Consider the following 55,060-nt stretch of genomic DNA (forward strand, 5'->3'; position numbering starts at 1 on the left):
ACCACGAGGCGCCCCCACACCGTGATTGCCCCTGCTCGACTCGCGATGTCTCAAGCTTTCCGCATCGCTGGGACGGCTGTCTTGCTTAGGCTTCGTGGGGACGGGCTTTGGCAAGGAAGAATATCTTGCAGGGTTGTTATTTTTGGCCGCCTACGGGCGCGGCCAAAAATAACGTTTGGGCGTGGTATGCCGGAGGCTTGGGGTTGGCAGCCTTGGCATGCGCCGTTGCGATAGGGCCGGCATAGCCATTGGGCACCCGGCAGGAACGTCTTTCCAGAGACACCCAAGACCAGCAAGCAACGCAACGCAAAACCAGTCAATAGCACGACAAAACCACAACCCCAAAAACCTACGCCGTCAATGGCAAACTGATTCGCACCAACAGCCCCCCGCTCTGGGCTTGCAGCAGAGCCAGTGTCCCACCATGCGCCCGGGCAATAGCATCGGCCAGCGCCAAGCCCAGGCCGACGTTGCCCGTGCGGGTACGGGCATCGTCTAGGCGGGCGAAGGGGCGTAAGGCCTCTGTACGGCGCTCTGGGGCGATGCCAGCGCCGTGATCCGCGACGTCGAGGATGGCGAATTGGCCATCCCGTCGCAGGGTGATGTCGATGGGCGGTTCACCGTGGTGCAGCGCATTGCCGATGAGGTTGTCCAGCAGGCGGCCCAGCGCGACGGCGTCGCCTTGGACGGTCATGGCGTCTTCCGTGGTGTCCAGCGTGATGGCGGTGCCGGTGCTGGTCCAGCCGCCTACGCGATCGGCCAGCCATTCGGGCAAGGATAGCGGGGCGTAGCGGTAGGCGGCAGGGTCTGTGCCGCGGACAAAGCCGATAAATTGGTCCACCATGTGCTGCATGTCTTGCAGATCTTTACGCAGGCCTTCTTTCAGGGCGGGATCATCGGCCATTTCGATGCGCAGCCACATGCGCGACAAGGGACCTTTCAAGTCGTGCGGCAGGCCGGAGAGCAGGGTGCGCCTCACCGAATCGGACTCGGCCAAGGCGTCCAGCATGGCGTTGAAACGTTCGCCGAGGGCGCGGGTTTCCCGTGGGCCCGAGGGCTCGACGCGCTGGGGTTGCCCGGCCGCCAGATGGTCGGCGGCCTCGGCCAGGCGGGTCAGCGGGCGGGTGATGTGCCACGAAAAGCCTGCTGCCAGCAACAGGACCAGACCCAATCCGCCTAACCATACGGCAACCATCGGGGTCGAGACGGAGGGATCCAGGCGCTCGAGCGGGATGACCAGCCATTCGCGCAGGCGGGGCGCGTCTTCGGTGTCCGCATTGCGAGCCAGGGATATGTAAATTTCGGGTTCCGGGCCGTGTGACAGCGCGACGCGGGTGCCATCGTTGAGCCGGTCATTGAGCTCGCGGATGGGGCCACGCAGGTCGCGCCTCAGGTCGTCCTGCGGGGGAGGAGGGCGCGGACGCGCTGTGTCACGGCTTTGGGCGCCGCCGTCGCCCTCCATGGCGGGGCGGCCAGGATTCGCAGGGTTGCCTGGTGTACGAAGATCGTTATCGCCGTTGTTGGCCCGCGGCGGCGGTGGCGGCGGGTAACGGCGGTGAGGGCGCTGCAATTGGGCCTCGGCGGGCAGTGTGCGCGACCAGAGCCGCCACTGGTTCTGCGAGGCATTGCGTACGAATTCGGCACGGTCCTCGGCCGGGATTTGAGACAGAGACGCGCGTAGCGTGCGAATGGTCGTGGCGATGTAGCCGATGGCGACGTCTTCGAGAAATTTCTGGCGATAGTAGGAGACCGTGGTCAGGGTGGCCGCCTGGGCCAGCAGTACTGCGCCGAGCACGAGCAGAATCAGGCGCGTGCGCAGCGAGCGCGGTAATAAGAATCGAGTCAGACGACGCATGCGTAGGCGAGCCGTCTAAGGCGAAAACCGATAGCCGATGCCCCAGACGGTCTGGATCCAGCGAGGTTGTTTGGGGTCGTCCTCGATGGCGCGCCGCAGCCGCAGGATGGCAATGTCGATGGCGCGGTCGTTGCGTTCGCCGCCGTCGTCGTCACGTGCCAGTGCCAACAGACGCTCGCGTGACAGTGGTTTGCCTGCATTGCGCACGAGGGCTTCCAGCAGGTTGATTTCTCCGCCAGTCAGTTTCACGGCCTCACCGTCGCGCAACAACTGGCGCATGGTGGGATCGAACGTAAAAGGACCAAACGTAACCGCCGCGTCTTTGGTCAACGCCGAGGGGCCGCGTTTGCGTCGTAACACGGCTTCGATGCGAGCCAGTAGTTCCCGGGGGTCAAAGGGCTTGCCTAAATAATCGTCGGCACCGGCCTCCAGGCCGATGATGCGATCCACGGCTTCGTCGCGAGCGGTCAGCAAGATGACTGGAATGTCTTCGCCTTGCTCTCTCAGGCGGCGGCAGGCATCCGCGCCGTCGCCGCCTGGCAGCATGCGGTCCAGCACCAGGAGGTCGGGCGCGTAGCGCGCAATGCGCGCGGTCAGGTCGCTGGCGTCAGGCGCCAGCAGGGTGTCGTACCCGTGGCGATTCAGGTAATCAGCGAGCAATTGCCGCAAGGCGGGGTCGTCATCGACAACCAGCAGCTTGGTATGTGGTGTATCCATGTCGCCATAGTGGCCGCGGAACGGGCCGGGAGCAAGAGGGAGGAAACGGATTGAAATATACCGTGACTGCGCGCTGGGTCACGAAGACGGCATGGTATTTCACTAAAATGTAGATTGATCTTTGTATCTCTTGATGGGATCTGAGCAGCGCGGTGGACAGCAAGCCGTAGGCGCAGCGTGGGGTTATTGTTGTGATGTTTCGTTTGCAGGTGTTGGCGTGGTCTCGTGTTTTGGCCTCGCATGTGCGAATGCACAGGCGGGCGGCAGAGGTGTTGCTGGCAGCAAAGAGCGTGGAGCAACCGGGCTGGGGTAGCCGTATTGCCATGGCGGCAGCGCTTGCGATGGCAGGCGCGCCGGTCATCGCGGGGACTTTGGATATATCGGGGGCCACATTGGCCGGGCACGCACCGGCGGTCGCGACAACATCGCCAGCGAACCAGGCTGCCACGGCGCGGTTCGTCGCGCAGTTTGATGCCTCGTCGCCGGACAATTATGACGCGATCCAGCGAGCGGCGCGCGAGGGGATCCGGGTCTTGTCGCCTACTCAGTCCTTGCCTGTCACGCCGGTCGCGAACGTGCCGTTTCAGGAGTTGCCGCTCGATCCCTCGCCGTGCCAGATGCAGCCGGTAGAGGGGTTGAAAGATGCATCGTTGCACGAGAATCCACCCGCAGCGGCGTCACAAACCACCCCCGACGCTTCGTCCTCTGATCCTGCGCCCGGCAATTCCGGCGATGCATCGGCCGCGACCGCAGCACCCGCGGATCAACCCGCTGCCTTGCCCGTCGAGTGCGCCAATCTGTTTCCTGACATTGCCCCCACGCCTCAACAGGAGTACTCCTTCGGCCTGGAAACCGTAGATCCCTCGCTACAGGATCCTGTGGTGGTCGTGACGACCGGTCATCCCTCCACGCGCCCCTGGTTTTCGGCTGTGGGGTCGCAGCAGGGGTTTTCTTATGGCGGCGGAAATTGGACCTATCGCGATACCGTCGGACCGACCGTTTCGATGGGCAACTTGACGGCAAATGCCCCCATTTGGGGCAGTGCGGTCCCCATCGGCGGTTTGCAGGTGTCCTCTAGTTGGACTGGCGGGGCGACCCTATCGGAGGGGGCCTTCGCCTACTCCTCTGCAGTGGGCCGATTGAACTACACGGATACGACGGTTTCGGCCGGCGCCATTGATTATGGCGTGACCGCGGGTAGCGGTTCATTGCGGTACGGACTGACGCCCAGGCTGACGCTGGAAAGCCAGATGCAGAGCGCTCCCGACATGTCGACCCATGGACTGGGGACGACTTATGCCGCTGGCGATCTCGGTACGTTTCAAATGGGGGCCACACAAAGCAGTTTCGATCACGTCAATGCGTGGCGATATCGCTTTGGCTACAACGTGAATCTGGCCGAGTCGGTCAGCCTGGCCGTGACGAATGAACAGATTGGTGCCGGGTTCGGCGATTTGTCGGATTACCGCAGCGGTGCGGTGGGGGCGCCCACCATGCGCAATACCTTGGCGGCGGGTGTGCCTTTGCGAGGGTGGGGGACCTTGACGGGCAGTTACACCGGCACGCGCGAAAGCGGCGTGGCAGTCGAGCAGCGCTTTGGGTTGGAGCACAGCATGTTGGTCGCTCCCAGCGTCCGGCTGGCGGTCGGGGCCGATCGCGACGTGGTGACTGGCGATTACGAGATGCGCGCCGGCATCACCATGCCGGTCGATGCCTTCATGCGAGGCCGGTGGGTCCCCTGGTAGTGATCAATTTGTGCGCCTGGCCCCCCAGCCGAGGCAATGAGGCTTAAAATCGCCGCCATGACGTTTTCCGCTACTCCCCATGTCTGACCCCCGCGCCCAGGACGTCCTGCAGCGCGTTTTCGGTTACGAATCCTTCCGCGGCGACCAGCAGGCCATTGTCGATCACGTGATCGCAGGGGGCGATGCCCTCGTATTGATGCCTACTGGCGGTGGCAAGTCGCTGTGCTATCAGGTCCCGGCGCTGGTGCGCCAGGGGACCGGCGTCGTGGTGTCTCCCCTGATTGCGTTGATGCAGGATCAGGTCGACGCCCTGACCGAGCTGGGGGTACGGGCCGCATTTCTGAATTCCACGCAGGACTGGCGGGTGGCACGCGAGGTCGAGCAGGCCTTTATCAATGGCGAGCTTGATCTGTTGTACGTCGCGCCCGAGCGATTGCTGACGGACCGTTGTCTGCAACTGCTCGAACGCGGCCATATTGCGCTATTCGCCATCGACGAGGCCCACTGCGTATCGCAATGGGGGCACGATTTCCGGCCGGAATATCTCGGCTTGTCGATGCTGCATGAGCGCTGGCCCGAGGTGCCGCGCATCGCCTTGACCGCGACCGCGACTGCCGCCACGCGCGTCGAGATTGCGCAGCGCCTGGCACTGGACGAGGCCGAGCATTTTGTCGCAAGTTTTGATCGTCCCAATATCCGCTATCGCATCGTCGAAAAAAACGAGGTGCGCCGCCAATTGCTGGATCTGATCCGCTCCGAACACGAGGGTGATTCCGGCGTGGTGTATTGCCTGTCGCGCGCACGCGTCGAAGAAACGGCTGATTTTCTCTGTCAGAACGGCATCAGTGCATTGCCCTATCACGCGGGGTTGAACACAGCCGTGCGGGCTGCAAACCAGTCACGTTTTCTGCGTGAAGACGGTATCGTGATGGTCGCGACTATCGCCTTTGGCATGGGGATCGACAAGCCCGACGTCCGCTTCGTTGCCCATATTGACCTGCCGAAATCCGTCGAGGGCTATTACCAGGAAACCGGCCGTGCGGGCCGCGATGGCCTGCCCGCCAGTGCGTGGTTGGCCTACGGCTTGCAGGACGTGGTGCAACAACGCCGGATGATCGACGAGTCGCAGGGCGACGAAGCCTATCGCCGCCGTCTCGGACAGCAGCTCGACGCCATGTTGGGTCTGTGCGAGACAGTGGAATGTCGCCGCGTGCGGCTGCTGGCTTATTTCGGACAGACGATTACAGCTTGCGGCAATTGCGATGTCTGTCTAGAGCCGCCTCAGGCCTGGGACGGCACCGTGGCAGCACAAAAGGTCTTGTCTGCCGTCTATCGACTCTGGAAAGAGCGCGGGCAGCGATATGGGGCCGGGCATATCATTGACATACTGCGTGGCAAGAGCACCGACCGGACTCGGCAGCATGGCCACGAGAGCCTGAGCGTATTTGGCGTGGGGGCTGATCTGTCGGATAACGCGTGGCGTGGCGTTTTGCGGCAATTACTGGCGCAGGGGCTCTTGACCGTCGATAACGAGGGATTTGGCACCTTGGCCCTGACCGAAGACAGCCGCGCCGTTCTCAAGGGCGAGCGCCAGCTGATGCTGCGGCGCGAGTCCGAAAAGAAACCTCGCGGCTCGAAATCGAGCACACGCACGCGTGCGCCGGCGATTGATCTGCCGCCGGACGCCATGCCGTTGTTCAATGCGTTGCGCAACTGGCGCGGCGAGGTTGCGAAAAATCACGGCGTGCCTGCTTACGTGATTTTTCATGACGCGACATTACGCGAAATTGCCCTGGCCAAACCTGCGTCCATGGAGGACTTGGGGCATATCAGTGGCGTCGGGGCGCGCAAGCTCGAAGCCTATGGCGACGATATTCTGCGACTGGTGGAGTAGGGCCGCAGGGACGGATTTCCCGCGTTATTTGCTGAACAGGTCGGCATTGTCCGAGGGCGGCGTCAATCCCAGATGCCGCCACGTTGTCAGTGTGGCGGTGCGGCCGCGCGGCGTGCGTTGCAGATAGCCGTGTTGAATCAAATAAGGCTCGATGACGTCTTCGATGGTGTCGCGTTCTTCGCCTATGGCTGCTGCCAGGCTGTCCACGCCCACCGGGCCGCCGTCGAATTTGTGGATGATGGCCTCCAGCAGCTTGCGGTCCATCAGGTCCAGGCCCTGCGGATCCACTTCGAGCATGGCCAGTGCACGGCCAGCTGAATCGGTATCAATCACGCCGTGGGCTTTGACCTCGGCATAGTCGCGCACGCGCCGCAGCAGGCGGTTGGCGATACGAGGCGTGCCGCGAGCGCGGCGCGCGACTTCAGCCGCGCCATCGGGTGTGATTTCAGCGTTGAGCAGGCCTGCGCTGCGCGTCACAATGCGCGCGAGATCATCAGCGTTATAGAACTCCAGACGCGAGACAATGCCAAAGCGATCGCGCAGCGGGTTGGTCAACATGCCTGCACGTGTGGTGGCGCCTACCAGCGTAAACGGTTGCAGATCCAGCTTGACGCTGCGGGCAGCGGGGCCTTCGCCGATCAGAATGTCGATCTGAAAGTCTTCCAGCGCCGGATACAGAATTTCTTCGACTACGGGTGACAGCCGATGGATCTCGTCGATGAACAGAACGTCGTTCTTTTCCAGGTTCGTCAGCAGCGCGGCCAGATCGCCAGGGCGCTCAAGCACCGGCCCGGAGGTCTGACGCAATTGCACACCCATTTCGTGGGCAATGATATGAGCCAACGTCGTCTTGCCCAACCCCGGCGGTCCGAACAGCAGGACGTGATCGAGCGCCTCGCCCCGCTTTCGGGCGGCAGCGATGAAGATCTCGAGCTGCTCTCGCGCCCGGTGCTGCCCCACGTACTCTTGCAACGCCTTGGGCCGCAAGGCGCGTTCAATGGATTCCTCGTTGGGCGACACCGGTTGCGGTGCGACCAATCGAGGCGAGTCGGGCAAAGAAGAAAGCGAGTCAGACTGGATGGCCATAGTTCAGAGTAGGGCTGGCGGTCATGCAAAAGGCAGGGCAAAAATAAAAGGCGCCGGCACGTGAGCATCGTACACCACGTGGGCGGCGGCGGTGGGCGATGCAGCCGCTCGAGGACAGCAATAATGAGACCCGCGGCGGGGCGCTACGACCGAACTCGATAGCAGGGCGGACGGTGATCGGCGGCGGTATCGGCGACTGCCGGACATAACGGCGCTGACGATGCGGCAAACAAAAGATATCATTTCCACATTCCCTCACCTTGCTTTTCCAGGAATCCCATGTCCGCTGCATTACCTACTTACGAAGACGTTGTCCGCGCCAGCGAAATCCTGGCTGGTGCAGCACATCGCACGCCTGTGCTGGTTTCATCCACAGCCAATGCGCGGACGGGTGCCCAGGTGTTTTTCAAGTGCGAAAATTTTCAGCGCATGGGGGCGTTCAAGTTCCGCGGCGGTTACAACGCAATTGCACAGCTGACGCCCGAGCAACGCGCTGCCGGGGTGGTGACATTTTCGTCAGGCAATCACGCGCAAGCCATCGCTCTGGCGTCGCGAGAACTTGGCGTGCGCGCCACCATCATCATGCCTCACGATGCCCCGGCGGCCAAGCGTGCCGCCACCGAGGGCTATGGCGGGCAGGTGGTGACGTATGACCGCTACCAGGATGACCGCGAGGCCGTCGCGCGCCGCATTCAACAGGAAACCGGTGCAACGCTGATTCCTCCGTACGACCATCGTGACGTGATTGCCGGCCAGGGCACGGCCGCCAAAGAATTATTCGACGATGTCGGCCCGCTGGACGTGTTGTTCGTTTGCCTGGGTGGCGGCGGCTTGCTGGCGGGCTCGATCCTGTCGGCCAATGCCCTTAGTCCCGATTGCGAGGTCTATGGCGTCGAGCCGGAGGCGGGCAACGACGGGCAGCAGTCGCTGCGCAAAGGTGAAATCGTGCGTATTCCTGCGCCGAAGTCCTTGGCTGACGGCGCCGTGACCACGCATCTGGGGCAACTGACCTTTCCTATCATCCAGCAGGGCGTCAAAGACATCGTCACCGTTACCGATGATCAATTGGTCGACACGATGAAATTCTTTGCCGAGCGCATGAAAATGGTGGTCGAACCCACAGGGTGTCTGTCGACCGCCGCGGTGTTGCAACAGGTCGTGCCCGTTCCCGGCAAGCGGGTCGGTGTCATCATCAGTGGCGGCAACGTCGATCTGGCCCAGTATGGCCGTTTGCTGGCGGGGTGATGGCGGCCGTCAGTTCAGCGCACCAATGCCTTCAGGGCCAGGCGTATACCATCCGACACGCTTGTGCCCTCCGGCAACGTTTTGAGCGCAGTTTGAGACTCTTTATCCGAGTATCCCAGCGCCAACAACGCGTTCAAAATATCCGTTTGCGTATCAGGCAAGGCGTGTGCCGTCGCGCCGATGTCCGCGCCCAGCTTGCCGCGCATTTCCAATAGCAGGCGTTCTGCGGTTTTCTTGCCGATGCCCGGGACGCGCGTCAGCCTACCCGGTTCCTGCAATGTGATGGCTTGGGCCAGATCACTCACTGACAACCCTGACAACACGGCCAAGGCAGTGCGAGCGCCGATGCCGCTGACCTTGATCAACTCGCGAAAGGCGCTGCGTTCATTGGCCGAAGCAAAGCCATACAAGATATGCGCATCCTCGCGTACCGTCAGGTGCGTATAGAGGGTGACTCGGGCGCCGAGCTCAGGCAGCCCATAAAGCGTGCTCATCGGGACTTCGATGTCATAGCCTACGCCATTGACGTCCACGCACAGCGTGGGCGGAAGTTTTTCGATCAGGGTTCCGGTGATGCGTCCGATCATGGTGACAATGCCAGCAAACAGGTGAGAAAGGGCGTGAGTGATACGCCGCGTATTGTCGGCATTCTACGCGGGATGGCATGGCAAGCGGCCATCGTGCATGCGAACTGAATCGTTGCCGCAGCCTTGCATGTCAGATCCGGTAAATGGTCTGGCCGCGATCGGCGGTTAGCGTACCAACCGGCCGCCGCGCACCCGAGCCCGGCCGCTGCTGCGGCCCAGCGTCTCGGCATTCGCCAAATTGCCCAGCCGCGCCTGCAGCGGGCCAACGTGAGCGTGACAAATGGCGCAAGCCAAGGCATCTGCCGAGTCGGGCGCCGGTGTGCCGTCCAGCGACAGCAGGCGTTGCACCATCATCTGCACCTGTTCTTTCGCCGCTCGGCCGGTGCCTACCACGGCCTTTTTGATTTGCAGCGCCGTGTATTCGTGCACGGCCAACTCGCTGTCCGCCAGTGCGCAGAGCGCAGCGCCACGCGCCTGCCCCAGCAGCAAGGTCGAGGCAGGGTTGGTATTCAGAAACACGATTTCCAGTGCGGCGACATCCGGCCGGGTGTCGCGCGCCACCTGGCGCAGATTGTCCAGGATGACCTTCAGGCGCTCAGGCAGCGATAACGCCGGCGGTACCACGATGGTGCCGCTGGCGACATAGCGCAGCCGCATACCCTCGGCATCGATCACACCGAAACCGGTGCGGCGTAATCCAGGGTCGATGCCGAGAACTCGCATCAGTGGCGGAAATGACGCGTGCCGGTCAGGACCATGGCAATGCCATGCTCGTCGGCAGCGGCGATCACTTCGTCATCACGGACGCTGCCACCGGGCTGGATCACGCACGTTGCGCCTGCTGCGACCACCACATCCAGCCCATCGCGGAACGGAAAGAACGCATCGGACGCCACGGCCGAACCCTGCAGCGTCAGGCCCGCGTTTTCCGCCTTGATGGAGGCAATGCGAGCCGAATCGATACGGCTCATCTGGCCCGCGCCTACGCCCAGGGTCATGCCGCCGCCGACGAACACGATGGCGTTGGACTTGACGTACTTCGCGACTTTCCAGGCGAATGCCAGGTCGTTCATTTCCTGTTCGGTAGGTTGGCGCTTGGTCACGACCTTGAGGGCGTCGCTCGGCACCTGGTAGGCGTCGGGCGTTTGCACCAACCAGCCACCGCCCACGCGCTTGATATCGAAATCGTTCTGGCCTGTGCCGGCGGGGATTTCGAGGACGCGGACGTTTTTCTTGGCGGCCAGGACTGCCAGCGCAGCGCCGTCATAGGCAGGGGCCAGCAGAACTTCCAGGAATTGGCTGCTGACGGCTTCGGCCGTCGCGGCATCGACCGGACGGTTAAAGGCGATGATGCCGCCAAACGCCGAGGTCGGGTCCGTCTTGAAGGCTTGCTGATAGGCATGCAACGGGTCTTGCGCGACCGCGACGCCGCAGGGGTTGGCGTGCTTGACGATGACGCAGGCCGGCGTGTCAAAGCTGCGCACACACTCCCATGCAGCGTCGGCATCGGCGATGTTGTTGTACGACAGTTCTTTGCCCTGCAACTGGCGATAGTTGCCCAGCAGGCCGGCTGCGCGTGTCGAATCGACATAGAACGCGGCCTTTTGGTGGGGGTTCTCGCCATAGCGCAGGGCTTGGGCCTGCTGCACCTGCAGCGTCAGCGTACGCGGCCAGTCCTGCCGAGCCGGAACAGCGTCCTGGGCGGGCGCAGGCTCGGCCAGGCTGGTCAAATAGGCGGCAATCGCGCCATCGTAGGAGGCGGTGTGCGCGTAGGTCTTGGCGGCCAGCTCCAGGCGCAATGCATACGAGGTGCTGCCTGTCTGGTCGATTTCGTGCAACACGCGCGAGTAATCGGTCGGATCGATCACGACCGTGACGCCGCCGGCTTCGGTGCCGTGGTTCTTGGCGGCTGCGCGCAGCATGGCCGGGCCGCCGATATCGATGTTTTCTACCGCATCGGCAAAACTGCAGTCCGGCTTGGCAATGGTTTCACGGAACGGATACAGATTGACGACCAACATGTCGATGCGATCGATGCCGTGCTGGGCGATGGTGTCCAGATGCTCCGCGCTGTCACGGCGAGCCAGCAGGCCGCCATGGATCTTGGGATGCAGCGTCTTGACCCGGCCATCGAGAATTTCGGGCGAGCCGGTGTGCGTTGCGACCTCCGTGACGGTCAGGCCGGAATCGGCCAGCAGGCGGGCCGTGCCCCCGGTAGATAGCAGGCGTACGCCGCGCGCAGCCAGTGCGCGGGCGAATTCGACGATGCCGGTCTTATCGGACACCGAGAGCAGGGCAGTTTCGATTTTCATGGTTGGGTTGGGGGGATAGAAAAAAAGCGTTCAGAGGCGCAGCGCGCGAAAGGCTTACGGCTGGATGTTGTGTGCCTGGAGTTTTTTGCGCAGGGTATTGCGCGTGATGCCCAGTATTTCGGAGGCGCGGGATTGGTTGCCGCCGGAACGTTCCAGCGCGACTTCGAGCACCGGGCGTTCGACGCAACGCATCACCATGTCCCACATGTCGTGGGGCTCGGAGTCACCCAGGTCTTCGAAATAGCGCGCCAGGCTGGCGCGCACGCAGTCTTCCAGGACATCATTCTTACTCATTTGTACAGATTTTATAGTTGGAGGTGGGAGGCGGATCACGCCGCCAGCAGCGGTTGCGCGGCGAAAACCGGTGGTGCCGGGTCGCCGCGAGTGAGTTCGTCGAACCAGTCCGACACCGCCCGCCATTGCTCGTGCGTGTTGTCGATCTGGTTCATGCGGTCGCAAAACAGGTCTGCGCCGGGCAGGCCCTCTACGTACCAGCCGATGTGTTTGCGTGCCGACCGGACACCGGTATGTTCACCGTAAAAACGGTAATGATCATCCAGATGCTCGAGCAGCAGGTCGCGCATTTCTTCGTAAGACGGCGGCGCCAGGGTCTCGCCGGTGCGCAGATAGTGGTCAATCTCGCGGAAAATCCACGGCCGGCCTTGGGCAGCCCGGCCGATCATGACGGCATCGGCGCCTGTGTAATCCAGCACATAGCGTGCTTTTTCCGGGGAATCGATGTCGCCATTGGCGACGACGGGAATGGACAGTTCGGCCTTGACGGCGCGTATCGTGTCGTACTCGGCCTCGCCGGTATAGAGATCGGCGCGCGTGCGGCCATGCAGCGCCAGGGCGGCTATGCCGGCATCCTGGGCGCGTCGCGCCACGTGCAATGCATTGCGATGCTCGCGATCCCATCCGGTGCGGGTTTTCAGCGTGACGGGCACGCCCAATGGTGCGCATGCCTCTACCACCGCATCCAGTATGCGGGATACCAGGTCTTCGTCGCGCAGCAGAGCCGAGCCCGAGGCCAGGCTACACACTTTCTTGGCCGGGCAACCCATATTGATATCGATGATGCGCGCGCCGCGTTCGGCATTGAATGCGGCCGCTTCGGCCATCATGGCGGGGTCCGCCCCCGCGATCTGGACTGCCACCGGGGCGATTTCACCGTCGTGATTCAAACGGCGGGACGTCTTGACGCTGTCCCACAGGCGCGGATTGCTCGCGGCCATCTCCGACACCGCGTAGCCTGCGCCCAGCCGTTTACACAATTGACGGAAAGGACGATCCGTCACCCCCGCCATGGGGGCGACCAGAACATTATTGGAAAGGGTCCACGGGCCGATACGCATGCGCACATTTTAACCGACCGGGAGGGCGTCTTTTGGCACGAAACAGGCTGCTCCTACAATTCGTCGGTAATCCTCCGGTTCCGGGCACGCCGATTTACCGCGGACGTCAGTCCGTATCGGGCATCTCTGTCACGAGGATCGAAGGCAATGAGGGTCGTATTCCATGGGCTAGGAACGCAGACCCTGTAATAAATGACGTGCCAAGGGGGCTCGCAGGGGGGCAGCCAGATCCAATGCCAACAAACCCGCCCCGCAGGCGTGCTCGACAGGCGCGAGCCCCGTCGCAAAGGCGCGCGGCATCAAATCGGTCAATCCGGCCGTAATCCAACGGTCGGCAAGGCGTGAACTGGCGAATTCCGCCAGCTTGGCGGCCGGATCCCCCGCGGGAGAACTCAGCCAACCGGACAGCACCTGCGCCAGGCGCGCGGCGTCGCGCAACCCGAGATTCAGCCCCTGGCCTGCCACCGGGTGCAACGTCTGGGCCGCATTGCCTATCGCGACGACGCGGCCTTGGACCAGCGTGCGCCGGGCATTGAGCGCCAAGGGGAATACATGACGTGGAGCATCGCTGGACAGGCGGCCTAACCGAGTCCCGAATGCCGTACTCAAGGCAGCCGAGAACGCCGCATCATCCAGTCGCACCAGTTCGGCAGCACGCTCGGGGGCGCTGCACCAGACGACCGAATAGGCCTGCGCATTGAGAGGGTGAGGGAGCAAGGCCAACGGCCCTTCGCGCGTGAAGCGTTCCCACGCCCAAGCAGGCCGAGGCAGCGTCGCCTGAGCGCTCGTGACAATGGCATGCTGGCTATATTCACGCCGTACATCGGCGCCGCTGCTGCCGTCGGATAGCACGGCGACGCTGCACAGCAGCTCAGTGTCGCCCTGTCGAACCTGAATTCTCTGATTATCCTGGCGGTGGACATGGGCAGGGGGGCCATGCAGCACCGTTACGCCGCTCGCCTTGACGCAGTTTTGCAGGGTGGCGTGCAATTCGGCATACGACACGACGCTGCCCAGGCGCGGCACCTGAAAATTATCAGAATGAATAACCGTGCTGCCCAGCCGTCCGCGCTGGGAGACGTGAACATGGCGGATATCTGCCGCCCGGCCAGGCCAGGCCTGCAAAGATTCCAACAAGACCCGGCTGCCGTGGTTCATCGCCAGCACACGGGGATCCGTCGCGGGGGACGGCGCTTGTGCGGCCGGCGCTGCCGATCCCGCCAGCAAGGCAATGCGTTGCGGTTGCGCGGTATGCCGTGCTAACAAGAGTGCCAGCACATGGCCAACCGGGCCGGCGCCCAAAATCGCGATATCGTAAGCAGACTGAGTCATCGTCGAATTTTACCGTCCACCTTTACAATCTCACCATGACATCCGTCCCATTCTCCGCGCCCGCAGCAATGCCTCGTCCTCGCAACAAAGTCGTGCTGGGGCTGCTCGCCTGTTTTCTGGGTGGTTTCGGAGCGCATTGGTGGTACCTGAGGCGGCGTTATGCCTGGCTGGTGACGTTGGCTGCCGTTGTTTGCCTGGTGGCGGCGGCACAGTTTCCAGTGTGGTATGACAATCCCGTGTTTTTCCTGTTGTTCATCCCGATGATCGACGGTTTCATCGAGGGGGTGGTATTCAGCCTCATGCCGGACGAGAAATTCGATCGCCTGTATCACCCTGGTCAGGGACGGGTGACCCATACAGGGCTGGGGCCGGTGTTAGTGGCGATTGTCGGGACGCTGATAGGCGCCATCGTAGGCATGTTCGCCATCGCCATGGTGGTGGTGTACACCTGGACGGCGATGGGATGGCTGGACGGATACGTGCTGTAGCCGTTTGGATTATTCCCGCATCAGCGCCTCGATCTCTCTGGCGTCGACCGGCACACCTCGCGTGATCAGCTCACAGCCCTCTGCAGTGACCAGCGCGTCGTCTTCGATGCGGATACCGATATTCCAGAATGCCTCGGGCACGTCCGCTGCCTCGCGCACATAAATGCCCGGTTCGATCGTGAGCACCATGCCGGCCGCCAGCGACCGCCAGGGGCGATCCTGCTCCGAGACTGAACCCTGTCTATAGTCGCCCACATCATGCACGTCCAGCCCCAGCCAATGGCCGGTGCGGTGCATGTAAAAACGCGTATAGGCGGTCGATTCCAATACGCCATCCAGAGAGCCGTGCAGCAGCCCCTCGTCCAGCATGCCTTGGGCCAGCACACGCACCGCGGCCTCATGAGCATCGTTCCAACTGCGCCCTGGCGCCGTCGCCTGCACAGCGGCCTGCTGTGCAGCGGCCGTCAAGTCATAGAGCGTGCGTTGGGGGCCCGTAAATCGTCCGTTGGCGGGGAATGTGCGGGTAATGTCCGACGCATAGCTGTCATATTCACAGCCAGCGTCTATCAATACCAGGTCGCCATCACGCAGTACGGTATCGCCCGCAGCGTAGTGCAACACACACGCATTGGCGCCCGCAGCCACGATGCTGGGATAGGCGGGCGACTGGGCTCCATGACGCCGAAACTCGTACAACAGCTCGGCTTCCAATTGGTATTCGTGCATACCGGGCCGGGCGGCCCGCATGGCGCGCGTATGGGCGCCCGCCGAAATACGCGCCGCCTGGCGCATGGCGGCGATTTCGCTCGCGTCCTTGATCACGCGCATATCGGCCAGTATGGGTCGCAGGTCCTGGATGCGGCCAGGCGCCAGACGCCGGCCGCGCCCCTGCTGTTCGGCTTGGAGCAGCCAGTGCCGCAGCTTGCGCTCGACCGATCCGGCCGCCGCAAAGGAGCGGTACAGCGTGGGTTGATCCGATAACAACGCGGGCAACAACGTATCCAGTTCATCTGTGGCATAGGCCTCGTCGAATCCATAGCGCGTCACGGCGGCATCCGGGCCGCAGCGGTACCCTTCCCAGATTTCTTGCTCTGGATGTTTTGCCCGGCAAAACAGAATGGCACGATCTGTGATGCCAGCGACCAGCACCAGCCATGCCTCGGGCTCTATGAAGCCCGTCAGATAATAAAAATCGCTGTCATGCCGATACGGATATTCAGCGTCGTGGTTACGCTGCGCATGAGGGGCTGTGGACAGCACCGCGATCCCGCCGCCTGCCGCCCGCATATGGGCCAACAAGCGTCGACGGCGTTCTACGAATGGAGCGATATCAGTGCAGGGCAGGCTCATGGCAAAGTCGGCGAGGCCATCAATAATGAAAACCCACTCACTTTACCGCGACCCATCGCGTCCAGGCAGGGCAGAAATGTCTCAATCGGCGTCTGATTTTCTGTCTGCGCCGCATACCGCCAAGGCAGCAGCGGCTTATCGGCACCGCGCGTTCAGGCAGGGCTCATGAACACCACGGCGAGGGCGGCACGGCGTCAGCAAATATCCCGTTCCCTGTCATCCTTGTGCAACGTGCATCGTTGGAGCGGCTGCTACAATCCTGCCCACTGTCATTGGGGAGTAGCCATCCTTTGATCCCCAAAGGAGTCAGCGTCAACAGACTTGGTGGTCTTGACCCCCATGGCGCTGACGGCTCCCGAGCTGCGGCCTTGCGCGCGGCCGGATCAGCCAGGCGAGACCTTTGGCCGCAGTGCGTTCACCTTGCCGGGCGAGCCGCATTGTCGCGCCATTGGTATCTGCTCGTCCGGCTGTGCATCATGTTTCTCACCCTGTTGCTGTTTTTCCTCTCTGCGCTGGTTATCTATTTTGCCTGCGAGTATTTCGTCAACGGTATCGAGTGGGTAGGTCATAGACTGAACCTGGGCGCGACTGCGACCGGCACCGTGCTCGCTGCGTTCGGCACCGCTTTGCCCGAAAGCGCCGTCACGTTCATGGCCGTGGTGTTCGGCTCCTCTCCAGAGCAAAAAGACATAGGCGTCGGCGCCGCCATGGGCGGGCCGCTGGTGTTGGCCACCCTGGCGTATGCTGTGGTTGGCCTGACCCTGTGGCGAGCACGGCGCACTGACTGCATCAACGCCGATCAACCCAGGCTGGCACGCGACCAGGCGTGGTTCATGGGCGTGTTTGTCTTCAAGGTCGGATTGGGGCTCCTCGTGTTTGCCTGGAAACCCTGGCTAGCCCTGCTGTTTGTCGGGGTATATGCGCTTTATGTCAAACGCGAGTTGTCCAACGACGAGGCCTGTCTGGACTGCGAGGATCTCGAGCCGTTGAAACTGCGGCCCAGCGACCAGAACCCCTCCATGGCTTGGGCCTGTGTGCAAACCGTCCTGGCACTTGCCGTGATTGCGGGTGCGTCCCACGTGTTTGTGAATCAGATTGAGTTGTTGGGCATCGCATTTGGCGCCTCTGCGCATCTGGCCGCATTGCTGCTGGCGCCTGTGGCGACCGAGTTGCCCGAGATCATGAACGCCTTGATCTGGGTACGCCAGGGCAAAGAACGCCTCGCTTTGGCCAACATCTCGGGCGCCATGATGATCCAGGCCACCATTCCCAGCGCCTTGGGTATCGCCATGACGCCGTGGTTGCTTGATGCCCCATTATTGATGGCAGGCCTGCTGACCTTGGCTTCCATTTCGATACTGTGGATACGTTTTCGCCGCGCCAGCATGAGCGTTACCGGCCTGGCTGGCGTAGGCGGCTTGTATGGGGTGTTTGTGCTGTATCTGGCCTGGCATTTTTGGGCTTGATTTTGGGAACCCGAAAATCGGCCTGCGCCGGAAAGACCGGCATGGCTTGAAAGCGAGCCGTTGACACAATTTCGGGAAAACCCTTGTTATCGAGTCGAAGTTCGCGTAAAATCAACCTGTTTACATCATTCGGAGTTGTTCTGTGAATACCGATTCCGGCGACAGTAGTCGATCTTGCATCGACGTCGCTGCCTGACAGGATCTCCGCAGAATCTCCTTCTGCCGCATCCTGCCAGTGCAGGGTGCGGTTATGACAACCAGTTCTTGGTTGTCACATCCCCACCAAACCGCCAGAACCGCCGCTGTCTTATCGCAGCCTGCGTAGCCGCGCCTCGTTTGTGCGTCTAGCGTATGGCCGCTGGATAGGCGCGTGCGTATTCGTTTGAACGCTCCGAGCTTTATCGGGAGGCTGCCATGCGTTTATTTGATCTGTTCATGCGCCGCGCTGGTGTGGACCGCGCCAGCTCGCTCCATCGCCGTCACGGTACGTCGCGATTGACCATCGTGTGTCCGCGCGATGCCTTGGGTGCCGTACGCAAGCAAGTCTGTCTGGACTTTGGTGCGGCCGGGCTCGACGTTGCCCAATTCCAAATCGACTCCAGCCGCGACGCCGACTACGCGTCTGCGTGCATTACCGTTAATTGTCCCCCCGAGCTCCGTGCCGAGCTCATGTCGCAGGCTCGCCGCTTGCAGGCCAACCCTGCCGTTCGCCACGTGCATTTTGGCGCATCGGCCAACCCGACCAACGTCGCCGCTGTCGCGACGGCGTGATCATCCGAGGCAGCGCTGCAACGGCGCTGCCTTTCTCAAGCCAGCCTGTTTCTTCATCAACTTGCCGCAGAGCTCACCCAGTTCTGCAAAATCCNCGCGGCCGTAGTCACGCAAACCCGTTTGTACGGCCTCGTACCATCGGCAAAATCAAGTCGCCGTAGCGGGTTGAACCGGAGGCGCTATCGTTTTCGCGTACATCCCAAAGGCGCAGAACGGTCTCCCTTACAATGAACGCATCGTCGGGCTCAACGGATCTTGGCATGGATAGTTTAGGCTGGCTCGTTCCATGGGAATTTTCCCCCACCTTGGTGGCCGCATTCGTGGCCGCCATCGTGTTGTTCTTGCGCGGCCAGCGCGTACATCGTGTCACCAAAGCCCGCCAGTTTCTATTCTGGGCCGGCATGGTGTTGCTCTACCTATCCCTGCACACGCGGGTCGACTACTACGCCGAGCGTATGTTCTTCATACATCGTATACAGCACCTGGTCCTGCATCATCTGGGGCCGCTGCTGGTGATGGCCGCCTTCCCTGGTTCCGTCATGCGGGCGGGCTTACCTCTGGCTTGGCGAGTACGCTTGCGCGGTTTCCTGCGCACGGCCAGCGGCCGTCTCATCGTCGCCGTATTGACCAACAAGTACTTCGTTCCGGCGCTCTTTGTCTTTCTCGTCCTGATCTGGCTGATCCCGTCCGTCCAGTTTTATTCCATGCTGGATTGGCGTTTATACCGTCTGATGAATTGGTCCGTCGTCATCAGCGGGTTCATGTATTGGAACCTGATCCTGGATCGCCGCCCCAGCCCGCCCGCCGCCATGAGCCCTGGCGGCCGCGTGATTTCCCCCGTCCTGACCATGGCCCCCCAAATGGTCGCCGGCGCTGTCATTGCCTTCACCGAGTCCGACATCTACCCCTTGTTCGAACTCTGTGGCCGCGCCATCGCCATGTCCGCCCAAACCGACCAAACTATCGGCGGCCTGACCATGTGGATACCCGCTGCCCTGGTGGAGGTCTTTGGCCTGATGGTCGCGCTAGGCACCTTGATGCGCCTCTCTGGCAAAGGCCGCCTTCGCCCCGAAGACCGCCAAGCTCGCGCCCGGCAACGCCAATCCGCACAAGTCCAGCCGGACAAATCGGTCATCACCCCTTGATTCATGCCAAGGGGCTCATTCCCCTGTGCGCCGCTATGTATCAGTCAGCCCGTGATACTTCCGTCCCAACGCCACGGTCGCCTGAAACATTCCCTCCTTGTTTCCGCAGTCATACCGCTGCCCTTCGTACCGATGCGCCCAGACCGAACACTCACCCAGCATCGACGCAATGCCATCTGTCAGCTGGATTTCATTATTCGCGCCGGCCTGCGTCGCTCTGAGATGAGCGAAGATTTCCGCTTCAAGCACATAACGCCCCACCACGGCAAGCGTTGATGGCGCTTCCTCCGGAGTGGGTTTCTCGACTATGCGCGTAATCCGGGCCGTACGGTGATCTAGCGCGCGGGTCCCCACGATGCCATATTTGCCGGTGTCTGCGCGAGGGACATCCTGCACGGCCACCACGCTGGCATTCTGGGCATAGGCCGTGTCGATGAGCTGCTTCAAAACAGGCGTCTCCGCATCGATCAGGTCGTCGGCCAGTAGTACTGCAAAAGGCTCGTTGCCCACCGCCGGTGCGGCCGTAAGCACCGCATGGCCCAGCCCCAGCGGCGCCGATTGCCGGATGTAGAGGCAATTGATGTGGGCTGGCAAAATACTTCGCACCATGTCCAGCAACTCGTCTTTACCCTTGCGCGCCAACTCGGCCTCGAGTTCCGGGGCCGAATCGAAATGGTCTTCGATCGCGCGTTTATTGCGGCCCGTAACGAAAATCAAGTCGGTGATTCCGGCGGCCAATGCTTCTTCGACGGCGTACTGAATTAATGGTTTGTCGACGACAGGCAACATTTCTTTGGGCATTGCCTTGGTGGCCGGCAGAAAACGCGTACCCATTCCCGCAACGGGGAATACGGCCTTGCGAATCGGGCGCATGAGAGAGAACCTCAATAGAAAATTGAACGATCTGCCAAAACTTTTGCTGGCGATCGCTATCATATTGCCATGAACCGCAGTTATTCGATAATTTCGACATCAATGGTGAAGCGCTGCCTGGCCGGCGCCCTCAGTTTGAGCTTGGTCATGCCTTTTGCGCCTGCCAGCGCTCAGCCTGTGGGCCTGCCGTCCATGGGCGCGGCTTCGTCGGCAGACTTGTCGCCCGCGCTGGAGCGCCAACTCGGCGAGGCGATCATGGCGCAGGGCAGGCGCGACCCTACCTACATCAACGATCCCGAAGTCACTCAATACCTGACGACCATGGGGCGCAAGCTGGCGTCCTTTGCCCCTGGAGCGGTGCCTGACGTCGAAATGTTCGGCGTGCGAGACCCCCAGATCAACGCCTTTGCCATGCCAGGCGGGTTCATCGGCGTCAACAGCGGGTTGATTGTCGAGTCTACCAGCGAGGCCGAACTGGCGTCGGTGTTGGCCCACGAAATCGGACACGTGGTGCAGCGCCATATTGCGCGCGGCATGACGCAGCAAAGCCAGAGCGGTGTCGTCATGATGGCCAGTCTGGCTGCAGCATTGCTGGCCGCCCTGGCCGGCGGAGGCGGCAATCTGGCCATGGGTGTGGCCGCCTTCGGGCAGGCTGCCGCGATCAATCAACAGCTGGGTTTTTCGCGCGATGCCGAGCGCGAAGCAGACCGGGCTGGATTTGTCATGCTGACCAAGGCAGGTTATGACCCCCAGGGCATGGTGCGCATGTTTTCGCGCCTGATGGGCGCATCGCGTTTGAATGAAGGGACGGGCGGTGGCGCCTGGGCCAGTACTCACCCCTTGTCGATCGAGCGGATGTCTGACGTACAGAACCGGGCTCGCAGCTTGCCGTCCGAAAATTACGCAGATAGTGACGATTACTGGTACATCCGGGCAAAAATGCGGGTGATCCAGGGGCGCGATGCCGTCAGTTTGCGTACGGCGAATCAAGTATTGCAGGATGAGGCCGCCAGATTGACCGGCGTACGGCAGTCGGCGGCAAATTATGGTCTGGCCTTGCAGGCGTTTCAGCGCAATAACCTGGACGATGCCCAGAATTTTCTCAATCAGGCCGAGGCCGGTGGGCGGAGCGCCCCGCAGTTGGCACGACTCGGCATCGACCTTGCCGCGGCCCGCAAAGACAATGCGCAAGCTTTGCAGTTGGCATCTGCGGCCGTCAAGCGCTGGCCGCAGCAGCGTGCGCTAGGCATCGCCTACGCCCAGGCCCTGCAGGGCGTAGGCCGTCATGCCGATGCGCAGGCGTATTTGCGTCAACGCATCAATCAATGGGGTGATGACGAGCCTGGCCTGTATCAGATGTTGGCAAACAGCGAGGAGCGCAACGGCCAACCCGTGCAGGCGCGCCGCGATATGGCTCGGTACTATGTGTTGACAGGGGCCTATGCCTCGGCAGAATCTCAGCTGCAGCAAGCACGTGGCATGTCCAAGGATTTTTACGAGCAATCGCAAATCGATGTGCAGATCCGGGAGGTCAAAGACAGATTGGCCGAAGAGCGCGATCTGCTGGAGCGATTCAAGAGTTGATCGCGCAGTGAGAATGCGGCAATCCACAGAGGAATCGATCCCGCAGGAGATTCGATTCCTCTGGCAGATTCACTGCCCCGTTTCGAAAAAACGTCCCAGCCGTTGTGGCAACCACCCCAGGTGCGCCGGAAATGCGCCCGTCGGAAAGCCGGCATGGCCGCCTTCGGCGGGTTGGTGCAGCAACACCTGATTCGAGCACTCGCGCGGCATGGGCAGCGCGCTTTCCGGCAAGAAAGGATCATTGCGCGCGTTCAGCACTAATGTGGGAACGGCAATGCTGGCCAGCCAGGGCTTGCTGGAGGCGCGCGTCCAATAATCCAGGGCGTTGCGAAATCCGTGCATCGGCGCCGTGTACGCATCATCGAAATCGCGCAAATCGCGCGCATGCGCAATACGCATGACGTCGATGGCGCCGGGAAAACGCCTGGCCTTTTCCAGGACCTTATGTTTCATGGTCTTGAGAAAATAGGCACTGTAGACCCGGCGGTTGAACACGCCGCGGGACAAGGCGGTGCCGCCCGCGACCAGATCCAGCGGGACCGAGACGCCTGCACACGCAGCGAGCCAGGACATCTGTTCCTGCTGCTCGCCGAGAAATTTCAAGAGGGCATTGCCCCCCAGTGATACCCCGACCGCATGCCAGCGCGCATGCGGAATGCGTGCCCGAACCGTATCCAGCATGAAACCGACTTCGGCGGAATCCCCGGAATAATAAGCGCGCGCCAATCGATTCGGTGTGCCAGAGCAACCCCGAAAATGCGCAATCGCCACGATCCAGCCGCGCGCCCGGAAATGATGCGCAATGGATTGTGCGTAGCGGCTGGTGCTGCCGCCCTCCAGGCCATGAAACAACAGCAACGCAGGCGTGTCGGGAGTTTGCGGCAGAGATAGCCAATCCGCCTCCGTCATCCAGCGCGCCGCCGCGGTCTTGCCGGTCACCACCGGCGCGGCATTGGCGATGGCTTGGCCATCTGCGCTTTTATGGGGGAACAGCCCCGGGCCGGTCCAATCAATATCGATAAAGTCGGTGTCCGGGGTGTCCACGCGTTGCCTGACAAAAGCGATGCTGTGGTGTTGCGCGAGCAGCGCGGCATAGATCGTCTGACTATGACGATCAGGCAACCAGGCTGGGACTGGGCAGGGCGAGGTGTCGAGTCGGGCGATGGACACGCGAGCTATCCGCCTTAATGCAGTCGGTCGGGCACGTCGTGCAGATCCAGTACCCCGGCATCGGCGGGCGCCGGCGAGGCATGGTGCACGACCATGCGCCAACCGGTTGGGCCTTTGTGATAGATGTTGGTGGCGTAGCAGTGAGCGTATTGCGTGCCCCCGCGCGTGCGTACCGACACTTGCTCGACCAGCGTATGTATCGAACACATCATGCTTTGCATGATCTGCGGCCGCAGCGGCCGGATATGCAACGGCCCAGCAGCCAATGTCTGTTGCCAGGACTCGTGCACAGCCGTATGGCCGACCGCACGCAAGCCACCTGGGTGAATGCAGATGATTTCTTCGTCGTCGGCCCAGATTTGCATGAGTCGGGCGGTATCAGCTTGCTCGAGCGCTTCGTAAAACGCTTGTTCGGCTTCTTCTGGCGTGGCGAACATGGGGGCGGTGTTGGGCTGGCAGGTGAGGGCAGTAGGGGTTCAGTGACCGTGGACGACCGTGCCGGGCTTGAGCCGGTACTCGGCGCCACAGTAGGCACAGCGAGCCGAGCCTGTGTGCGTCACATCGAGGAAAACGCGAGGATGCATGCTCCAGAGCGGGGCTTTCGGGCCAGGGCAATAGACGGGCAGGTCCTCGGCTCCGACTTCGATGGTTTCGTGTGCGTGCGCAGCGGCAGGGGCGGCAGCGGTCATTATGGTTCCTGAAAAAAAGAGATGCTAAAGATGTAAGGCTTCAGGCTGGAGTCAGCCAGTGCGCATGGTTGGGATCGCGCCCGCCGGAATACAGGGAATGCGTCAGAACCTGCGTCGCGGCGTCGCGCCACGGGACAAGTTTGCCGTCGTACCAGATGAAACCGTCGCGATCTGCCATCGACATGGTGTTCCCCTTTCAAGTGGCGCCTATTGTATCAAGCGGCAGAGGTACAATGCCGCGTTTCAGTGCCAAGCTTGTTGCTGCCTGCAACTTGGTGCCGCGCCGCACAGGCTGGCGTGCGTGAGTTTGTCTTTGATGAGTTCCATGCCGTTCAGTTCCATCCGCCAGGGGGCACGCCGTGCCTGTTGATTCTGCCCACGATCTTCAACAGATCCGGCAGGAGCGCATTGCGGCGTTCCGCCAAGGGATACGTGCCATCGTCCCGGCGCTGATCGCCACGGGAACATGGGGGATGGTGACTGGCGTGGCCATGGTCAAATCCGGTTTGACCGAGTCCATGGCCCTGGCCATGACGCTGCTCTTGTATGCCGGATCGGCTCAACTGACGTCTTTGCCGCTGATCGCCGCTGGCGCGCCGCTATGGCTGATTTTCATGGCAGGCTGCGTGGTGAATTTGCGCTTTATTATTTTCGGCGCCGCCTTGCATCCGTATTTCCGTCATTTGTCCTGGCCCCGGCGCCTGGGGCTGGGATATTTCACGACCGATATGGGGTTCGTGCTGTTCATGCCTCGTTATGGCGACGCTGCCGAGCGCGGCACACGCGAACAGCTCTGGTTTTTCCTCGGCACGATTGCGCCGGGCTGGATCGTGTGGCAATCATCTTCCATCGTCGGCATCTATCTGGGCGGTATGGTGCCCTCAAACTGGTCGCTGGATTTCGCGGCGGTATTGGCGCTGCTGGCCATTACGATCCCTTTGGCCAATTCCAAGCCGATGCTGATCTCGATGCTGGCGGCGGGGTTGGTGGCCTGGGTGGGGCAGTTGTTCCCTCTGCGTCTGGGGCTGGCTGCAGCGGTGATCTGTGGGATTGTGGCCGGTATGCTGGCTGAGCGTTTCCTCCAAAAAGGGCGAGCATGACCTTCTGGCCGTCCGAGATTTACGTTTATTCCGCCATTCTGTTGCTGACGTTTTGCAGCGTGTTGACCCGGGCGGGTTTCATGCTGTTTGGCGATTACATTCCCTTGCCCGATGGCGTCCGGCGCGCCCTGCGCTATGCGCCTGCCGCCGCATTGACGGCCATTCTGGTACCGGATTTGCTGCCCTGGAGGGCCGATACCGGGCCGGCTTTCGACTATAGACTGGTGGCCGCCATGGTGGGCATCATCGTTTTCCTGCGCAGTCGCAGCGCGGTGCTGGTCATCGTGACGGGGATGGTCACCTTGTGGGGCTTGCGCTGGCTTGCCAGTTGACGCGATGCGGGCGCGCATGACTTCGATATAGGTGCCGATGTCTGGTAGTATGCACGGTTGCGCTAAAATAAAGTTATCCACAGCAATCCGGGCATAGCAGCATTTCTCGTTTTGTTCTTTTTCGTAGCCCCGGCATCTGCCCATCCTGATGACTGACTCTACCCATTCCGCAGCCCCTACCTCCGACGCTTCTTCTATCCCGACTTTTGCCGAGTTCGGGCTGCATCCCCAACTGCTCCAGTCGGTTGCCGACACCGGATACACCACGCCTACGCCGATTCAGGCCCAGGCGTTGCCGGCGGTTATCGCTGGACGCGATGTCATGGGGGCGGCTCAAACCGGTACGGGCAAGACCGCAGCGTTCACGCTGCCGATTTTGCACCGCCTGATGCCGTTGGCTAACAGCAGTGCTTCGCCGGCCCGTCACCCTGTCCGAGCCCTGATTTTGGCTCCCACGCGTGAGCTCGCCGATCAGGTCTACGAGAGCGTCAAACGGTACAGCAAGCACACGCCGTTGCGTTGCGCGGTGGTCTTTGGCGGTGTCGATATCGGGCCTCAAAAAGAGGCGCTGCGCCGGGGATGCGAGGTGCTGGTCGCAACGCCTGGCCGTTTGCTGGATCACGTCGAACAAAAAACCGTCAACCTCAGCCAAGTCGGCATTCTCGTCCTGGACGAGGCCGATCGCATGTTGGACATGGGCTTTTTGCCGGATCTGGACCGCATCGTCCGTTTGCTGCCCGCGCAACGGCAGGGGTTGCTGTTTTCGGCGACGTTTAGCAACGAAATCCGCAAACTGGGCCGTACCTATCTGAATCAGCCGGTGGAAATCGAGGTCGCAGCGCGCAATGCCACGGCCGATACGGTGAGTCAGATTGCGTACGAGATGCCCAGTGACGCCAAGCGCGCCGCGGTGGTGCATCTGGTCAAATCGCGTGGCCTGAAACAGGTTATCGTATTTTCGAATACCAAAATCGGCACGGCCCGCCTGGCCCGTGAGCTGGAGCGCGACGGTGTGCGCGCCGAGTCTATCCACGGCGACAAGAGCCAAGCCGATCGCATGAAGGCCCTCGAGGCCTTCAAGGCCGGCGAACTCGAGGTCCTCGTGGCGACTGACGTGGCTGCGCGCGGTCTGGATGTGGCGGGGGTTCCCTGCGTTATCAACTATGACCTGCCTCACAACGCCGAGGATTATGTGCACCGTATCGGCCGTACGGGCCGCGCGGGCGCCTCGGGCGAGGCCATTGCCTTGTTCACGCCGGATGAGGTGCGTTATTTGCAGGACATCGAGAAACTGACCAAACGTCCGGTGCCTCGAGGCAAGCTCGAGGTTCCTCAGGAACTGGTGGTACGCAGCCATACGCGCGACAGCCATTCCCGCAGCCGCGATCGTCGTGGGAATTCTTCGTCCTCTTCCTATACGTCGCCGCGTCAGCCCGTCGACGATTTCTTCTACAAGCCCTATCAGCCTTCGGCGGCGCCTTTACAGGCGGGAGAGTCAAAGTCTGAATCGCGGGCCAACACGCCAAAGCGTCAAGTGGGTGTGCTGTTGGGGGGCGGTGGGCGCAAGGCTGACGATAGCGGCGCGTCCTGATAGCCGCGGCATGCGTCCGTTCTTGGCTATTCCCGCAATAACGCCATGACGTCGGGTAATTGCGTGGGTACCGTTGGGCTGTCAGGAGTCAGGCTTTCCAGCAGGCGTTCCAGGTGACCGATGTGCGGCAGCATGGGGCCGTAGAACAAGGTTCGTGATCCGCGTTGCACCAGCAGCGTAGGGAAATTCTCGACATCTTCGTCGCCGAGCAGGTCGGGGTGGTCCTCGATATCGATCCAGGCATAGACGCGCTCAGGTTGGCTGTCCGACAGGGCGGCCAGCTTGGGGCGGTATTGCGTGCAGGTGTCGCACCAGGCGGCACAGAAACAGGCGATGAGCCAGGTTTCGTCTGTGCCTGATTGCAGGGCAGTGCGCAGGGCAGAGGTGTCGGGTCCGGGTACGAGCAAAGGCATGGCAATGAAAACGAAGCGTGTTTGAGACTATGATACCCGGCATGTCTATTAACGGGTTCGCGACATGATTCCTCCTCGCCCCGAGTCTGCTGTCTCGTCTTCTGTTCGTACCGCTGCCGTGGGAACCGCGGGTGTTGCCCAGGCGTTCAAGCGCGCCCTGGTATCGCAATGCCATCCCAATATGTTGTTCGCGATACTGCTGCCCTTTGTGATCGCCTTGTTGGGGGCCTTGCTGCTGTTGTGGCTGTTTTGGACGCCGCTGACCGACTGGCTGGATATGCAGGCGTCGCAATGGCAGTTTATTAACGATGCGGATGCCTGGTTGATCGGTATCGGCCTGTTTTCGCTCAAGCTGTACCTGGTTCCGATTATCGCGGTGGTGATCTTGCTGCCCGTCTCGGGGATCTTGGGGTTGGCCATTGCGGCGATCTTTGTGATGCCGCTGGTGCTGCGGCACGTGAGCGCTCGCGAGTACGTAGGAGTCTCTCGTCAGGGGCGAAACGCCACCGCCTATAGCGTGTGGAACGCTATCTGGGTCAGTTGCGTGTTTGCCGCGGGCTGGTTGCTGACCTTGCCGTTTTGGTTGATTCCGCCCGTGGGGGTGGTGCTGTCGGTGTTCTGGTGGGCTTTTGCGTTCTCGCGCATGATGCGGGTCGACGCGATTGTGGAACACGCCAGCCCCCAGGAACGCCGCGTTCTGCTCGAGCGGCACAACCTCGGGTTCTGGACGATAGGCCTGATTTGCGCGTTGTTGAATCTGCTGCCGCCGGCCTGGATCATATTGCCTGTGTACGCAGGATTGGTGAATGCCCATTATGGGTTGGAAGCCCTGCGGCGCTTGCGTGACGAGCGTGTCATCGAGGCCTGATCCTGCTGTAGCTATCCCCTTGAGGGTTTTCCTGTTTCTCCCTGGCATCCATGCCGAGGTTTTTCGAGGCGATTAATGACTCAATCCTCCTCCGTCTCTCGTCGCATCCGTTTGATTGTCGTGGGCGACGAGATTCTGTCTGGCCGTCGCCAGGACAAGCATTTCGCTAAAGTGATCGAACTATTGTCGGCGCGCGGCATGCGATTGTCGGGGGCGGAGTTTCTGCCCGATGACCGCGAGACCCTGACGGCCGCGTTGCGCCGTAGTTTTGCATCGGATGACATCGTCCTGTCTTGCGGCGGTATCGGCGCAACGCCCGACGATCACACCCGGCAGGCAGCCGCGGCAGCGCTGGATCTGCCGTTGGCACTGCATCCCGAGGCAGAGGTAGCGATTACGCAGCGCGTGGCGGAAATGGCGGCCGAGGGTAAAGCACCCGCCGATATGGCTGCCGAGGAAAATCAGCAGCGCCTGCAAATGGGGATGTTTCCCCAGGGCTGTGAAATTGTGCCCAATCCCTACAACCGGATTCCTGGCTTCTTTATTCACGAGCACACGTTTTTGCCTGGTTTTCCCGTCATGGCGTGGCCGATGCTCGAATGGACGCTGGATACCCGCTATCAGGCGCTGCATCACGCTCAAGCGCATGTGGAGCATTCATTCCTGGCCTTTGGCTTGCCCGAATCCCGCATCGCTCCTGTGATGCAGGCGTTGCAATTGCGCTGGACGGGCGTGAGCGCGTTCAGTCTGCCCAGCGTGGGCGAAACGCCTCATCTGGAACTGGGCGTCAAGGGGAACCCCGACGAGGCGGCGGACGCACTGGCGTACCTCCGTGAGGAAGTCTTGCGCCTGGGCGGGCGGCTGTCTCCCTAGGGGATCTTGAGCGGGACGTGCGGCCCCGCATATCGAGCGGCTGTTCCCTGTCGTGTGCCGGCATTCGCAGGGCCACGGCATAAGGGAGTTGCCAAAACCCGCTCAAAATTTCACAATACGGGAAAGACATTAATGCTGCGCTGCCGCATTAATATATACCCAGGGGCTGTTTTGCTGCCCCGCCTCTATTGACTGTGACTACTGCCATGTCTGTTACTGCGTCGGGTTCCGATAGCGAACGGCCTTCGGGTCAGTCGCCAATTGCTATTCAGGTTATCGAGCGCGCCATGCGCCTGCTCGATGCTTTGGCTGCCCATTCGGATCCTGTCACACTAAAAGAGCTGTCTGCGACGACGGGTTTGCACGCATCCACCGCCCACCGGATCCTGAACGACCTCGTGGTGGGCCGCTACGTCGAGCGTGTGGACAACGGCTTGTACCAGCTGGGTATGCGCTTGCTGGAACTCGGTTCCCTGGTCAAAGGCCGCTTAAACGTCCGGGAGGCGGCGATTTCGCAGATGCGCTCCTTGCACAAACTGACTGGCCAGACCATTAACCTGTCGGTCCAGCAAGGCGACGAGATCGTTTATATCGACCGGGCATGGAGCGAGCGCTCGGGGATGCAGGTGGTGCGCGCCATTGGCGGCCGCGCGCCTTTGCATTTGACCTCCACCGGCAAACTCTTTCTGTCGACGATCGATAACCGGCAAGTACGTGCGTATGCACTGCGTACCGGGTTGGCTGGCCATACCCGCAACAGTCTCACTGATATTGACCGTCTGGAACGCGAACTGGCGCTGGTGCGGCGCCATGGCTATGCCCGCGATAACGAAGAACTCGAACTCGGCGTGCGATGTATTGCAGCCGGTATTTTTGACGATACCGGCAAATTGGTCGCCGGCCTGTCGATTTCTGCCCCCGCCGAGCGTTTGCAAGACGAGTGGATTCAGCTCCTGGTCGAGTCCGCCCGTATCATTTCTGAGGCGCTGGGCTATGAGCCCGTGGTGGCTGGCAACGCCAACGGGAGCGGTAATGCCATTGGCAAAGGCTTATCGCCGCATCTGGCGCGCGTATAGGCATCGCCGGGAGCTTGGGGCGCACTTTTCATATCGCGCCAAGCACAAAAACATCAAAGGCCTGAGCCCGGATAACCCCGGACTCAGGCCTTTTGGTTGAAGCGCCTGCGGCGTGCAGGTTTATTGCGGTGCTACACCGGCTTTCTTGAACAGTTCAGCCCATTGCGGCACTTGTTGCTTGACCTTGGCTTCCAGTGCTTTGGGATTGGCTTCGTCGTTCAGCACTTCCGCGCCCAGGCCCGCCATACGTTCCTTGAATTTCGGATCGGCCATCCCGGCCTGTAGTGCCTTGACCAGCTTGTCTACGATAGGCTGAGGCGTGTTCTTGGGTACCCACATGCCGTGCCAGATACCGACCTGAAAGCCCTTGTAGCCCGATTCGTCCATCGTGGGCAGATCAGGCAGCGTGGGTACGCGTTTCAGGCTCGTGACCGCGTAGGCCTTGACCTTTTTCGAGGTGATGTATTGCGACGTATTGGTCGTCTGGTCGCACAGCATGTCGACCTGTTTACCCAGCAGATCGTTCATGGCAGGCGCGGTGCCCTTGTAGGGAACGGTCAGCAGGTCCACGCCCAGCGCATCGACGAGCATCGTGCCGCACAGATGGCTGGCCGCGCCGATCCCGGCGTTGGCCAACGAGATCTTGTCCTTGTTGGTCTTGACGTATTCGACCATCTCTTTGATGTTGTTGGGCGGGAAATCTTCGCGCGCAATGACGGTCATGGGTACGTCCACCACCAGGCCTACGGGAGCGAAGGTCTTGTCGGGGTCATAGCCGGGGTTCTTGTACAACGACGGGGCGGTGGTGTAGCCCAGATGCATCAGCAGCACGGTATAGCCATCGGGCTCGGCGCGGCCGACGAACGAGGTGCCGATCGTACCGCCGGCACCGGTCTTGTTTTCCACCACGACGCTTTGCCCCAACGTGGGGCGCATGGCTTCGGCGAGCGAACGAGCCACGTTGTCAGTGGGGCCTCCAGCGGCAAACGGTACAACCATGCTGATGGGGCGCTCGGGATACTCTGCCTGGGCAGCGCCAGCAGCAAAAAGAGCGCTGGTAGCCAGCAGTACCGATAGCGTACGGGGGATGAATCTCATGGGGTCTCCTGCGCCGCGGGATAGGCGGCAATTTTGATAGCTTGGACTGATGCGTCTTTCTTGGAGTGTCATCAGGTGGTCTTGAGTGTAGAAAACAATACGGTTGCCGTCACCGGGGGATTTCCCCTGAAACAAATAGTCCTCTAGCTGTTTGCACCGATTTGGGGCTAAACCTGTTGCGTTGCACCAAAAGTGCTTGACAGTCGGTTTTAAGTACGTAGAATGATGTTTGTGCAGTGCAGCAAACGCGCCGGCCTTAGCTTCAAATATCGGTTCCGAGCACGTTTATTTCCCCTTATTTGTCGCAACGTATCGCCATAGCCGGGCGCCCCGGCATTTTTACCGGAGACCACCATGACTGCAATCCCCCAACAAGTTCTGGACCGCCAGAAATCCGCCCTGAATGCGCTGACCGCCACTCAGGCGACGCTGTTTGCCGGCTTTGAAAAGCTGGTCGATCTGAATCTGAAGGTCGTCAAAGCCACGCTCGACGAAGTCGCTCAGACTTCGCAACAAGCCTTCGGCGTGAAAGACCCCCAGGAAGCCACGGCTTTCGCCACCTCGTTGGTGCAGCCCAGCGCTGAAAAGGCCCTGGCCTATGGCAAGCATGTGTATGACATCGTTGCCGGCGTGCAGGGCGAGCTGGCCAAGCTGGCCGAGGCTCAAATCGCCGAAGGCCAACAACAGGTCGCCGACGCTGTCGAGCAATTTTCCAAGAACGCGCCGACTGGCTCGGAAAGCGCCGTCGCGTTGCTGAAATCCTCTCTGGCTACTGCCAACGGTGCCTATGACTCGCTGAGCAAGGCCGCCAAGCAGGCTGTCGAAGTCGCCGAATCCAATCTGAACGCTGCGGCCAACGCCACGTTCAAGGCGGCTTCTGACGCCGCCGAAGCTGCCGGCAAGACGACCCGTGCCGCCCGTCGTGCTTAATTAGCGAGATTGATGCCGAACTGTTGTCGGCATACAGCTTGTTGTAGTACTGTTGAGTGACAGAGCAGAGCTGGAATTAGCCACCCCACGGGGTGGCTTTTTTTTCGCTACGTCAGGGCGCAGCAGCAGAGCCTTGCTTTGCTATGCGGCCTTGAGAGCCTGCACGCATTCGCTGACCAGTGCTGGCCCGCGGTAAATCAGTCCGGTATACAGCTGGACCGCATTGGCACCTGCCTCCAGTTTTTCCTTGGCTTGCTTGCCCGACAGAATCCCGCCCACACCGATAATGCTGGCATCGGCGCCCATCCGCTGACGCAGGCGCGCGATGACGGCCAGCGATAGCTGATGCACGGGGGCGCCCGACAGGCCGCCAGCCTCATTGGCATGGTTCAGGCCGGTCACGGCATCCCGCGAAAGCGTCGTGTTCGTGGCAATGACGCCGTCTATGCCAAAACGTGGCAGGAGGTCGGCGATCGTGTCGATCTGGCTTTCAGACAGATCAGGCGCGATCTTGACCGCCAGCGGCACATGGCGCTGATGTTGGTCGGCGAGCTCCGCGCGCTTGTCGCGCAGGCGTGCCAACAATGCACTCAATTCATCCTCGCCCTGCAGCGCACGCAGGTTTTGCGTGTTCGGCGAAGAAATATTCACCGTGACATAGTCTGCGTGCGGATAGACGCCGGCCAGACCGATCAGATAGTCGTCCGCGGCCCGCTCGATCGGCGTGTCCGCGTTTTTTCCGATGTTCAGTCCCACAATGCCGCCCTGGCTGCGCCACTGGCTGCGGCGCACATTGGCGATAAAGGCGTCCAGCCCCAGGTTGTTAAAGCCCAGGCGATTGATCAGCGCTTGCGCACGAGGCAAGCGGAACATGCGGGGCTTTGGGTTGCCCGGCTGAGCGCGTGGCGTGACCGTTCCGACCTCGACAAAGCCGAATCCCAGATTACCCAATGCGTCGATATACGCCCCGTTTTTGTCCAGCCCGGCAGCCAGTCCCACGGGGTTGCGTAGCGTCAATCCCATCAGGGTAGACGGCGCCTGCGGCTGGGCGTGCATCAGTTTGCGGGTGGCGCCGCAGTCATAGGCGCGTTGCAGGCCCGCCAAGGTGACTTCGTGGGCGGTTTCCGCGTCCATGGCAAACAAGGCCGGACGCGCCAGGGGGTAGGCTTGAAAGAGGATCGACATGGAGCGCAATTGTAGCCAGTTTGCGCGGTTGGACAGATAAATTCAGACCAAATCGGGTGAGGCCGTCTGCCAATGGCCGTCCAGATGCATTTGCAGCGGACGAAAGCTGGATTTGTACGCCATTTTTCGGCTGTCGCGGATCCAGTAGCCCAGATACAGCCACGGTAGATTCAGCGTACGGCATTGCTCGATCTGCCACAGCACGTTGTAGGTGCCCAGGCTGCCCTGGGCATCTGGATCGTAAAACGTATAAACCGACGACAAGCCGTCATCCAGGACATCGATAATGGACACCATCATCAAGACATCGTCTGCATTGCGGAATTCGACCAGACGGGTATTGACACGGCTGGTCAACAAAAACTGGGCATACTGTGTCCGGCTGTCGTCGTCCATACCGCCGCCGGGATGGCGACCCTGCTGATATCGGGAGTACAGCTCATAGTGCTCGGGAGACCACGCCAGTTCCGCCACAAACGCGCGCAGCGCCTGATGGCCACGCCAGGCGCGCCGCTGGCTGCGGTTGGGTGTGAAATTGGCCGTATCGACGCGCACCGGCACACAAGCCCGGCAGTTATCGCAGTGCGGGCGGTACGTAAACAGACCGCTGCGTCGAAATCCCTGTTCCACCAGTTGCGAATACGTGCCCGCGTTGATCAAATGCCCGGGCGCCGCGACCTGTGAGCGCGCTTGGCGATCAGGCAGGTAGCTGCATGGATACGGTGCAGTCGAATAAAACTGCAGGGTGGCAAAAGGAAGTTCTTTAAGTTGACTCATTGGCAGTTCGCCCCGACGTCGGACGGCAGTCGAGTGATCATCTTAACGCGGCTGCCAGAGATGACAAGTTTCCGTCGAGATCAGGCCTGATCAGCGGAGATTTGCCAAGCCCGGCTGAGCGTTATCCCGTCTGGTCCAGATCGGCGGGCGTCCAACCGGTCTCGGCCGGGCTCAGTCCAGGCCAGTCAGCTCGTGAATATTGCCGGCGCTGTCCAGCCGCCCTGGACGCCAAAGAGGAGCGGGCAACCCGACCGCTTGCCGCACATGCTCGACAAATTGGGCGCGCGGCACCGGCTGGGCGCCCAGACTGGCCAAGTGCCGGGTCTGCTGCTGGCAATCGATCCACTGCACGCCATGGCGGCGCAAGAACGTCACCAGATACGCCAGCGCAACTTTTGAGGCATCGGGGACCAGCGTGAACATCGACTCGCCAAAAAACATGCCACCCAGGCTGATGCCGTACAGGCCGCCCACCAGGGTTTCATCCACCCACGTTTCGATGCTGTGGGCCCCGCCCGCCAGATGCCAGGCATAGTAAGCCTGTTGCATCTCGGCTGTGATCCAGGTTCCCGCTTGACTGTCCCGCGGCGCTGCGCAGCGCGCTATGACCGCGTCGAATGCGGTGTCGACACGTATTTGCACACGAGGGGCTGGTCCAGACTGATCCCGTTCGATTTGGCGCAGCCGTTTGCGCAGCGAGTGCGACGGAGCAAAGTCCTGGCAAGCCAGCACCATGCGCGGGTCGGGGCTCCACCACAGAATCGGCTCTCCCGCGCTGTACCAGGGAAAAATCCCGTTCGAATAGGCCAATTGCAGCCGGTTGAGTGAGAGATCCGCGCCAGCGGCGAGCAGTCCGGCCGGCTCGGCTAACGCGCCTTCAACGGGCGGAAACGGGGTGTCGGGAGCGAGCCAGGGAAGCTTCACGGTTCAGCAAGACGATTCAAACGGTCCAGATGAGAAAGTGAGAAAGGCCGGTACGCCATCACAGACGATGGCGGAGCCGACATTCAGCGGTGCCAGTCCAGCGTGTAATGATGACAGCCCAGATGGCCCCGGCGGCGGTCCTCGAGATACTGCTTCAGCGTCGTACTGACGGTGCGAAACGACAAGTCGTCCCAGGGAATCTCGGATTCGTCGTAATAGCGTGCCTCCAGGCTCTCGGGTCCGGGATCCAGCTCGGGGCCCAGAGCCTGTGCCAGGTAAAAGATATGTACCTGGTCTATCTGCGGGACGTCGATGATGGTGAACAGCTGACCCAACTCGATGCGCGCACCGGATTCTTCCAGGGTCTCGCGAGCGGCGCCTTGGGCCGTGCTTTCCCCGAGTTCCATGAAACCGGCTGGCAAGGTCCAAGTGTTGTAGCGCGGCTCGATCGCACGCCGGCACAAGAGAATGCGGTCTTCCCAAACGGGCACCGTGCCTACGACCATGCGAGGGTTCTGATAATGGATCGCGCCGCAATGATCACAGACATCGCGCTCGCGGTTGTCGCCCTCGGGCACGCGGCGATGAATGGGCGAACCGCATTGGCTGCAAAAAAGTGTGCGGCGCGGTGCGGGGAAATAGGTCAGGGGCGGTCGGTCGGTCATGCCGTTGATTCTACCGGTAGCCGGGCTCTCTAGGAAACGCGCAAACGCCGGGTGGCGTGATGGCCGGGCCGGCGTGCATCCGTCTATTCCGGTAACGGATTTGCCACAAAACCCTGGTCAGCGGCCAGCGCCGATCTGCTGGCGTCATTGTGCAGCGGTACAGGGGTGGGATAACTGGGATGGCTGACCTGCCAGGACGCCTTTTCCGTCTGCGTTTCGCTGTCCTCCAGGACATCCAGCAATGGGACGTTTCCGGGCAGGACGCGCAGAGGAGCGAGGACGGATTCCAGATCCCGTCCGTCTATCAGTCCGAGGCCCAGGTCCGTCTGCGCATAGAGCCGGCCAGTCTCATCCAGCCACCATGCCTTGATGGCGCGGACAGTTTCCCCGGTATGCGTGATCAACCTCAGCCCCGTGTCCGCTACGCGTAAAACATACGGCGCAGCATCCAATCGGACATAAACCCGTTGCGGGCCGTTTTGAAAATACCAACGTCCTTGATCATCTGCGGCGTAGTTGCGGCCAATAAACGCCACGATCTGCGGGCTGGTGATGAGCTCGCCCGTGCCTCCTTCAGCGGCATCGCCTCGCTCGTGGATATGCCAGCGCCCGCGTTCGTCCAGCGAAAGCCAACCGTACACCGCAGGGACATTAGGCCATTTGGCCATCGCTTGTTTAACAGACAGGTCCATAAAAGACAGCCGATGATCAGCAGTACGAAACGTTCCATTTAACCAGAACGCTTGATAGTTAGGACATTGGTACTGGTGATGACAGGCATTTCGCGCGTGACGTTTGACCACCCCAGCGATGAGCGCTGGGGAACCTGGCGCCGATGTTGGCCACCGCCCTGGGCAGGCCGTTAGCCGGCGCAGCGGTTGTGACAATTACTGAGGCACTTGGCTTGAGGGCGGACGCGACTGACGCTGAGATCGCGAAAAAGCTGGCGACTGCTAGCCCAGACACTTTTTTGCAGCTGAAGAAATCCGCGCAGGAGTTTGCGGCTCGTATGGCTGAGCTTGGATTCAAGAATGACGCAGATCTTGAGAAGATCGCAGCGGACGACCGTGCCAGCGCCAGGCAGCGCGAGGTCGATCGACAGGACTGGACGCCACGTGTGATGGCTTTTCTGGTGACCAGCGGCTTTTTCAGCATGCTGGCCATTATGGTGTTTGCCGTCATTCCCGAGGGCAGCAGGGAACCGCTCTACATCCTGCTGGGATCGTTGGGAACTGCGTGGACGCAGATCATTGCCTATTATTTTGGCAGCACGGCGGGAGGTCAAAAGAAATCCGAGTTACTGGCCAAGACGGGCAAGTGAGGCACTCTTTGCGACCTCTAAATTCAACGAGAACTGGGGCTATCCGTTCCGAGTCTTGTCACGGTTGCGGCTCCTTTCTGGTGACATTTTTTTTACAGAGAGTATTCGTTGCCGGTGGCGTGATACAAGTAGTTCCTATACACGGGAGAACATCATGAGCGTGTTCAAGAAACTTGATGAAGAACGACAGAGCCAGCTTCGTGCTGCAAAGACAACGGAACTAGACGCTAAAGCAGGCCGCGAAGCGGCATTGAAGACATTGGAAACGGAGGCAGGTGCCTTACTCGAAGCGATTGTCCAATATCTCGAAGTAGAAAAGGCGGAGGCCAAGGCTGGCGGTTATACGGCGGAAGTCCATCGTATTCGCGACGATCACAGTTCATTCGTCGGCGCGGAGTTGAGCTTCGCATACGTTGCAGATATCTTGCCATCTCAAGTGATGACACAGTTCGGCTTTCTCGTCGCGATCGGTGAGGATCGACAGGTCAAGGTTTCTTATATTTGGCGTGAGCGTGGCCAGCGGCCATTGACGCTAATTCCAACCGACGTGATAGGTTCCACCGATGAGGCTGGGATCATGCCTCGCATTGAGGCATCGCTCGAGAAATTTGTGAAAGCGGCGGAACAATCCCGGGCAGAGCAGCGGTCTCATTGATTTGCGCGATGGGGCGGCTATCGTCGGCGGCTGGGGAGGGCGCAATTGATGATGGCAGGACGCTCACAATCCGGCCGCTGCACACTGCGCTGTAAGGCTGGTCGGGGCGTTAACGTGTCGACGCGCATTGACAGTTTTGCTGGGGACTGGCGGATGAGTACCGGGTCTCATTGCATGTGTTGCAAGAGCGGCTTACCGGAGGCTGACCAAGACTCCAAGTGCCATGCCCGCCGCAATGCAGATACCCATCATTTTCCATGGATTATTACGCGCGAAGTCGCTTGATGCGTCCGCTGCACTTTCCAAATTATGCGTAGTTGCAGTGCGTATAGAATCAAACCAATGATTGTCGTCGTCACCCAGTGATTTTGCATTGCCTTGCGGGAGGTTATTCGAATCATCGCCCGAGGCAGGCAGAGGTGCTTTGATTCCAGGCTGTAACTTGGAATCAGTGTCGTTTGGGCTATTCATTGAGTGCTCCTTGAACGAGCGAAAAACTTTTGATTGCACCCGTAGATCGTTCGTTACTGTAGATCGTAGGTGGGCACACGCCTGCCACTGGCTCTCGCGTCCGGGCGATGAGCCAGCTACAGTGTTTGTCGTGCGTGATGCCGCTTGGTTCGACTTCAAAGACATAGATCGCTTGCGGTCTACGATTGGAGCCAAAGGCGAGCCAGAGCTTGGGTTAGATTACCCAGCTGCGTTACTGAGGGGTGCGTTGCTTGTTCGGATCGCTTTGGGCTTGCTTGCGCGCGGCATCGTCTTTCTGCTCTTGCGTTTGCTGCTCTTGCGAATGGCTAGGTGCTTGCTTCTCGTCGGGCTCATTAGGAGTAACGGAAGCAGCGAAGCGGGTTGGGAATGTCATGATGGTACCTCTTGGGTTATTGTGGCTGAATGCCACCTCTTCACGGTGCGCTCCTGTTGCTCGATAACCTAGCGATTATTTGAAACAGTTAATCATTAAGGCAGCTATATACTGAACTTCCGACTTCAGGAGATCGAAATGATCAAGTCAACGCAGCAGTCGGACAATGAGCGATGGGATGGTGAGGGCGGGTCGCAAATTGCTGAGCTAGCAAAATCATTGGCAATAGAGGAGTTGGAGGAGGCAGATCGGCGCATTCTTGCGTTTTTGGGCGCGTCGGTTCTTTGCTTGTGGGACGAGCTTCCCGACGACGCTCGTCAGAAGGTTCTTAACCGAGAGTTGGTCCAAAGCAGTTTTGATGCGTCCGTGGTGAGAGCTCGAATAGCCCTCTTATTCAAGTAGTAGGGCGGGCGTCACCAGTCAATGTGCGGGAGGCGCGATGTGGATTTGCAGACATTGTGATGCAGCGGTGAAGGCTGGAGAAACGGACGCCGAGCATGACGAAGATGGATTCTATTTTCGGTGTCGTAGATGCCAATGTCGCAATAGATTGATTGACGCAGCGCGTAGAGACGTCGGCAGCGCTGTTGGGTTGGTTCAACCCGATCCGTAACTCAGTTCTCTTGGTCGGATCTCGCTTATGGTCAAAATGCTGCTTTTACAAACAGTATTTCCAGCCGGAATTGAGGCGTGTCCCCTAATATTCAGCCCTGGACGACCGGTACTGGGATCAATGGCGTCCGGCAGCTCGTGCTCCGACACCTCCTCCGAGCTCACTGTCCTCGAAGCGTCGACTGCTGACCGAGCGCTACACTCGGTTCTTTTCATACGGTCCAAGTCAGTGAAGCTCTGCTCGACGTAATCCATCGGGCCAGACTTCTGCACTATGCGACCGCACATGATTGGCGCCCAAGTTGGAACCAGTATAGCGGCGGTCGAATGTCAGAATTTCCCCACACAGGTACACAAAGAAAAAGGCCCTCATCTCTGAGAGCCTTGATCGTACTGGAGGCGCAAGCCGGAATCGAACCGACGTACACGGATTTGCAATCCGCTGCATAACCACTCTGCCATTGCGCCGTAGGCGTGATCAGCCAAGCCCGCTATTGTACAGGAATTTGTGGCGTTGTGTTTGATCGAGCTGCTTTCTGCAAAAAAATCCCGTAAGGCACGGATGCCGCGTGGCGAGAGAGGCGGGACGGCCGAATCGTTGAATGCTTAATTCAGATCCAGATTCACGTCCTGGATCTTCGCCTGTACGGTGACGAACTGCGCAATCGATTCAGGATCGATGGTGGCGAAGTCCTGTTTTGCAGTCAGCTCGGGCGCCCAGCGCTGCAGGATCCTGGCCCACAGGGCGCTGAGGTCTTTGCCTAGGAGCTTCGTTTCCAGTGAGCGGATATAAAAGCAGCCGGCGATGATCCCAATCAGCAGCAAACCCGCCGCAATGCTGATGGTGATCGCAAACAGGATGAAGTCAGACATGAGCCCCTTGATCAGACCGCTGGTCGGTCCAAACATCGATAGCCCGTAAATGATCAGCGCGATCGCCAGAATCACGCCAGCAGCCACGACGAGACCTTTTTTGGCCGAATGGTAGCGGTTGAGCGATTGGCCGTATGTCTGGTCGCCCAGGGCTCGCTCCAGTGCTGCGGTCTGCGCAAAGAAGTCTTCTGACTTTTCGACGGGGATCTGCTTGGCATCAATCAGAGCGTGCAGGCCCTGTAGTTGCTGTTTTGCAAAAGCGATGAACTGAAGCGATGAGCCAAGATTGGTTAGAAAATTCACGGCAAACTCGTAAGAAAAGCATAACCGGCGGCATGTGCCCGGCATAAAAAGAGCAGGGCAGCGGCGGGATCATTGCGCCTATACGGCAACCGTCGGAGCACGACATGTCGTCAGCCCAGACGGGATCATAGCAGCGGTGCCGGCGGTGCCGGTGGGCAAGCGTCCCGATACCGATGACTCGCCTTTCCTTGTCGTATTGCGAAATCCAGCACTAGAGTATGTCCAGCGAAGATTGGATACTTGCAATGTGTTTCGCGATGGATATGGCGGCTGCCTGTTGGTCATCCCTGGTCATCCGACTGTCGATTGAGGATGTGGTGATCGCGCCCATGACGGAGCCAGCGGCGTTACGCATCACCATTCCTATCCCGATGACGCCGGGCACGTTGTAGTGCCCGATGATTGCATACTCGCGGCGTTGGGTTTCGCGAATGAGCGTGCGCAGCGTCGACTCTGTCAGCGAGCCGTAACTCCTCAGCCGCTTCGCATTCGCGCGAATGCATTCGTTTTGCTCGGCCAACGGCAACGTCGACAGGATGGCGAGACCGCCTGCACCTGCACCTAAAGGATTCCTGCTGCCGACGTTGACTGTCAGCACTTGCACAGGGTAGGAGCCGACCACACGGGCAAGGCAGATTGTCTCGTACCCGATTCGAGCAATGAGGAACGCACTGTTTCCCGTCTCATCCGCAATCCCTTTTAGTGCCGGTTCGCACACTGTTCTCAAGTCTGCACGGTCAGCGAAAGCAGCCGCCATCTGGCGGCAGTAGTCACCCAGCACATAGCGCTTCGACCCAGTGGGTCGCTTCAACAAGCCCTGTCTTTCCAGGGCCTGGACTATGCGATGCATGGTGGGGCGTTCAAGCCCACTGAGCGCCACGAGTTCGGCCACCGTCAAGCCGTGAGCTCCATGGGCAACCACTTGCTTCAACACACCGATCGTGCGATCGATGCTCTGTGTTCCGCGTGAATCTGTGTTGTTCATGATTTCGATCATATCGTGGACATGGTGAGGTAGTACAGGCCGTAATACGGGATTTTATCGAGAGTTTATTCGGAAATTTTAGTTAAAACATCCACATTGTGGATATGCAGGTTTTGAGATTAGACGCCCGGGAATACGATCCGCCCTGACGAGTTCGAGTTCCATCTGGACTGCTTTCACCTTTCATTGAAATGGAGCACTGCATGACTGACATGACAAAGACCGCGGATCGCAAATACTGGCGCACCGCTATCGGCGACCCGACACCACACGAAGGTACTTTGGTCAGGGGCTATGACGTCCTCACTGATCTCGTCGGCAAGATCGACTTTGGTGCCATGGTGTATCTGCTCTACAAGGGAGAGCTTCCCAAGGGTAACGAGTCGAAGATCATCAATGCCATGTTCATCTCGGTCGCTGATCACGGCATTTCGCCGTCCTCGACAGTCACCCGTTTTGTGCAAGCAGCTGGCGTGCCAATCCAGTGCTCGGTCGCAGCCGGTGCCATGATGTTTGGCGACGTTCACGGGGGGGCCGGTGAAGAGTTCTCGCGCTACATCCAAAAGTTGGTGTCCGAGGCAGCCTCCAGCGGACGTAGCTATGAAGACGTGGCGACAGAGTATGTCAATAATCACAAGCGGCTGGACGGTTTCGGTCATCCGCAGCATCCCGAGGGCGATCCTCGCGGAAAAGTGCTGTTTGCTCTGGCTGAAGAGTATGGGATTTCAGGTGACCATGTCCGGATGACTCGAGAGCTGGAAAAAGCGCTGATCAAGAAGAAAAAACGACCGTTGCTGGCGAACATCGATGCGGCAGTAGGCGCACTCATCTCGGACATGGGTTTTGACTGGCGGCTGGCTCGAGCCTTCATCGTTGTCCCCCGCACTGCTGGCCTGTTCGCTCATGCCTTCGAGGAGTCCGTACGCGAGCCCGGCTGGCGGCAGATCAGCTTGGACCAGGTGGAGTACGACGGTCCCGCCCGCCGCAAGAACGACAACCCCAGCGCAATCTGATTGCGCCAGCTTCGACTCTGCTGCATCTGCCGGCACCCCTTTTTGACCTTCACATAACTTTGATTGGAGAGAGACCATGACCACGCGCGTCGCAGTCGTTGGAATTGGCATGACTTCGTTTGGCAAATATATCGACCGCTCGGTCCGGACTTCGGCGGAAGAAGCCGTACGGAACGCGCTGGCAGATGCCGGCATCGGAGCCGAGCGCGTCGACCGCGTTTTTTTCGGTAACGCGGCGGCCGGACTTATCACGGGCCAAGAGATGGTGCGTGCTCAAGCCGCTTTGAGATACACCGGCCTTTTGGGCAAGCCCATGGTCAGCGTCGAGAATGCCTGCGCAACCGGTAGCACGGCTTTTCACCTTGCCTGGCATTCGGTCGCCAGTGGTCAGTCCGACGTGGCCATGGCTATCGGTGCGGAAAAACTGAGCCATCCTGACAAGGCGGTGTCGTTCGGGGCATTTGGTGGCGCGGTGGACAAGGAAGATGTCATGCCGTCGCATATCGGATCCGGCAGTGGGTCCATCTTCATGGACATCTATGCGGAGCGCACGCGGCGCTACATGGAGGCGACGGGGACGACGCCGGAGGACTTTGCCCGGGTCACTGTCAAGAGCCGGCGTGCTGGGGCTCTGAACCCATACGCGCAATTCCGTAAGGAGACGACGGTCGAAGAGGTGCTGACCGCCCGTATGATCAGCCAGCCACTTACGCTTCCAATGTGCTCGTCAATCGGAGACGGCGCGGCTGCGATCGTTCTCGTCTCGAGCCGCGTTGCCGCGCAACTGACAGGGTCCAGGCCAGTGTGGGTGGCGACCTCTGTACTTTTGTCAGGGATGGCCGACCCGACCAAGCCGAGCGCTTCCGTCAGCGCGGCGAAAGCTGCCTATGAGGATGCCTCGATCGGTCCCGATGAGGTCCATGTTGCCGAGGTTCATGATGCTTCGGCTCCCGGTGAGATCATCAACTACGAGGTCGTGCAGTTTTGTCCTGAAGGACAGGGCGCAGAGCTGCTCAGAAGCGGTGCCACGGACATCGGCGGTCGGATCTCCGTCAACCCGAGCGGCGGTTTGCTAAGCAGAGGCCATCCGATCGGCGCCACCGGTACGGCCCAGATCGCGGAGCTGGTCCAGCAGCTGCGCGGCGAAGCAGGCGAGCGGCAGCGTCCGTCGGCCAAGGTAGCCCTGGCGCAAAACTCGGGAGGCCAGGTTGGTCACGAGTCCGCCGTGGCGGTTGTCTCTATTTTGACTGCATAACGGAGGCGGCCATGACACAACGACTGCAAGGAAAAGTGATTGTGGTGACCGGCGCAGGCGCCGGCGTGGGCAAGGAAATCGCACTTGAGGCGGCGCGTCAGGGCGCGCGGGTGGTCGTGAATGACCTGGGCGTGAGCATGGATGGCGACAGCGCCCACAGCGCCGGACCGGCACAACAAACTGTCGAACAAATTCGCGCCGCGGGGGGCGAGGCCAGTGCCAACATAGACAGCGTGGCGGAATGGAGTTCGGCCCAGCAGATTGTGGCGCATGCACTCGATACCTACGGGCGTATCGACGGGCTGGTCAACAATGCCGGCAATCTACGCGACGGAATCTTCCACAAGATGACGGAAGAGGATTTCGACGCCGTGGTTAAAGTGCATCTGAAGGGCTGCTTCAATATGGCCCGCGCCGTTGCGCCGCATTTTAAAGGCCAGGAGGCTGGTGCAATCGTGCACATGACCTCGACATCTGGGCTGATCGGTAATGTCGCGCAAGCCAACTACGCTGCAGCCAAGATGGGCATTGTCGGGCTGTCGAAATCGATCGCGCTTGATATGGAGCGCTTCCACGTTCGGTCGAACTGCATCGCTCCGTTTGCCTTCACTCGCATGGTGAGCTCTATCCCGACTGACACGCCGGAAGGGTTGGCCCGCACGTTGGTCAACCAGCGTATGGAGGTAGCCAAGATCGCTCCGTTCACCTGCGCGCTGCTGACCGATGAAGCCAGCGATGTGACCGGCCAGATCTTCGGTGTCCGCAACAACGAGATCTATCTGTTCTCGCAGCCACGGCCGATTCGCACTGCGCACCGCAGCGAAGGCTGGACCGTGGATACGTGTCTCGACGTGGCGCTATCCATGATGAAGCCCTCCTTCTTCCCGTTGGACAAATCGCGCGACATTTTCACTTGGGATCCAGTTTGACGTGATGCGGATAACCACCAGGAGCAAGTGATGGGTGACGAGACAAGAGGCATGCTGCATGAGGCGGCCCTCCGAATCTTTGCAGACAAGCCTGACAATGTTTGGGAAGTGCTGCAAGGGTCCGGATTCGATAAGGCTCTGTTGCCAGAGCACAAGGGCGGCGCGGCCCTGCGTTGGACCGATGCATGCGGCATTCTGATGCTTGCGGGTGAGTACGCTGCGCCCGCGCCGCTGGCGGAAGCGATGGTCGGACATTGGCTTTTGGATCAAGCAGGTGTCGAGGGCGCGACTTTACCCACCATTGTGTCGACACACGACGAGCAAATTCGGGCGAGTCGCTCTCTCGACGGTTGGCGCGTTGATGGCACACTTCCGCGTGTGCCATGGGGGGGAGCATGCACGCATATCGCATTCATTTTGGGGGCCGGTACGGGCGCCCAACTGATCGTCGTGGCCCGCGATGCAGCAGGGGTCTCCATCTCATCGGGTCGCAATCTCGCCGGTGAGCCGCGCGACACACTGCTTCTCGATGATGTTGTGCCGCTGGCTGTTGTTGCCGCTCCCTTCGATGCCCGCGAGCTGCTTTCCCTTGCAGCTGTTCTACGTAGCGCGCTTATGGCAGGGGCGATCGAACGTTCGCTAGCGTTGGCAGTTGAATACGCCAACCTTCGTGTTCAGTTCGGACGACCGATCGGTAAATTTCAGGCAGTGCAGCAAAACATTGCCCATCTGGCAACGCAGGCGGCTGCTGCGCGTGCGGCAGCCGAGGCTGGCGGCGAAGCAATTGATGAATGGCTTGCTGGGGGTGGTAAGCCGCTAACGCAAAGCGTTGCAGCCCCCAGCGCGAAGATCCGGACTGGTGAGGCAGCAAGCCAGGCATGTGCGATCGCGCACCAAGTGTTCGGCGCAATCGGTTTCACGGAAGAACACGAGTTGCACCAATTCACCAAGCGGCTCTGGTCATGGCGGGACGAGTGCGGTAACGAAGCATTCTGGTCTCGCGAGCTTGGCGAGCAGATCCTGGCAGGAGATGTCGGACAGACCCTTTGGCATGCAATGGTCCCGACCGAAACGAGCGCAAGCGGTGCAGCAGCCGAATCCGTGGGAGCAACGCAATGAACAATCTCTCTTTTCCGCACCCGCGGCAATCCGAGATCGGCGAAAGGCTGAGGGTTGAGGTGCGCGAGTTCCTCGATGGCTGGCATGGGGATCGGCACGGCGCTGCTTCGTTTAGCGGCTTCGATCCTGAGTTCAGCAAGGCTCTCGGCAAGCGAGGCTGGATCGGCATGGGCTTTCCCAAGCAATATGGTGGCGGCGGCTACGGGCTAATGGAACGCCTTGTTGTCCTTGAGGAATTGCTTGCCGTGCGCGCACCGATCTTCGCGCATGCGGTGGCGGAGCGCCAGAGTGGACCGCTACTGCTGAGATTTGGCAACGAACGGCAGCGCGAGGAGATCGTTCCCCGCATTGCCGCCGGAGAGTGCTATTTCTGCATCGGTCTGAGCGAGCCGGACTCGGGTTCGGATCTCGCGTCGGTGCGAACGCGCGCCACAAAGGTTGACGGTGGCTGGGTCGTGAATGGCGCCAAGATCTGGACCTCGAGTGCACACCGTACTCACTACATGATACTGCTGTGCCGGACGGCGCCTCCGAGTGAAGTACGGCATGCTGGCCTGAGCCAGTTCCTGGTCGACATGAAGACACCAGGAATCACATGCCGGCCGATCGTCAACATCGCCGGCGACCACGATTTTAATGAAGTTCACTTCCAGGACGTATTCCTCGCCGACGATGCGCTCATTGGCGTAGAAGGGCAAGGCTGGCAACAGGTCACAAGTGAGCTCACGTTCGAGCGAAGCGGGCCTGATCGCTTCATGTCCCACATGGGTGCGGTTGAAGAGTTCGTTGCCGTGCTCAAGCAGCGGCCATCGAGTGAAGGCGCTAGGACTGTGGGGCGCCTCGTCGCTCACCTTTCGACGCTAAGACGGATGTCGCGCTCGGTGGCCACGATGATCACCGATGAGCAAGATGCCGCATTGCATGCGGCTCTGGTTAAGGACCTTGGCACCTGCTTTGAACAGGAGATTCCCGAGAACCTCCGGCTAGTTCTGCAGACCGAGCCCGGCGCATCTGACGCATACAGCTCGGCACTGGCCAACGTCATCCTGCACGCACCTTCATGCACTATCCGCGGCGGGACGAAAGAAGTGCTGCGCGGCATTGTAGCGAAGTCGCTGGGTCTGCGTTAGCGAGCCATCTCATTTACTACTTAAATCGAAACCCCTTAGGAGAGACAAATGGATACAGCAACGAAAACAGATGAACTGCAACAACAGCGGAGCGAAGCCGTTCTATGGTTGAAACTGAATCGACCGCAGGCATTGAACTCGCTAACGTTGTCGCTCGTCAATGCATTGGCGACGGCGATAAAAGATGCGGAAAACGACCCAGACGTTCGCGTTATTGTTCTGACCGGTGAGGGCCGCGCCTTCTGCGCAGGCGCCGATCTGAAGGATCCCGCCAGGAGTCGTCCAGAAAGCGGCGCTGAGTTTGTCAAAGCGATTGGCGCGCTAACGGAGCTAATAGAAGCTTCCCCCCGGCCGGTCATTGCAGCGATCAACGGAATTGCGGTCGCCGGCGGACTAGAGCTGGTACTTGCATGTGATGTCGTGATTGCCGCCGAGTCTGCCCGCCTTGGCGATGCTCATTCGAACTATGCGCTCTTTCCGGGTGCGGGCTCCACGGTGCGTCTGCCGAGAAAGGTGGGGCTCAACAACGCAAAGCTCCTCATGTTTTCGGGAGAGATGCTGCCCGCGAGCGAATGGAAGACGCTTGGACTGGTGAGTCAGGTGGTCGCGGATGACGGCTTTGTCGATGCTGTGTCGGCACTCGCCAAGAAACTGGCGGTCAAGAGTCCGCTGGTGCTGGCCAGAATGAAGCAGGCCCTCAATGATGCCGTGGACCAACCACTGCCGATTGCGCTGCGTTACGAGCGGGCCCTGAGCAACCTGCACCATTTCTCCTCGGATCGAGTGGAAGGGCTCACGGCGTTCAAGGAGAAGCGCGCCCCACGGTTCACGGGCAACTGAGTCTTTATCGCTTTCTGGTGACTTGGTATCGACGACTTGAAGGAAACAGAAGTATGGAATCGAAAGACAAAGGGCCGTTGGCCGGTATCCGCGTGATCGATATTGGCACTATGGTTGCAGGCCCGGTCGCCGCAACCCTGCTAGCAGACCTCGGTGCTGAGGTGATCAAGATCGAGCAACCAGGCCGCGGGGATTCACTGCGCCATATCGGGCCGTCGGTAGAAGGCGAGAGCCTATGGTGGAACGTGGAAGGTCGGAACAAGAAGTCCGTGACGCTTGACCTGCGCCAACCCGAAGGTCAGCGGGTCCTGAAAGAAATGTTGAAGCACGCGGACGTGCTCGTGGAGAATTTCCGTCCCGGCATCCTGGGTAAATGGAACCTCTCTTGGGAGCATTTGCGCGAAGTGAACCCAAGACTCGTGATGTTGAGTGTTTCTGGCTATGGCCAGACAGGCCCATACGCAAAGCGCGCAGGATATGACCGCATCGCCCTGGCGATGGGTGGTACGCTATACGCCACGGGTTATCCGGACCGTGCGCCGGTCAAACTGGGCACCGCGCTGGCCGACTACTCGACTGCGTTGTTTGGCGCTTTCGGGATCATGGTGGCCCTCTACCACCGTGACACGCGCGGTGGCGAAGGTCAGCAAATCGACCTCTCGTTGTATGAAACGGTGTTCCGCTTCACCGACGTAATGATCACAGCTTACGAGAAGTTGGGACTGTCGCGCGAGCGCACGGGCAACCTGCACTTCGCGGCAGCCCCTGGCGATCATTTTGAAACCTGCGATGGACGCTACATCGTTCTGACCGTGTCCAACGATCGCATGTTCGGTCGGCTGTGCGAGGCCATTCCGGCCCTGGGCGGCGAAGAGCGGTATTCGACACACGCGAAACGCACGGCGTGCGTCGAAGAGCTCAATGCCATCGTCGCCGCATGGATCAAGTCGCTGCCAGTGCTGGATGTCTGCCGCATCCTCGAAGAGAAAGGCCTCGCTTACTCGTTGATCTACTCTATCAAGGACATCGTTGCGGACCCGCATTATGCGGCTCGAGGCACCATCGCCAGCGTCAAGCACCCACAGATCGGCGAGCTGAAAATGCCAGCCGTACAACCACGGTTCAGCGGGACACCCTCCTCGCCGATCAAACCGGCGCCCGCCTTGGGTGCCGACACCGATGAGATTCTGCGTCAACTGGCAGGGCTCTCGGCCGGGCAGATTGCCGAGCTGCGTCAGGCAGGTACGGTCTGAGATGGTGAACACCATGGAGACACTCGTGACTATGTCCCACATCGACGCAGTCGTTCGGGATCCGGCCAGCGTGATGGCGGCCATCGAGAGCCGCTTCTCATGCCGCGCGTTTTCTCCTGACCGGCCGGTCGCGCGCCAGAAAATCGAAGAAATCCTGCGGGTCGCGAGTCGCGCTGCGTCCAGCACGAACACCCAGCCGTGGAAAGTGTACGTTCTGCAAGGCGATCGTCGGGATGCTCTCGTGGCTCAGGTGTGTGCTGCACACGATGCGACCCGTGACAATTCTTCCCTGACCGCTGAGTACGGTGAGGTAGACGGCTACTACCCCTCAGAGTGGGTCTCACCTTACATCGATCGGCGGCGCGACAATGGCTGGACCTTGTACGGTCACCTCGGGATCAAAAAGGGTGAGAAGGACAAAATGCATGCGCAGGGGCAACGGAATTACCGCTTTTTCGACGCACCGGTCGGCCTCATGTTCACCATCGACCGCGTCATGGGCCGCGGCTCGCTGATCGACTACGGCATGTTCCTGCAGACGCTGATGCTGGCGGCACGCGCGTTAGGCCTGCATACCTGTCCGCAGGCGGCGTGGAACAACTGCGCAAAGATCGTCCTCCCGTTCATCGGCGCGGGCGCCAACGAAATGCTGGTCTGCGGCATGGCACTGGGATACGCAGACGAGTCCGCGCCTGTGAATACCTACAGAACCTCGCGAGAGCCGGTGGAAAGTTTTACGCGTTGGATCTGAGTCCGGCGCCTGTGTTGACCTTTAACCCGTCCAACGACCTCATCAAGGAAATTTATGGATTTCAAACTTTCTGACGACTCGCTCGCCATGCAAGCGTCTACGCACAAAGTGGTCAACCATTTGCTCGAGTACGAGCAGCACTTCCACGAGACAAACGAGGTGCATAAGGACGTGGACGAAACCTTGCGGGAGATGGGCTACTACGGGTTGTCCATCCCTGAGGAGTTTGGTGGGACCCCTGTGGACAAAGTCACATTGGCATTGATCCAGATGGAACTCGCGCGCATGCCGCCGCAGTTCTGGCCGTCCATACGCCAGGCATTGGGGCCAATCCCACAATTGCTGCTCCTGCACGGCACGGCGAAACAAAAGGACAAATGGCTGTCACGGATCGCGGCTGGTGCCACCGCCTGCTTCGCGCTGACCGAGCCGGACGCCGGATCAGACGTCGGAGCGATGCGAACAACTGCGGTGAAGAAGGGCGACAGATGGGTCCTCGAAGGTGCCAAGACGTACATCTCGAACGCCGAACGCGGCGACCTGTTTCTTGTGTTTGCCAAGACCGACCAGAGCAAAGGCCGCGATGGCGTGTCGGCATTCCTCGTAGAGCCGACGACTGCCGGCTTCAGCATGAGCAAGCCCATTCGCACCATGGGCTTCATGACGAACGGTGTCTACGGACTGACGTTTGACAACTGCGAGATCCCTGCAGAGAACTTGCTCGGCGAGGAGAACCGCGGGTTCTACTACGCGGTATCGGGGCTGAACGAGGCTCGGGTCAACGTTGGCTGTCAAGCGCTGGGTGGCAGCCAGATCGCGTTTGAGCACGCGCTTCAGTACGCCAAGGATCGCGTGACGTTCGGTCAACCACTGTCGAACCATCAAGTTGTGCAGCACATGTTGGCCGATATGGCGATGGAGCAGCATGCCGCACGAATGCTGCTGCTGGAAGCGGCATGGGGCCTGCAAACCGGCGTGGACGTGCGCTTGAAGTCCTCTTACGCCAAGGTGTTCTGCACCGAAGTTGCCAATCGCATTGCGGATAGAGCTTTACAGATTTTTGGCGGTGCGGGCTATATCAAAGGCATGGTGGTAGAGCGGGTCTACCGCGAGTTGAGGGTCATGCGAATCTTCGAGGGGGCGAACGAGATTCAGCGCAACATGATTGCAAAACAGTTGCTAGGAGACTAGTGGGCGAAGGCTCTGTTCGGCCAATGCATAAAAACAGCCACATTATGGACTCCCTACTTTCGATTTGTGGCGCCGAAATTACGATTCAGTGACTCAGCTTCGGGCTGACTGCCGTGACCTGAGCGCCGCCATAGCGTTGTTCGACGATGATTTTTTATATAACTAGAGTGAGACAAATGAAATTCCAGAACACTTATTCGAGCCGCCGCAACTTCCTGCTGGTCGCTGCAGCCGCCTCCCTGTTGCCGCATTTAGCGTTCGCCCAGGTACCCGCCTGGCCCACCCAAGCGGTGAAAATCGTAGTGGGTACCGGCCCGGGCTCGCAGACCGACATGGTCGCTCGCCTTCTGGCGCCTCGGTTGGAGGCAATGTGGAAGCAGCCAGTCATCGTGGAGAACAAGGCGGGCGCGGGGGGCATCATCGGCACCGAGTACACGCTGGCCGCGAACGACGGCCACACGCTTCTCATGGCCAGTCCGAGTATGCTCCTGGCAAAGTACACAGCCCCCAAGCTCCGCTTCGATCCTCTGACGGACTTGATACCGGTCTACCGTGTTTTCAACACGCCGGTCGTGTTCGTCACCAATGCGAAAACGGCGCAGCGCGCGAAGACGATGGCCGAGTTGGTGGAGTTGAGTAAATCCACGCAGCAAGGGATCTTTTTCGGCGGAGCCGGTCCCGCGTCGTTCTTCACCGTCTCGATGTCGGCTCTGGCGAATCCGATGGGATTGCGCTATTCGACAATAGATTACAGTGGCGTGGGTCCAATGATCTTGGGTCTTCTGCGCGACGATACGCAACTTTCCATAAGCGGGTATCTCTCGGTGAAAGGTCAGATCGATTCAAAGGAGTTGCATGCGCTCGCGGTGATCGACAGTACGCGACTCGCTCGTCTGCCGGACGTACCCACGCTCGAAGAAGCCGTCGGCTACAAGGGCTTTCTGCCCATATCCTGGGGCGGGATCTTTGCGCCCAAGGGCACGCCCACGGCAGTGGTCGACGTCATTGCGCGCACCTTCGGAGCCTTGTATGCGGATGAACCGGGGCGCAAGTTGTTGGAGGCTCGCCTCGCAGGCGCAGGCACGTTGGTCGAGTCGTCGCCGGCGCAGTTCTCCAAGGAGTATGAGGAGGAGGCGATCGTGTGGGAGAAGTCACTCGCTGGACGTGAGACCGCCGTTTCGCAGTAATACTAAGCCAAATTGACTGCGACGTTTACCGTCTGACAAGCTATGTGCTGCGCTCATTTTCACTCGTTTGCCACCCCGTGCCACCATTCGATCTGGAGCACGCCGATGGCGTCTGTTCAGGCCATTCTCAACGGCGATGTCGGACCCAACGGTTCGACCGAAGCGGCCCGGGTTGCCGAGTTTGGCGTTAAAGCGTTGGCGGTGTTGCGCAAACACATCTCGGTAGATGTCCATACGCACGGCGGACCGCAGGGCATCTACTCGCCGGCCGCTCCTAACGGGACGCTCGCTGCCGGGATGCGGGCCGGCTCCCTTGCCGCCGTGTGCCTGTCGGAAATTCCGGACGAGCCTCTTCTTGGCAGGAATGCAGCGGGGGTCACAGGCATCACACGTTCGCCGAAGCCGGGTGAACTCTACAGGCACCATCTAGAACGACTCGCGTGGGTTGACGAGATGGTGACCCACCATGGCTTGCAGCGCGCATTGACAGCAGCCGACCTGGCATCGGCCCACGCCGCAGGCCAGCCGTCGTTGGTCGGAGGCGTTGAAGGCTTGGACTTCATGGAAGGGAAGCTGGAGCGATTGGAGGAAGCACACCAGCGCGGCATCCGTTCGGCTCAGCTTGTGCACTACACCCCAAACGATATAGGTGACTTCCAGATGGGCGTCGTGACGCACGAAGGATTGACCGAACTTGGCGTCGAGGTGATTCGGGAGTGCCATCGGTTGGGAATGATCATCGATGTTGCACACGCCACTGAACAAACGGCCAAAGCCGCGGCGAGAGTCTCTACCAAGCCGCTGCTGCTTTCACACACCGCGCTTGCCGGTTCTCGGGCGATGGCATCGACCCGATTGGTCGCCCGTTGCGTGAGTGCGGACCATGCGAGGGCGATTGCAGAGACCGGTGGTGCCGTCGGGATCTGGGCCATATTTCCTGACCTGGAAAAGTACGTCGAGGGACTGAAGGAAATGGCTGACATCATCGGGGTGGACCATGTCTGCGTGGGGACCGATCAACAAGTCGCCCCCGGTGCGCTGCAAGACTATGCGCAGTGGGTCAACCTGATCGCGGCGATGTTACGTGGCGGATTCACGCCCGAAGAGGCGGGGAAGATCGCGGGTGGCAATTACATGCGCATCTTCCGTGCTGCGATGGGATGAAGCACTCACGAGGTCGGAGATTCCATGAATACAGATACAGTGACTCGCGAAGAGTTGCACCACCGCGACGTCGACTTGCGATTTTACCGTCGCAGTGACGGCCTCTTCGAGGTCGAAGGGCGACTGGTCGACACCAAGACACACCCGTTTCGTCGCTTGTTGGCTGAAGAGGATGCCCCGCCAGGTCACCACCTGCACGACATCACCGTTCGCCTTGTGCTAGATGCTGAGCTCCGAGTTCATGCTGCGGATGCAAGAATGTCGGCGACTCCGTTCAGCATCTGCCCGGGGGCTGCAACTGCGCTGCAGGCGCTGGTGGGTCTCAGCATCGGTGCAGGCTGGAACAAGCGCGTACGCGAACTGCTTAGGGGCGTGGCGTCCTGCACGCACATTGTTGAGCTGTTGGGTCCCATGGCCACGACCGTGCTGCAAGGCATCGCGCCGCTACGCCTCGCGTCGACTGATGACCCTGAAGACGACGCACAGCGTCGTTTTCGTGTGGACAGCTGTTACGCGTTCGCGGCAGAGCGCGAAGTTGTGGTTCGCCTGTTGCCGCGCCGGCAGCGCGAGAAACTAGGCACGTCGATCTGACCGGGTCTTTTACCAAAATCAGAGAAAAGTGTGTGACTTACGAGTGATTGCCCAGCGTCACTGGCGTGTCGGCGAACTGGTTGAAGCCGTCGCTATGCTGTTCGCGCGGCTCGTCCGCGAATACCAAGCGGCATGCCGACGCGGGAAGTGGGACCGAGTCACCAAGGACTGAAGGGGCAACATGCCATTCACAACACGCGCGATGTCGCATCAGAATCGAGAGCCTTTTTATGACCACTGATATTCCCCTGCTGCTTGAGCGTGAAGGCGCTGTGGCTTCAATTTGCTTTAACCGGCCGTCGGCGCTCAACGCCATCGACCCGCCCATGGCGCGCGCATTTCTCTCCATTGTGCGCGAATTGGCCGTCGACCCGAGCGTGCGTGCCGTGATCATGCGCGGGGCTGGAAACGGCTTCATGGCCGGAGGTGACCTGGCTGTGTTGAATGCCGACCCGCGACGCGGAGCCGCAGAGCTGATCGGGCCTTTGCACGAGGCCGTTCGTGTGCTGGACACTATGGATGCCCCGCTTGTCGCGCAGGTCCATGGTGTGGCGGCCGGCGCGGGACTGAGTCTGATGCTGCAGGCCGACTTCGTGCTAGCCGCCGCTGGCACGCGCTTCAATCTCGCGTACGCGAACATCGGCGCTAGCTGCGACGTCGGCGCCTCATGGGCACTGCCGCGCCGGGTAGGGCTGAGGCGCGCGCTGGAGATTGCACTGCTTAGCGATACGTACGACGCGGATGCCGCTGAACGCATGGGCTTGATCAACCGTGTGGTACCAGCCGCAGAGCTGGCGGCCGAGGCGTCGGCGCTGGCGCACCGGTTGGCGAATGGCCCAACCCTGGCATTGGGTCACCTTCGTCGATTGATGCGCAGTTTTCAGGACCGCGACCTGGCGGGCCAACTCGACGCCGAGGCAGCTGCCTTTCAGGCCTGCGCTGCCACTGACGACTTTCGTGTCGGCGTTGATGCCTTTCGACATCGGGAGACACCGTCTTTCACCGGCCGTTGAATCCTACTTTCTTTGCTCTTTCTTTATCGACGCAGCGGCGTGCTGGCCGACGCCAGGGTGAACACGCCTCTTACTCATCTGACGCTAACCGGCCAGCCTATCGGCGGCGTCCTGCAGGCCGTTGAGGATGCTGTCTGCCACGTGTTGAGGAAAGCCCTCTGGCAGTAGCGCTCGAACCGTCTTTACGACCCCCGGTGTGCGCGCTACCAGATCGTCCAGGACATGCTCCACCCCCTGGCCGTTTGGGGTTACCACGCCATGTTCGGTACCCACGGCAACCCAGTGCCGGCGTAGGATATTCCGCACAACCCAATGAGGACTCTTCGAGCGCACAGCCATGGCCATCTTGGCTTTATACGGCGACAACTGGTTCGCGCCTTTGCCGATGATAGGGTATGCCGAGAGCACGTCGTATAACGGCGTGAGTTCGTAGGTGCCGCCCTGGCGCAGAAAAATGCTGAAGTTCTTCGCGTGACCGTCTGTGGCGCAAAGCATCCAGAATAGGACCTGCGCC

57 protein-coding genes, 1 tRNA gene, 1 pseudogene and 1 riboswitch (1 of these 60 cut by a window edge) are annotated in these 55,060 nt (G+C 60.4%); of the genes and pseudogenes, 31 read left to right on the top strand and 28 right to left on the bottom strand.

Annotated elements, in window-relative coordinates; translation table 11 throughout:
- Positions 1-349: 349 nt before the first annotated feature.
- Both risK and ACNA0I_RS08810 read right to left on the bottom strand, forming a co-directional pair.
- Positions 350-1,855 carry a sensor histidine kinase RisK gene (gene risK / locus ACNA0I_RS08805; protein WP_415805705.1) on the bottom strand — a complete coding sequence of 502 codons (1,506 nt, stop codon included), beginning with the start codon at positions 1,853-1,855 and terminating at the stop codon, positions 350-352.
- A 15-nt stretch (positions 1,856-1,870) separates the two neighbouring features.
- Positions 1,871-2,572: a response regulator gene (locus ACNA0I_RS08810; protein WP_094819988.1), complete on the bottom strand. Its 702-nt coding sequence runs from the start codon at positions 2,570-2,572 to the stop codon at positions 1,871-1,873.
- Between the two features lie 194 nt (positions 2,573-2,766).
- Between ACNA0I_RS08810 and ACNA0I_RS08815 the strand changes: the two genes are divergently transcribed.
- The gene (locus ACNA0I_RS08815; protein WP_415805802.1) at positions 2,767-4,317 is read left to right on the top strand and encodes a fimbrial protein; all 1,551 of its coding nucleotides are present in this window, start codon (positions 2,767-2,769) and stop codon (positions 4,315-4,317) included.
- A gap of 79 nt (positions 4,318-4,396) precedes the next feature.
- Positions 4,397-6,211: a DNA helicase RecQ gene (recQ, locus tag ACNA0I_RS08820; protein WP_415805706.1), complete on the top strand. Its 1,815-nt coding sequence runs from the start codon at positions 4,397-4,399 to the stop codon at positions 6,209-6,211.
- A 24-nt stretch (positions 6,212-6,235) separates the two neighbouring features.
- Here recQ and ruvB read toward each other — a convergent pair whose 3' ends face one another.
- Positions 6,236-7,297: a Holliday junction branch migration DNA helicase RuvB gene (gene ruvB / locus ACNA0I_RS08825; RefSeq protein ID WP_415805707.1), complete on the bottom strand. Its 1,062-nt coding sequence runs from the start codon at positions 7,295-7,297 to the stop codon at positions 6,236-6,238.
- Between the two features lie 279 nt (positions 7,298-7,576).
- Between ruvB and ACNA0I_RS08830 the strand changes: the two genes are divergently transcribed.
- Positions 7,577-8,542, top strand: a complete 966-nt coding sequence (locus tag ACNA0I_RS08830) for a threo-3-hydroxy-L-aspartate ammonia-lyase (protein ID WP_415805708.1) — start codon at positions 7,577-7,579, stop codon at positions 8,540-8,542.
- A 14-nt stretch (positions 8,543-8,556) separates the two neighbouring features.
- Here ACNA0I_RS08830 and ruvA read toward each other — a convergent pair whose 3' ends face one another.
- The 6 genes from ruvA to ACNA0I_RS08860 all read right to left on the bottom strand — a co-directional run bounded on the left by ruvA (position 8,557) and on the right by ACNA0I_RS08860 (position 14,128).
- Entirely contained in the window at positions 8,557-9,129 is a 573-nt protein-coding gene (ruvA, locus tag ACNA0I_RS08835; protein WP_415805709.1) for a Holliday junction branch migration protein RuvA, read from the bottom strand.
- Positions 9,130-9,294: 165 nt separating this feature from the next.
- Positions 9,295-9,852 (bottom strand): crossover junction endodeoxyribonuclease RuvC, encoded by a 558-nt coding sequence (ruvC, locus tag ACNA0I_RS08840; RefSeq protein ID WP_415805710.1) that lies wholly within the window; start codon positions 9,850-9,852, stop codon positions 9,295-9,297.
- Positions 9,852-11,441, bottom strand: coding sequence for a bifunctional phosphoribosylaminoimidazolecarboxamide formyltransferase/IMP cyclohydrolase (purH, locus tag ACNA0I_RS08845; RefSeq protein WP_415805711.1), 1,590 nt, complete (start codon positions 11,439-11,441; stop codon positions 9,852-9,854). The genes ruvC and purH overlap by 1 nt, the downstream gene beginning before the upstream one ends.
- A gap of 54 nt (positions 11,442-11,495) precedes the next feature.
- Complete coding sequence (locus ACNA0I_RS08850) at positions 11,496-11,735, bottom strand: helix-turn-helix domain-containing protein (protein ID WP_094819995.1); 240 nt, start codon at positions 11,733-11,735, stop codon at positions 11,496-11,498.
- 35 nt (positions 11,736-11,770) lie between these two features.
- Positions 11,771-12,796 (bottom strand): tRNA dihydrouridine synthase DusB, encoded by a 1,026-nt coding sequence (gene dusB / locus ACNA0I_RS08855; RefSeq protein WP_415805712.1) that lies wholly within the window; start codon positions 12,794-12,796, stop codon positions 11,771-11,773.
- Between the two features lie 168 nt (positions 12,797-12,964).
- Positions 12,965-14,128 carry a UbiH/UbiF/VisC/COQ6 family ubiquinone biosynthesis hydroxylase gene (locus ACNA0I_RS08860; protein WP_415805713.1) on the bottom strand — a complete coding sequence of 388 codons (1,164 nt, stop codon included), beginning with the start codon at positions 14,126-14,128 and terminating at the stop codon, positions 12,965-12,967.
- 35 nt (positions 14,129-14,163) lie between these two features.
- On the opposite strand from ACNA0I_RS08860, the gene ACNA0I_RS08865 reads away from it, so the two are divergent.
- Positions 14,164-14,616 carry an NINE protein gene (locus tag ACNA0I_RS08865; protein WP_415805714.1) on the top strand — a complete coding sequence of 151 codons (453 nt, stop codon included), beginning with the start codon at positions 14,164-14,166 and terminating at the stop codon, positions 14,614-14,616.
- 9 nt (positions 14,617-14,625) lie between these two features.
- Here ACNA0I_RS08865 and ACNA0I_RS08870 read toward each other — a convergent pair whose 3' ends face one another.
- A complete protein-coding gene (locus ACNA0I_RS08870; RefSeq protein ID WP_415805715.1) occupies positions 14,626-15,966 on the bottom strand; it encodes an aminopeptidase P N-terminal domain-containing protein in 1,341 nt (446 codons plus the stop codon).
- A gap of 262 nt (positions 15,967-16,228) precedes the next feature.
- A riboswitch (yybP-ykoY riboswitch) is annotated at positions 16,229-16,400 on the top strand.
- Between the two features lie 42 nt (positions 16,401-16,442).
- Here ACNA0I_RS08870 and ACNA0I_RS08875 point away from each other — a divergent pair.
- From ACNA0I_RS08875 to ACNA0I_RS08885, 3 genes are all read left to right on the top strand, one after another.
- A complete protein-coding gene (locus ACNA0I_RS08875; RefSeq protein ID WP_415805716.1) occupies positions 16,443-17,432 on the top strand; it encodes a sodium:calcium antiporter in 990 nt (329 codons plus the stop codon).
- Between the two features lie 414 nt (positions 17,433-17,846).
- Entirely contained in the window at positions 17,847-18,203 is a 357-nt protein-coding gene (locus tag ACNA0I_RS08880; protein WP_415805717.1) for a hypothetical protein, read from the top strand.
- A gap of 260 nt (positions 18,204-18,463) precedes the next feature.
- On the top strand, positions 18,464-19,348 hold the full coding sequence (locus ACNA0I_RS08885; protein ID WP_415805718.1) for a cytochrome c oxidase assembly protein: 885 nt from the start codon (positions 18,464-18,466) through the stop codon (positions 19,346-19,348).
- A gap of 33 nt (positions 19,349-19,381) precedes the next feature.
- Here the strand turns inward: ACNA0I_RS08885 and galU are convergent, their stop codons facing one another.
- Positions 19,382-20,221, bottom strand: a complete 840-nt coding sequence (gene galU / locus ACNA0I_RS08890) for a UTP--glucose-1-phosphate uridylyltransferase GalU (RefSeq protein ID WP_415805719.1) — start codon at positions 20,219-20,221, stop codon at positions 19,382-19,384.
- Between the two features lie 69 nt (positions 20,222-20,290).
- On the opposite strand from galU, the gene ACNA0I_RS08895 reads away from it, so the two are divergent.
- Positions 20,291-21,805, top strand: coding sequence for a M48 family metalloprotease (locus tag ACNA0I_RS08895; protein ID WP_415805720.1), 1,515 nt, complete (start codon positions 20,291-20,293; stop codon positions 21,803-21,805).
- 69 nt (positions 21,806-21,874) lie between these two features.
- Here the strand turns inward: ACNA0I_RS08895 and ACNA0I_RS08900 are convergent, their stop codons facing one another.
- From ACNA0I_RS08900 to ACNA0I_RS08915, 4 genes and pseudogenes are all read right to left on the bottom strand, one after another.
- Positions 21,875-22,975, bottom strand: coding sequence for a YheT family hydrolase (locus ACNA0I_RS08900; protein WP_415805721.1), 1,101 nt, complete (start codon positions 22,973-22,975; stop codon positions 21,875-21,877).
- 14 nt (positions 22,976-22,989) lie between these two features.
- On the bottom strand, positions 22,990-23,412 hold the full coding sequence (locus ACNA0I_RS08905) for a YybH family protein (protein WP_094820004.1): 423 nt from the start codon (positions 23,410-23,412) through the stop codon (positions 22,990-22,992).
- Between the two features lie 39 nt (positions 23,413-23,451).
- The gene (locus tag ACNA0I_RS08910; RefSeq protein WP_094820005.1) at positions 23,452-23,664 is read right to left on the bottom strand and encodes a zinc-finger domain-containing protein; all 213 of its coding nucleotides are present in this window, start codon (positions 23,662-23,664) and stop codon (positions 23,452-23,454) included.
- 82 nt (positions 23,665-23,746) lie between these two features.
- Positions 23,747-23,848 (bottom strand): annotated as a pseudogene (locus tag ACNA0I_RS08915) (branched chain amino acid aminotransferase); the annotation flags it as partial.
- Between the two features lie 244 nt (positions 23,849-24,092).
- On the opposite strand from ACNA0I_RS08915, the gene ACNA0I_RS08920 reads away from it, so the two are divergent.
- From ACNA0I_RS08920 to ACNA0I_RS08930, 3 genes are all read left to right on the top strand, one after another.
- Positions 24,093-24,764, top strand: a complete 672-nt coding sequence (locus ACNA0I_RS08920; RefSeq protein ID WP_415805803.1) for an AzlC family ABC transporter permease — start codon at positions 24,093-24,095, stop codon at positions 24,762-24,764.
- Positions 24,761-25,096, top strand: coding sequence for an AzlD domain-containing protein (locus tag ACNA0I_RS08925; protein ID WP_415805722.1), 336 nt, complete (start codon positions 24,761-24,763; stop codon positions 25,094-25,096). Before ACNA0I_RS08920 ends, ACNA0I_RS08925 begins: the two co-directional genes overlap by 4 nt.
- Positions 25,097-25,244: 148 nt before the next feature.
- The gene (locus tag ACNA0I_RS08930) at positions 25,245-26,687 is read left to right on the top strand and encodes a DEAD/DEAH box helicase (RefSeq protein ID WP_415805723.1); all 1,443 of its coding nucleotides are present in this window, start codon (positions 25,245-25,247) and stop codon (positions 26,685-26,687) included.
- 26 nt (positions 26,688-26,713) lie between these two features.
- Here the strand turns inward: ACNA0I_RS08930 and ACNA0I_RS08935 are convergent, their stop codons facing one another.
- Positions 26,714-27,100: a thioredoxin family protein gene (locus ACNA0I_RS08935; protein ID WP_415805724.1), complete on the bottom strand. Its 387-nt coding sequence runs from the start codon at positions 27,098-27,100 to the stop codon at positions 26,714-26,716.
- 64 nt (positions 27,101-27,164) lie between these two features.
- Here ACNA0I_RS08935 and ACNA0I_RS08940 point away from each other — a divergent pair, with 64 nt between their 5' ends.
- The 3 genes from ACNA0I_RS08940 to ACNA0I_RS08950 all read left to right on the top strand — a co-directional run bounded on the left by ACNA0I_RS08940 (position 27,165) and on the right by ACNA0I_RS08950 (position 29,917).
- Positions 27,165-27,968, top strand: coding sequence for an EI24 domain-containing protein (locus ACNA0I_RS08940; RefSeq protein ID WP_415805725.1), 804 nt, complete (start codon positions 27,165-27,167; stop codon positions 27,966-27,968).
- 75 nt (positions 27,969-28,043) lie between these two features.
- Positions 28,044-28,841, top strand: coding sequence for a competence/damage-inducible protein A (locus tag ACNA0I_RS08945; protein WP_415805726.1), 798 nt, complete (start codon positions 28,044-28,046; stop codon positions 28,839-28,841).
- Positions 28,842-29,047: 206 nt separating this feature from the next.
- Entirely contained in the window at positions 29,048-29,917 is an 870-nt protein-coding gene (locus tag ACNA0I_RS08950; RefSeq protein ID WP_415805727.1) for an IclR family transcriptional regulator, read from the top strand.
- 120 nt (positions 29,918-30,037) lie between these two features.
- Here the strand turns inward: ACNA0I_RS08950 and ACNA0I_RS08955 are convergent, their stop codons facing one another.
- A complete protein-coding gene (locus ACNA0I_RS08955; RefSeq protein WP_415805728.1) occupies positions 30,038-31,015 on the bottom strand; it encodes a tripartite tricarboxylate transporter substrate binding protein BugD in 978 nt (325 codons plus the stop codon).
- Positions 31,016-31,369: 354 nt separating this feature from the next.
- On the opposite strand from ACNA0I_RS08955, the gene phaP reads away from it, so the two are divergent.
- On the top strand, positions 31,370-31,945 hold the full coding sequence (gene phaP / locus ACNA0I_RS08960; RefSeq protein ID WP_094820013.1) for a TIGR01841 family phasin: 576 nt from the start codon (positions 31,370-31,372) through the stop codon (positions 31,943-31,945).
- Positions 31,946-32,086: 141 nt separating this feature from the next.
- Here the strand turns inward: phaP and ACNA0I_RS08965 are convergent, their stop codons facing one another.
- The 5 genes from ACNA0I_RS08965 to ACNA0I_RS08985 all read right to left on the bottom strand — a co-directional run bounded on the left by ACNA0I_RS08965 (position 32,087) and on the right by ACNA0I_RS08985 (position 36,188).
- Positions 32,087-33,130 (bottom strand): quinone-dependent dihydroorotate dehydrogenase, encoded by a 1,044-nt coding sequence (locus ACNA0I_RS08965; protein ID WP_415805729.1) that lies wholly within the window; start codon positions 33,128-33,130, stop codon positions 32,087-32,089.
- A 42-nt stretch (positions 33,131-33,172) separates the two neighbouring features.
- Positions 33,173-33,907, bottom strand: a complete 735-nt coding sequence (locus ACNA0I_RS08970; protein ID WP_415805730.1) for an arginyltransferase — start codon at positions 33,905-33,907, stop codon at positions 33,173-33,175.
- Between the two features lie 171 nt (positions 33,908-34,078).
- Positions 34,079-34,831 carry a leucyl/phenylalanyl-tRNA--protein transferase gene (gene aat / locus ACNA0I_RS08975; protein ID WP_415805731.1) on the bottom strand — a complete coding sequence of 251 codons (753 nt, stop codon included), beginning with the start codon at positions 34,829-34,831 and terminating at the stop codon, positions 34,079-34,081.
- A gap of 83 nt (positions 34,832-34,914) precedes the next feature.
- Entirely contained in the window at positions 34,915-35,496 is a 582-nt protein-coding gene (locus ACNA0I_RS08980) for an NUDIX hydrolase (RefSeq protein ID WP_415805732.1), read from the bottom strand.
- A gap of 83 nt (positions 35,497-35,579) precedes the next feature.
- Positions 35,580-36,188 carry a DUF2946 family protein gene (locus tag ACNA0I_RS08985; protein ID WP_415805733.1) on the bottom strand — a complete coding sequence of 203 codons (609 nt, stop codon included), beginning with the start codon at positions 36,186-36,188 and terminating at the stop codon, positions 35,580-35,582.
- 146 nt (positions 36,189-36,334) lie between these two features.
- Between ACNA0I_RS08985 and ACNA0I_RS08990 the strand changes: the two genes are divergently transcribed.
- A complete protein-coding gene (locus tag ACNA0I_RS08990) occupies positions 36,335-36,817 on the top strand; it encodes a hypothetical protein (RefSeq protein ID WP_415805734.1) in 483 nt (160 codons plus the stop codon).
- Positions 36,818-36,971: 154 nt separating this feature from the next.
- On the top strand, positions 36,972-37,472 hold the full coding sequence (locus ACNA0I_RS08995; protein ID WP_415805735.1) for a hypothetical protein: 501 nt from the start codon (positions 36,972-36,974) through the stop codon (positions 37,470-37,472).
- A 192-nt stretch (positions 37,473-37,664) separates the two neighbouring features.
- On the opposite strand, the gene ACNA0I_RS09000 is transcribed toward ACNA0I_RS08995, so the two are convergent.
- A complete protein-coding gene (locus ACNA0I_RS09000) occupies positions 37,665-37,943 on the bottom strand; it encodes a glycine zipper domain-containing protein (protein WP_415805736.1) in 279 nt (92 codons plus the stop codon).
- Positions 37,944-38,175: 232 nt separating this feature from the next.
- The gene (locus ACNA0I_RS09005; protein ID WP_415805737.1) at positions 38,176-38,337 is read right to left on the bottom strand and encodes a hypothetical protein; all 162 of its coding nucleotides are present in this window, start codon (positions 38,335-38,337) and stop codon (positions 38,176-38,178) included.
- Between the two features lie 138 nt (positions 38,338-38,475).
- Here ACNA0I_RS09005 and ACNA0I_RS09010 point away from each other — a divergent pair, with 138 nt between their 5' ends.
- A complete protein-coding gene (locus ACNA0I_RS09010; RefSeq protein WP_415805738.1) occupies positions 38,476-38,739 on the top strand; it encodes a hypothetical protein in 264 nt (87 codons plus the stop codon).
- A 604-nt stretch (positions 38,740-39,343) separates the two neighbouring features.
- On the opposite strand, the gene ACNA0I_RS09015 is transcribed toward ACNA0I_RS09010, so the two are convergent.
- The 3 genes from ACNA0I_RS09015 to ACNA0I_RS09025 all read right to left on the bottom strand — a co-directional run bounded on the left by ACNA0I_RS09015 (position 39,344) and on the right by ACNA0I_RS09025 (position 41,110).
- A tRNA-Cys gene (locus tag ACNA0I_RS09015) sits at positions 39,344-39,417 on the bottom strand.
- 138 nt (positions 39,418-39,555) lie between these two features.
- Positions 39,556-40,125, bottom strand: a complete 570-nt coding sequence (locus ACNA0I_RS09020) for a DUF6097 family protein (protein WP_415805739.1) — start codon at positions 40,123-40,125, stop codon at positions 39,556-39,558.
- 211 nt (positions 40,126-40,336) lie between these two features.
- Positions 40,337-41,110, bottom strand: a complete 774-nt coding sequence (locus ACNA0I_RS09025) for an IclR family transcriptional regulator (protein ID WP_415805740.1) — start codon at positions 41,108-41,110, stop codon at positions 40,337-40,339.
- A gap of 203 nt (positions 41,111-41,313) precedes the next feature.
- Between ACNA0I_RS09025 and ACNA0I_RS09030 the strand changes: the two genes are divergently transcribed.
- The 13 genes from ACNA0I_RS09030 (at position 41,314) to ACNA0I_RS09090 (ending at position 54,546) form a co-directional block, all read left to right on the top strand.
- The gene (locus ACNA0I_RS09030; RefSeq protein WP_415805741.1) at positions 41,314-42,123 is read left to right on the top strand and encodes a citryl-CoA lyase; all 810 of its coding nucleotides are present in this window, start codon (positions 41,314-41,316) and stop codon (positions 42,121-42,123) included.
- Between the two features lie 76 nt (positions 42,124-42,199).
- On the top strand, positions 42,200-43,378 hold the full coding sequence (locus tag ACNA0I_RS09035) for a thiolase family protein (protein WP_415805742.1): 1,179 nt from the start codon (positions 42,200-42,202) through the stop codon (positions 43,376-43,378).
- An 11-nt stretch (positions 43,379-43,389) separates the two neighbouring features.
- Entirely contained in the window at positions 43,390-44,307 is a 918-nt protein-coding gene (locus ACNA0I_RS09040) for an SDR family NAD(P)-dependent oxidoreductase (RefSeq protein WP_415805743.1), read from the top strand.
- 30 nt (positions 44,308-44,337) lie between these two features.
- Complete coding sequence (locus ACNA0I_RS09045) at positions 44,338-45,426, top strand: acyl-CoA dehydrogenase family protein (RefSeq protein ID WP_415805744.1); 1,089 nt, start codon at positions 44,338-44,340, stop codon at positions 45,424-45,426.
- Positions 45,423-46,556, top strand: coding sequence for an acyl-CoA dehydrogenase family protein (locus ACNA0I_RS09050; RefSeq protein ID WP_415805745.1), 1,134 nt, complete (start codon positions 45,423-45,425; stop codon positions 46,554-46,556). Before ACNA0I_RS09045 ends, ACNA0I_RS09050 begins: the two co-directional genes overlap by 4 nt.
- Positions 46,557-46,604: 48 nt before the next feature.
- Positions 46,605-47,396 (top strand): enoyl-CoA hydratase/isomerase family protein, encoded by a 792-nt coding sequence (locus ACNA0I_RS09055; RefSeq protein ID WP_415805746.1) that lies wholly within the window; start codon positions 46,605-46,607, stop codon positions 47,394-47,396.
- 53 nt (positions 47,397-47,449) lie between these two features.
- On the top strand, positions 47,450-48,649 hold the full coding sequence (locus tag ACNA0I_RS09060) for a CaiB/BaiF CoA transferase family protein (RefSeq protein ID WP_415805747.1): 1,200 nt from the start codon (positions 47,450-47,452) through the stop codon (positions 48,647-48,649).
- 31 nt (positions 48,650-48,680) lie between these two features.
- Positions 48,681-49,400 (top strand): nitroreductase, encoded by a 720-nt coding sequence (locus ACNA0I_RS09065; RefSeq protein ID WP_415805804.1) that lies wholly within the window; start codon positions 48,681-48,683, stop codon positions 49,398-49,400.
- Between the two features lie 54 nt (positions 49,401-49,454).
- Complete coding sequence (locus ACNA0I_RS09070) at positions 49,455-50,591, top strand: acyl-CoA dehydrogenase family protein (RefSeq protein WP_415805748.1); 1,137 nt, start codon at positions 49,455-49,457, stop codon at positions 50,589-50,591.
- A gap of 176 nt (positions 50,592-50,767) precedes the next feature.
- Complete coding sequence (locus tag ACNA0I_RS09075; protein ID WP_415805749.1) at positions 50,768-51,778, top strand: tripartite tricarboxylate transporter substrate binding protein; 1,011 nt, start codon at positions 50,768-50,770, stop codon at positions 51,776-51,778.
- A gap of 105 nt (positions 51,779-51,883) precedes the next feature.
- A complete protein-coding gene (locus ACNA0I_RS09080) occupies positions 51,884-52,942 on the top strand; it encodes a dipeptidase (protein WP_415805750.1) in 1,059 nt (352 codons plus the stop codon).
- 24 nt (positions 52,943-52,966) lie between these two features.
- Positions 52,967-53,533, top strand: coding sequence for a DUF2889 domain-containing protein (locus ACNA0I_RS09085; RefSeq protein ID WP_415805751.1), 567 nt, complete (start codon positions 52,967-52,969; stop codon positions 53,531-53,533).
- A 230-nt stretch (positions 53,534-53,763) separates the two neighbouring features.
- Positions 53,764-54,546 (top strand): enoyl-CoA hydratase/isomerase family protein, encoded by a 783-nt coding sequence (locus tag ACNA0I_RS09090; protein ID WP_415805752.1) that lies wholly within the window; start codon positions 53,764-53,766, stop codon positions 54,544-54,546.
- 84 nt (positions 54,547-54,630) lie between these two features.
- Here the strand turns inward: ACNA0I_RS09090 and ACNA0I_RS09095 are convergent, their stop codons facing one another.
- On the bottom strand, positions 54,631-55,060 hold the final stretch of the coding sequence (locus tag ACNA0I_RS09095; protein WP_415805753.1) for a type II toxin-antitoxin system HipA family toxin. Its footprint extends 926 nt past the window's final position; only the last 430 of its 1,356 coding nucleotides appear in the window; its start codon lies beyond the right edge, outside the window — the gene reads right to left on this strand; its stop codon occupies positions 54,631-54,633.

This window comes from Bordetella muralis (assembly GCF_965139205.1).
In the GTDB taxonomy this organism is placed as follows: domain Bacteria; phylum Pseudomonadota; class Gammaproteobacteria; order Burkholderiales; family Burkholderiaceae_B; genus Bordetella_A; species Bordetella_A muralis.

Coding starts and splice junctions, on each gene's coding strand:
- risK (WP_415805705.1), bottom strand. CDS start 1,855: ATGCGTCGTCTGACTCGATTCTTATTACCGCGCTCGCTGCGCACGCGC.
- ACNA0I_RS08810 (WP_094819988.1), bottom strand. CDS start 2,572: ATGGATACACCACATACCAAGCTGCTGGTTGTCGATGACGACCCCGCC.
- ACNA0I_RS08815 (WP_415805802.1), top strand. CDS start 2,767: ATGTTTCGTTTGCAGGTGTTGGCGTGGTCTCGTGTTTTGGCCTCGCAT.
- recQ (WP_415805706.1), top strand. CDS start 4,397: ATGTCTGACCCCCGCGCCCAGGACGTCCTGCAGCGCGTTTTCGGTTAC.
- ruvB (WP_415805707.1), bottom strand. CDS start 7,297: ATGGCCATCCAGTCTGACTCGCTTTCTTCTTTGCCCGACTCGCCTCGA.
- ACNA0I_RS08830 (WP_415805708.1), top strand. CDS start 7,577: ATGTCCGCTGCATTACCTACTTACGAAGACGTTGTCCGCGCCAGCGAA.
- ruvA (WP_415805709.1), bottom strand. CDS start 9,129: ATGATCGGACGCATCACCGGAACCCTGATCGAAAAACTTCCGCCCACG.
- ruvC (WP_415805710.1), bottom strand. CDS start 9,852: ATGCGAGTTCTCGGCATCGACCCTGGATTACGCCGCACCGGTTTCGGT.
- purH (WP_415805711.1), bottom strand. CDS start 11,441: ATGAAAATCGAAACTGCCCTGCTCTCGGTGTCCGATAAGACCGGCATC.
- ACNA0I_RS08850 (WP_094819995.1), bottom strand. CDS start 11,735: ATGAGTAAGAATGATGTCCTGGAAGACTGCGTGCGCGCCAGCCTGGCG.
- dusB (WP_415805712.1), bottom strand. CDS start 12,796: ATGCGTATCGGCCCGTGGACCCTTTCCAATAATGTTCTGGTCGCCCCC.
- ACNA0I_RS08860 (WP_415805713.1), bottom strand. CDS start 14,128: ATGACTCAGTCTGCTTACGATATCGCGATTTTGGGCGCCGGCCCGGTT.
- ACNA0I_RS08865 (WP_415805714.1), top strand. CDS start 14,164: ATGACATCCGTCCCATTCTCCGCGCCCGCAGCAATGCCTCGTCCTCGC.
- ACNA0I_RS08870 (WP_415805715.1), bottom strand. CDS start 15,966: ATGAGCCTGCCCTGCACTGATATCGCTCCATTCGTAGAACGCCGTCGA.
- ACNA0I_RS08875 (WP_415805716.1), top strand. CDS start 16,443: ATGTTTCTCACCCTGTTGCTGTTTTTCCTCTCTGCGCTGGTTATCTAT.
- ACNA0I_RS08880 (WP_415805717.1), top strand. CDS start 17,847: ATGCGTTTATTTGATCTGTTCATGCGCCGCGCTGGTGTGGACCGCGCC.
- ACNA0I_RS08885 (WP_415805718.1), top strand. CDS start 18,464: ATGGATAGTTTAGGCTGGCTCGTTCCATGGGAATTTTCCCCCACCTTG.
- galU (WP_415805719.1), bottom strand. CDS start 20,221: ATGCGCCCGATTCGCAAGGCCGTATTCCCCGTTGCGGGAATGGGTACG.
- ACNA0I_RS08895 (WP_415805720.1), top strand. CDS start 20,291: ATGAACCGCAGTTATTCGATAATTTCGACATCAATGGTGAAGCGCTGC.
- ACNA0I_RS08905 (WP_094820004.1), bottom strand. CDS start 23,412: ATGTTCGCCACGCCAGAAGAAGCCGAACAAGCGTTTTACGAAGCGCTC.
- ACNA0I_RS08910 (WP_094820005.1), bottom strand. CDS start 23,664: ATGACCGCTGCCGCCCCTGCCGCTGCGCACGCACACGAAACCATCGAA.
- ACNA0I_RS08925 (WP_415805722.1), top strand. CDS start 24,761: ATGACCTTCTGGCCGTCCGAGATTTACGTTTATTCCGCCATTCTGTTG.
- ACNA0I_RS08930 (WP_415805723.1), top strand. CDS start 25,245: ATGACTGACTCTACCCATTCCGCAGCCCCTACCTCCGACGCTTCTTCT.
- ACNA0I_RS08935 (WP_415805724.1), bottom strand. CDS start 27,100: ATGCCTTTGCTCGTACCCGGACCCGACACCTCTGCCCTGCGCACTGCC.
- ACNA0I_RS08940 (WP_415805725.1), top strand. CDS start 27,165: ATGATTCCTCCTCGCCCCGAGTCTGCTGTCTCGTCTTCTGTTCGTACC.
- ACNA0I_RS08945 (WP_415805726.1), top strand. CDS start 28,044: ATGACTCAATCCTCCTCCGTCTCTCGTCGCATCCGTTTGATTGTCGTG.
- ACNA0I_RS08950 (WP_415805727.1), top strand. CDS start 29,048: ATGTCTGTTACTGCGTCGGGTTCCGATAGCGAACGGCCTTCGGGTCAG.
- ACNA0I_RS08955 (WP_415805728.1), bottom strand. CDS start 31,015: ATGAGATTCATCCCCCGTACGCTATCGGTACTGCTGGCTACCAGCGCT.
- phaP (WP_094820013.1), top strand. CDS start 31,370: ATGACTGCAATCCCCCAACAAGTTCTGGACCGCCAGAAATCCGCCCTG.
- ACNA0I_RS08965 (WP_415805729.1), bottom strand. CDS start 33,130: ATGTCGATCCTCTTTCAAGCCTACCCCCTGGCGCGTCCGGCCTTGTTT.
- ACNA0I_RS08970 (WP_415805730.1), bottom strand. CDS start 33,907: ATGAGTCAACTTAAAGAACTTCCTTTTGCCACCCTGCAGTTTTATTCG.
- ACNA0I_RS08980 (WP_415805732.1), bottom strand. CDS start 35,496: ATGACCGACCGACCGCCCCTGACCTATTTCCCCGCACCGCGCCGCACA.
- ACNA0I_RS08985 (WP_415805733.1), bottom strand. CDS start 36,188: ATGGACCTGTCTGTTAAACAAGCGATGGCCAAATGGCCTAATGTCCCT.
- ACNA0I_RS08995 (WP_415805735.1), top strand. CDS start 36,972: ATGAGCGTGTTCAAGAAACTTGATGAAGAACGACAGAGCCAGCTTCGT.
- ACNA0I_RS09000 (WP_415805736.1), bottom strand. CDS start 37,943: ATGAATAGCCCAAACGACACTGATTCCAAGTTACAGCCTGGAATCAAA.
- ACNA0I_RS09005 (WP_415805737.1), bottom strand. CDS start 38,337: ATGACATTCCCAACCCGCTTCGCTGCTTCCGTTACTCCTAATGAGCCC.
- ACNA0I_RS09010 (WP_415805738.1), top strand. CDS start 38,476: ATGATCAAGTCAACGCAGCAGTCGGACAATGAGCGATGGGATGGTGAG.
- ACNA0I_RS09025 (WP_415805740.1), bottom strand. CDS start 41,110: ATGAACAACACAGATTCACGCGGAACACAGAGCATCGATCGCACGATC.
- ACNA0I_RS09030 (WP_415805741.1), top strand. CDS start 41,314: ATGACTGACATGACAAAGACCGCGGATCGCAAATACTGGCGCACCGCT.
- ACNA0I_RS09035 (WP_415805742.1), top strand. CDS start 42,200: ATGACCACGCGCGTCGCAGTCGTTGGAATTGGCATGACTTCGTTTGGC.
- ACNA0I_RS09040 (WP_415805743.1), top strand. CDS start 43,390: ATGACACAACGACTGCAAGGAAAAGTGATTGTGGTGACCGGCGCAGGC.
- ACNA0I_RS09045 (WP_415805744.1), top strand. CDS start 44,338: ATGGGTGACGAGACAAGAGGCATGCTGCATGAGGCGGCCCTCCGAATC.
- ACNA0I_RS09050 (WP_415805745.1), top strand. CDS start 45,423: ATGAACAATCTCTCTTTTCCGCACCCGCGGCAATCCGAGATCGGCGAA.
- ACNA0I_RS09055 (WP_415805746.1), top strand. CDS start 46,605: ATGGATACAGCAACGAAAACAGATGAACTGCAACAACAGCGGAGCGAA.
- ACNA0I_RS09060 (WP_415805747.1), top strand. CDS start 47,450: ATGGAATCGAAAGACAAAGGGCCGTTGGCCGGTATCCGCGTGATCGAT.
- ACNA0I_RS09065 (WP_415805804.1), top strand. CDS start 48,681: ATGTCCCACATCGACGCAGTCGTTCGGGATCCGGCCAGCGTGATGGCG.
- ACNA0I_RS09070 (WP_415805748.1), top strand. CDS start 49,455: ATGGATTTCAAACTTTCTGACGACTCGCTCGCCATGCAAGCGTCTACG.
- ACNA0I_RS09075 (WP_415805749.1), top strand. CDS start 50,768: ATGAAATTCCAGAACACTTATTCGAGCCGCCGCAACTTCCTGCTGGTC.
- ACNA0I_RS09080 (WP_415805750.1), top strand. CDS start 51,884: ATGGCGTCTGTTCAGGCCATTCTCAACGGCGATGTCGGACCCAACGGT.
- ACNA0I_RS09085 (WP_415805751.1), top strand. CDS start 52,967: ATGAATACAGATACAGTGACTCGCGAAGAGTTGCACCACCGCGACGTC.
- ACNA0I_RS09090 (WP_415805752.1), top strand. CDS start 53,764: ATGACCACTGATATTCCCCTGCTGCTTGAGCGTGAAGGCGCTGTGGCT.